The sequence below is a fragment of the Variovorax sp. RCC_210 genome, assembly GCF_041355175.1.
In the GTDB taxonomy this organism is placed as follows: Bacteria; Pseudomonadota; Gammaproteobacteria; order Burkholderiales; family Burkholderiaceae_C; genus Variovorax.
On the sequence record NZ_JBFUPJ010000022.1, the window covers coordinates 1 to 55487 of the forward strand.

At 68.4% G+C, this 55487-nt stretch carries 55 protein-coding genes (1 of these 55 running past the window's edge); 32 read left to right on the top strand and 23 right to left on the bottom strand.

Annotated elements, in window-relative coordinates:
• Nucleotides 1–87: 87 nt before the first annotated feature.
• From AB6807_RS36495 to AB6807_RS36525, 7 genes are all read right to left on the bottom strand, one after another.
• Nucleotides 88–510, bottom strand: a complete 423-nt coding sequence (locus AB6807_RS36495) for a hypothetical protein (RefSeq protein ID WP_371088395.1) — start codon at nt 508–510, stop codon at nt 88–90.
• Entirely contained in the window at nt 507–782 is a 276-nt protein-coding gene (locus tag AB6807_RS36500) for a hypothetical protein (protein ID WP_371088396.1), read from the bottom strand. The genes AB6807_RS36495 and AB6807_RS36500 overlap by 4 nt, the downstream gene beginning before the upstream one ends.
• A gap of 62 nt (nt 783–844) precedes the next feature.
• Nucleotides 845–1102, bottom strand: coding sequence for a hypothetical protein (locus tag AB6807_RS36505; protein WP_371088397.1), 258 nt, complete (start codon nt 1100–1102; stop codon nt 845–847).
• A 144-nt stretch (nt 1103–1246) separates the two neighbouring features.
• Nucleotides 1247–1738 carry a hypothetical protein gene (locus AB6807_RS36510; protein ID WP_371088398.1) on the bottom strand — a complete coding sequence of 164 codons (492 nt, stop codon included), beginning with the start codon at nt 1736–1738 and terminating at the stop codon, nt 1247–1249.
• Between the two features lie 261 nt (nt 1739–1999).
• The gene (locus tag AB6807_RS36515; protein WP_371088399.1) at nt 2000–2176 is read right to left on the bottom strand and encodes a hypothetical protein; all 177 of its coding nucleotides are present in this window, start codon (nt 2174–2176) and stop codon (nt 2000–2002) included.
• A 233-nt stretch (nt 2177–2409) separates the two neighbouring features.
• A complete protein-coding gene (locus AB6807_RS36520) occupies nt 2410–2616 on the bottom strand; it encodes an energy transducer TonB (protein WP_371088496.1) in 207 nt (68 codons plus the stop codon).
• Nucleotides 2561–3082, bottom strand: coding sequence for a hypothetical protein (locus AB6807_RS36525; RefSeq protein ID WP_371088499.1), 522 nt, complete (start codon nt 3080–3082; stop codon nt 2561–2563). Before AB6807_RS36525 ends, AB6807_RS36520 begins: the two co-directional genes overlap by 56 nt.
• A 246-nt stretch (nt 3083–3328) precedes the next feature.
• Between AB6807_RS36525 and AB6807_RS36530 the strand changes: the two genes are divergently transcribed.
• From AB6807_RS36530 to AB6807_RS36555, 6 genes are all read left to right on the top strand, one after another.
• The gene (locus tag AB6807_RS36530) at nt 3329–5044 is read left to right on the top strand and encodes a tannase/feruloyl esterase family alpha/beta hydrolase (RefSeq protein ID WP_371088400.1); all 1716 of its coding nucleotides are present in this window, start codon (nt 3329–3331) and stop codon (nt 5042–5044) included.
• A 114-nt stretch (nt 5045–5158) separates the two neighbouring features.
• Complete coding sequence (gspG, locus tag AB6807_RS36535; protein WP_371088401.1) at nt 5159–5605, top strand: type II secretion system major pseudopilin GspG; 447 nt, start codon at nt 5159–5161, stop codon at nt 5603–5605.
• 51 nt (nt 5606–5656) lie between these two features.
• The gene (gene gspK / locus AB6807_RS36540; protein ID WP_371088402.1) at nt 5657–6616 is read left to right on the top strand and encodes a type II secretion system minor pseudopilin GspK; all 960 of its coding nucleotides are present in this window, start codon (nt 5657–5659) and stop codon (nt 6614–6616) included.
• Nucleotides 6613–7866 (top strand): type II secretion system protein GspL, encoded by a 1254-nt coding sequence (gspL, locus tag AB6807_RS36545; protein ID WP_371088403.1) that lies wholly within the window; start codon nt 6613–6615, stop codon nt 7864–7866. The genes gspK and gspL overlap by 4 nt, the downstream gene beginning before the upstream one ends.
• Nucleotides 7847–8104, top strand: a complete 258-nt coding sequence (locus AB6807_RS36550) for a hypothetical protein (RefSeq protein ID WP_371088404.1) — start codon at nt 7847–7849, stop codon at nt 8102–8104. The genes gspL and AB6807_RS36550 overlap by 20 nt, the downstream gene beginning before the upstream one ends.
• A gap of 144 nt (nt 8105–8248) precedes the next feature.
• Nucleotides 8249–10438 (top strand): ATP-binding protein, encoded by a 2190-nt coding sequence (locus AB6807_RS36555; protein ID WP_371088405.1) that lies wholly within the window; start codon nt 8249–8251, stop codon nt 10436–10438.
• A gap of 97 nt (nt 10439–10535) precedes the next feature.
• Here AB6807_RS36555 and AB6807_RS36560 read toward each other — a convergent pair whose 3' ends face one another.
• Both AB6807_RS36560 and AB6807_RS36565 read right to left on the bottom strand, forming a co-directional pair.
• Nucleotides 10536–12713 carry a TonB-dependent receptor gene (locus AB6807_RS36560; RefSeq protein WP_371088406.1) on the bottom strand — a complete coding sequence of 726 codons (2178 nt, stop codon included), beginning with the start codon at nt 12711–12713 and terminating at the stop codon, nt 10536–10538.
• Between the two features lie 308 nt (nt 12714–13021).
• A complete protein-coding gene (locus AB6807_RS36565) occupies nt 13022–13363 on the bottom strand; it encodes a hypothetical protein (RefSeq protein WP_371088407.1) in 342 nt (113 codons plus the stop codon).
• Between the two features lie 165 nt (nt 13364–13528).
• Here AB6807_RS36565 and AB6807_RS36570 point away from each other — a divergent pair, with 165 nt between their 5' ends.
• Entirely contained in the window at nt 13529–14281 is a 753-nt protein-coding gene (locus AB6807_RS36570; protein WP_371088408.1) for a hypothetical protein, read from the top strand.
• A gap of 62 nt (nt 14282–14343) precedes the next feature.
• Here AB6807_RS36570 and AB6807_RS36575 read toward each other — a convergent pair whose 3' ends face one another.
• On the bottom strand, nt 14344–14703 hold the full coding sequence (locus AB6807_RS36575; protein WP_371088409.1) for a nuclear transport factor 2 family protein: 360 nt from the start codon (nt 14701–14703) through the stop codon (nt 14344–14346).
• 11 nt (nt 14704–14714) lie between these two features.
• On the opposite strand from AB6807_RS36575, the gene AB6807_RS36580 reads away from it, so the two are divergent.
• The 4 genes from AB6807_RS36580 to AB6807_RS36595 all read left to right on the top strand — a co-directional run bounded on the left by AB6807_RS36580 (nt 14715) and on the right by AB6807_RS36595 (nt 17672).
• On the top strand, nt 14715–15341 hold the full coding sequence (locus tag AB6807_RS36580) for a hypothetical protein (RefSeq protein WP_371088410.1): 627 nt from the start codon (nt 14715–14717) through the stop codon (nt 15339–15341).
• A gap of 62 nt (nt 15342–15403) precedes the next feature.
• On the top strand, nt 15404–16369 hold the full coding sequence (locus tag AB6807_RS36585) for a LysR family transcriptional regulator (RefSeq protein WP_371088411.1): 966 nt from the start codon (nt 15404–15406) through the stop codon (nt 16367–16369).
• A gap of 86 nt (nt 16370–16455) precedes the next feature.
• Complete coding sequence (locus AB6807_RS36590) at nt 16456–16719, top strand: hypothetical protein (protein WP_116913685.1); 264 nt, start codon at nt 16456–16458, stop codon at nt 16717–16719.
• Between the two features lie 131 nt (nt 16720–16850).
• Complete coding sequence (locus AB6807_RS36595) at nt 16851–17672, top strand: class III extradiol ring-cleavage dioxygenase (protein WP_371088412.1); 822 nt, start codon at nt 16851–16853, stop codon at nt 17670–17672.
• A 30-nt stretch (nt 17673–17702) separates the two neighbouring features.
• Here the strand turns inward: AB6807_RS36595 and AB6807_RS36600 are convergent, their stop codons facing one another.
• Both AB6807_RS36600 and AB6807_RS36605 read right to left on the bottom strand, forming a co-directional pair.
• Complete coding sequence (locus tag AB6807_RS36600) at nt 17703–19721, bottom strand: glycosyltransferase family 2 protein (protein WP_371088413.1); 2019 nt, start codon at nt 19719–19721, stop codon at nt 17703–17705.
• A gap of 258 nt (nt 19722–19979) precedes the next feature.
• On the bottom strand, nt 19980–21437 hold the full coding sequence (locus AB6807_RS36605) for a glycosyltransferase (RefSeq protein ID WP_371088414.1): 1458 nt from the start codon (nt 21435–21437) through the stop codon (nt 19980–19982).
• Between the two features lie 144 nt (nt 21438–21581).
• Here AB6807_RS36605 and AB6807_RS36610 point away from each other — a divergent pair, with 144 nt between their 5' ends.
• Nucleotides 21582–22142: a cytochrome b gene (locus tag AB6807_RS36610; protein ID WP_371088415.1), complete on the top strand. Its 561-nt coding sequence runs from the start codon at nt 21582–21584 to the stop codon at nt 22140–22142.
• A complete protein-coding gene (locus AB6807_RS36615) occupies nt 22139–23032 on the top strand; it encodes an alpha/beta fold hydrolase (protein ID WP_371088416.1) in 894 nt (297 codons plus the stop codon). Before AB6807_RS36610 ends, AB6807_RS36615 begins: the two co-directional genes overlap by 4 nt.
• A gap of 255 nt (nt 23033–23287) precedes the next feature.
• On the opposite strand, the gene AB6807_RS36620 is transcribed toward AB6807_RS36615, so the two are convergent.
• The 5 genes from AB6807_RS36620 to AB6807_RS36640 are packed head-to-tail and all read right to left on the bottom strand — an operon-like array spanning nt 23288 to nt 28492.
• A complete protein-coding gene (locus tag AB6807_RS36620) occupies nt 23288–24268 on the bottom strand; it encodes a Bug family tripartite tricarboxylate transporter substrate binding protein (protein ID WP_371088417.1) in 981 nt (326 codons plus the stop codon).
• Nucleotides 24269–24293: 25 nt separating this feature from the next.
• On the bottom strand, nt 24294–25607 hold the full coding sequence (locus tag AB6807_RS36625) for a gallate dioxygenase (RefSeq protein ID WP_371088418.1): 1314 nt from the start codon (nt 25605–25607) through the stop codon (nt 24294–24296).
• 16 nt (nt 25608–25623) lie between these two features.
• Complete coding sequence (gene ligK, locus AB6807_RS36630) at nt 25624–26331, bottom strand: 4-carboxy-4-hydroxy-2-oxoadipate aldolase/oxaloacetate decarboxylase (protein ID WP_371088497.1); 708 nt, start codon at nt 26329–26331, stop codon at nt 25624–25626.
• An 8-nt stretch (nt 26332–26339) separates the two neighbouring features.
• Nucleotides 26340–27368, bottom strand: a complete 1029-nt coding sequence (locus AB6807_RS36635) for an amidohydrolase family protein (protein WP_371088419.1) — start codon at nt 27366–27368, stop codon at nt 26340–26342.
• On the bottom strand, nt 27365–28492 hold the full coding sequence (locus tag AB6807_RS36640) for a 4-oxalomesaconate tautomerase (RefSeq protein WP_371088420.1): 1128 nt from the start codon (nt 28490–28492) through the stop codon (nt 27365–27367). Before AB6807_RS36640 ends, AB6807_RS36635 begins: the two co-directional genes overlap by 4 nt.
• Before the next feature lie 150 nt (nt 28493–28642).
• On the opposite strand from AB6807_RS36640, the gene AB6807_RS36645 reads away from it, so the two are divergent.
• A complete protein-coding gene (locus AB6807_RS36645; protein ID WP_371088421.1) occupies nt 28643–29926 on the top strand; it encodes a LysR family transcriptional regulator in 1284 nt (427 codons plus the stop codon).
• Nucleotides 29927–29945: 19 nt separating this feature from the next.
• On the opposite strand, the gene AB6807_RS36650 is transcribed toward AB6807_RS36645, so the two are convergent.
• Complete coding sequence (locus AB6807_RS36650; RefSeq protein WP_371088422.1) at nt 29946–30800, bottom strand: class I SAM-dependent methyltransferase; 855 nt, start codon at nt 30798–30800, stop codon at nt 29946–29948.
• A 303-nt stretch (nt 30801–31103) separates the two neighbouring features.
• On the opposite strand from AB6807_RS36650, the gene AB6807_RS36655 reads away from it, so the two are divergent.
• The 4 genes from AB6807_RS36655 to AB6807_RS36670 all read left to right on the top strand — a co-directional run bounded on the left by AB6807_RS36655 (nt 31104) and on the right by AB6807_RS36670 (nt 34782).
• On the top strand, nt 31104–31562 hold the full coding sequence (locus AB6807_RS36655; RefSeq protein WP_286516523.1) for a DUF4148 domain-containing protein: 459 nt from the start codon (nt 31104–31106) through the stop codon (nt 31560–31562).
• A 15-nt stretch (nt 31563–31577) separates the two neighbouring features.
• Nucleotides 31578–32393, top strand: a complete 816-nt coding sequence (locus tag AB6807_RS36660; protein WP_371088423.1) for an alpha/beta fold hydrolase — start codon at nt 31578–31580, stop codon at nt 32391–32393.
• Between the two features lie 176 nt (nt 32394–32569).
• Nucleotides 32570–33616: an AraC family transcriptional regulator gene (locus tag AB6807_RS36665; protein WP_371088424.1), complete on the top strand. Its 1047-nt coding sequence runs from the start codon at nt 32570–32572 to the stop codon at nt 33614–33616.
• A 263-nt stretch (nt 33617–33879) separates the two neighbouring features.
• Complete coding sequence (locus AB6807_RS36670; RefSeq protein WP_371088425.1) at nt 33880–34782, top strand: hypothetical protein; 903 nt, start codon at nt 33880–33882, stop codon at nt 34780–34782.
• A 64-nt stretch (nt 34783–34846) separates the two neighbouring features.
• Here AB6807_RS36670 and AB6807_RS36675 read toward each other — a convergent pair whose 3' ends face one another.
• Nucleotides 34847–36046: an ABC transporter substrate-binding protein gene (locus AB6807_RS36675; protein WP_286516817.1), complete on the bottom strand. Its 1200-nt coding sequence runs from the start codon at nt 36044–36046 to the stop codon at nt 34847–34849.
• Between the two features lie 207 nt (nt 36047–36253).
• Between AB6807_RS36675 and AB6807_RS36680 the strand changes: the two genes are divergently transcribed.
• From AB6807_RS36680 to AB6807_RS36705, 6 genes are read left to right on the top strand one after another with little or no spacing between them, the layout of a single operon-like run.
• On the top strand, nt 36254–37564 hold the full coding sequence (locus AB6807_RS36680) for a dienelactone hydrolase family protein (protein ID WP_371088426.1): 1311 nt from the start codon (nt 36254–36256) through the stop codon (nt 37562–37564).
• A complete protein-coding gene (locus AB6807_RS36685) occupies nt 37534–38523 on the top strand; it encodes a 2Fe-2S iron-sulfur cluster-binding protein (protein ID WP_371088427.1) in 990 nt (329 codons plus the stop codon). The genes AB6807_RS36680 and AB6807_RS36685 overlap by 31 nt, the downstream gene beginning before the upstream one ends.
• A 24-nt stretch (nt 38524–38547) precedes the next feature.
• Nucleotides 38548–39933 carry an aromatic ring-hydroxylating dioxygenase subunit alpha gene (locus AB6807_RS36690; protein ID WP_371088428.1) on the top strand — a complete coding sequence of 462 codons (1386 nt, stop codon included), beginning with the start codon at nt 38548–38550 and terminating at the stop codon, nt 39931–39933.
• Entirely contained in the window at nt 39930–40415 is a 486-nt protein-coding gene (locus tag AB6807_RS36695) for an aromatic-ring-hydroxylating dioxygenase subunit beta (protein ID WP_371088429.1), read from the top strand. Before AB6807_RS36690 ends, AB6807_RS36695 begins: the two co-directional genes overlap by 4 nt.
• Nucleotides 40412–41005, top strand: coding sequence for a cysteine hydrolase family protein (locus tag AB6807_RS36700; protein WP_371088430.1), 594 nt, complete (start codon nt 40412–40414; stop codon nt 41003–41005). Before AB6807_RS36695 ends, AB6807_RS36700 begins: the two co-directional genes overlap by 4 nt.
• On the top strand, nt 41002–41799 hold the full coding sequence (locus AB6807_RS36705) for an SDR family oxidoreductase (RefSeq protein WP_371088431.1): 798 nt from the start codon (nt 41002–41004) through the stop codon (nt 41797–41799). Before AB6807_RS36700 ends, AB6807_RS36705 begins: the two co-directional genes overlap by 4 nt.
• Here AB6807_RS36705 and AB6807_RS36710 read toward each other — a convergent pair.
• Nucleotides 41781–42743, bottom strand: coding sequence for a LysR family transcriptional regulator (locus tag AB6807_RS36710; protein WP_371088432.1), 963 nt, complete (start codon nt 42741–42743; stop codon nt 41781–41783). The genes AB6807_RS36705 and AB6807_RS36710 overlap by 19 nt on opposite strands.
• A 95-nt stretch (nt 42744–42838) precedes the next feature.
• On the opposite strand from AB6807_RS36710, the gene AB6807_RS36715 reads away from it, so the two are divergent.
• The 6 genes from AB6807_RS36715 (at nt 42839) to AB6807_RS36740 (ending at nt 48233) form a co-directional block, all read left to right on the top strand.
• On the top strand, nt 42839–43927 hold the full coding sequence (locus AB6807_RS36715; protein WP_371088433.1) for a Bug family tripartite tricarboxylate transporter substrate binding protein: 1089 nt from the start codon (nt 42839–42841) through the stop codon (nt 43925–43927).
• 24 nt (nt 43928–43951) lie between these two features.
• Nucleotides 43952–44635, top strand: a complete 684-nt coding sequence (locus AB6807_RS36720) for an RraA family protein (RefSeq protein ID WP_371088434.1) — start codon at nt 43952–43954, stop codon at nt 44633–44635.
• Nucleotides 44632–45537, top strand: a complete 906-nt coding sequence (locus AB6807_RS36725; protein WP_371088435.1) for an amino acid ABC transporter substrate-binding protein — start codon at nt 44632–44634, stop codon at nt 45535–45537. Before AB6807_RS36720 ends, AB6807_RS36725 begins: the two co-directional genes overlap by 4 nt.
• Before the next feature lie 76 nt (nt 45538–45613).
• Entirely contained in the window at nt 45614–46279 is a 666-nt protein-coding gene (locus tag AB6807_RS36730; protein WP_371088436.1) for an RraA family protein, read from the top strand.
• A 62-nt stretch (nt 46280–46341) separates the two neighbouring features.
• Nucleotides 46342–47007, top strand: coding sequence for an RraA family protein (locus AB6807_RS36735; protein WP_371088437.1), 666 nt, complete (start codon nt 46342–46344; stop codon nt 47005–47007).
• Nucleotides 47004–48233 (top strand): pyridoxal phosphate-dependent aminotransferase, encoded by a 1230-nt coding sequence (locus AB6807_RS36740; RefSeq protein WP_371088438.1) that lies wholly within the window; start codon nt 47004–47006, stop codon nt 48231–48233. Before AB6807_RS36735 ends, AB6807_RS36740 begins: the two co-directional genes overlap by 4 nt.
• Nucleotides 48234–48297: 64 nt before the next feature.
• On the opposite strand, the gene AB6807_RS36745 is transcribed toward AB6807_RS36740, so the two are convergent.
• A complete protein-coding gene (locus AB6807_RS36745; RefSeq protein ID WP_371088439.1) occupies nt 48298–50502 on the bottom strand; it encodes a DUF6351 family protein in 2205 nt (734 codons plus the stop codon).
• 219 nt (nt 50503–50721) lie between these two features.
• Between AB6807_RS36745 and AB6807_RS36750 the strand changes: the two genes are divergently transcribed.
• On the top strand, nt 50722–51645 hold the full coding sequence (locus AB6807_RS36750) for a helix-turn-helix transcriptional regulator (protein ID WP_371088440.1): 924 nt from the start codon (nt 50722–50724) through the stop codon (nt 51643–51645).
• Nucleotides 51646–51660: 15 nt separating this feature from the next.
• Here AB6807_RS36750 and AB6807_RS36755 read toward each other — a convergent pair whose 3' ends face one another.
• Entirely contained in the window at nt 51661–52104 is a 444-nt protein-coding gene (locus AB6807_RS36755; protein ID WP_116913711.1) for a universal stress protein, read from the bottom strand.
• Between the two features lie 108 nt (nt 52105–52212).
• Between AB6807_RS36755 and hemN the strand changes: the two genes are divergently transcribed.
• Nucleotides 52213–53658, top strand: a complete 1446-nt coding sequence (gene hemN, locus AB6807_RS36760) for an oxygen-independent coproporphyrinogen III oxidase (RefSeq protein WP_371088441.1) — start codon at nt 52213–52215, stop codon at nt 53656–53658.
• Nucleotides 53659–53685: 27 nt separating this feature from the next.
• Here the strand turns inward: hemN and AB6807_RS36765 are convergent, their stop codons facing one another.
• Nucleotides 53686–55487: the 3' portion of a putative bifunctional diguanylate cyclase/phosphodiesterase gene (locus AB6807_RS36765; RefSeq protein WP_371088442.1), read on the bottom strand. It continues 508 nt past the right edge of the window; the window shows 1802 of its 2310 coding nt (coding positions 509–2310); its start codon lies beyond the right edge, outside the window; the stop codon is at nt 53686–53688.

The following is a 55487-nucleotide window of genomic DNA, read 5'->3' on the forward strand; positions in this document are numbered from 1 at the left end:
CTCTCCTTCGTAGTGGATCTACGAGTCTAGGAAGAGAACTCCGCAGGTCAAATCAACCCGCCCGATCACCGATGCTTTTGGCCGGATTCAGCCCGTGAATGCTAGCCACGCATCGGCATGACTGCGCGACTTCGGGCCTAGCGCCGCGAGAAACCGCACAAGGACACCACGCTGGCTTGCGCTCGCTACCAAACCCTCGATAAACCCCGTCGCCGCCGCTGTCACCACATCCACGTCCATGCTACCCATTGCGGCCTCGATGAGAAGCAACGCCCGTTGCGTCTCGGCGGCTTCGGGGTCCGTGGACTCATCTAACAATCGCATCGCGCAGTCTGCGAGGACAGTGGTCGCTGGGGGGCTTGCTGGCGCCCAGTATTCGTCCGCCTCTTGAAGCGCTGGCTTCAATAGCGGGGACTGTTCGGCCATCACCTCAACAAATACGCGCACAGGCTTTTTCATAAGGTCGGCAAGGTACAGGAGCGTCCGGTTCTTGCCGAAGGCCGAAATCAAAGCCAGCTTCTTGACGCTGTGTCAGCATCCGCATCGTTGGGCGTGAGCGAACCCAGCAGGACTGCGGAGAAGTAGAAGCCAACCGCCGCAACCAGCATTTGGATAATTTCACCAACGGCCGGAATGAGGCGCCAAGGCAAGTTGAAGAGCACCAATGTCGCAAGGAACGAAAACAATGCCAACCGACTGCCTTGTCGGTATAGCGTTAGCGTTCGACCGAACGTGGGAAACCCGAGCATCGAATCCCCTCGAAGCTTTTGCAGCGTTGACATGGTCATCCTCCTAGAATCGAATTTGAGGGCGCTTCTAAGGGACCGCTTCCGGCCGGGTTCGGTCAACTCGCAGAGGCGGCGGCTTCAACCCAAACAATCTCGTCGGGGTGATGCTGGCCGATGGTATCGAGCGCGTCCTCGAGGACCGGCTGTTCTCGCGCGCCAAGTGCATACGAGAAGCGCGTTAGGCCCTTCCCCTTTAGCCCGGCGAAGTCCTGCTCGGAGACTGCATCAGCACCACACCAAATCGCAGTGCCCGAACCTGCGGCCTCCCGCAGTGCATCGTTCAGACCGCCAGGGGTGATTGCAAGGAAGACCACGTTTGCTCCTTTTGTGATGTTGCCGGATGACTGAGTGACCGGTTTTGGACGACTGTAGCCGGTTGAGCGACTGGAGCAATGAGTCCATCTTGCCACGCCCTTCAGCTCACAATTGGTCAACAAGGGTCGTTCCGCTTTGCCCTTTCAGGTCGGGCTGTTCCAGCCCTGCGGTAGATGCGCAAGTCGAGCGATCGTCTCGTCGTAGTTTCGTGCGCTGTTCATGCCGGCTTCGATAGTCGCGTAGGAACTTGGGGAATAGCCAAGGAACGGGCCGACATAGAGCAAACGGTCAGAACCTCCGATGCACCATTCATGGCACAGGTCAATCTGCCAACTCGGTTCCGCATACACCACAATCAAATCAACTCCTTCAGGCCTTACAGATTCAACTCGAACGTGGTTCAAAATCTCATTGGGGCACTTGATCACAGGCACTGTTGGCGGTTGAGCGCCTATGGCCTCGATCTTCATCAAATAATCGGCGAAACATGCACGCTCTAGAGCGGTGCGCAGACGATCCGTCCAGTTGGCCATGTTGCGGAGAGCGAGATGCTCCTCTCCGGTTAGATCGGAAAAGCTCGAGTCGACTTGAACCGGAACATTCAACCAGGGGAACACCACATTTTCAGTAAGCATATGTACCCTCCAAAGGTCTGCTCGTGCTTATGATTTTTGCCTCGCCCCCGACCGACCGCTTTTGGCCGAAAGCGGAATTTCGACCAGTGCAAAACGGAGGACAGCAAACTAGCGTTACGCGGATATTCGTATCAACAATCTCGTCCCTCAAACCGGCCTACGCTAGTTGACCGGTATGCCTAGCTCAAATAACGCGCTGACCAATAGCCGCATCGAAGAATAGCTACCGCACAACCGCATTCGGCCGAGCATTCCTTGCCATCACGAAAAGGCCAAATCCAAACCGAGCATCTTGCTGAGCCCGAAAGTGAGGAGCGAGAGGCCCAGGAGCGACAGCACGAAGATCGCGGCCAACTTGCCGCCCGCGCGCAGCACCGCGCTCTGCTTCTGCTTGTCTTTCCTTCCTCGTTCGTAGTGCCATTTGATGGCGAAGAACATGCCCGTGCCGAACACGAGAACCTTGAACGCGATGAAGACGACAGGGACCCAATCCATCATTTTTTTAAAGTATTTCCAGGCTATTACTTGAAGCTATTAATCGTGAGAAACACTGGTCCGCAAGCAGACTCAGGCCGACAGCCTCGATGAGCCAGACCATCACCCGCAGCGGAAGCACGCAGTCATCCGGAATCTCTCGCCGCCGTTCGTTCCCGCTGACCGACCGATGGCATTCACTTTTTCAGAATGAAAGTGACCGGAAATTCCGTCCACATCTCGCTCGGCACCCCGGCAACGGTTCCAGGCTCGTAGCGCTGACATTTTCCTGCCTCCAGCACTGATTGGTCCAACTCCGCAAAGCCACTCGAGTGAGCAAGCTGGACGTCAGAAACCGTTCCAGTCGAAGTCACCATCACACGAGCAACGACCTTTCCCTGCACACCGTTGCGCCTTGCATCCGCAGGATAGCGAGGGGCGCAACTTGATGAAGGAATGATGCGTGGCTTGGTCGGCGATGGCGCGGCCGAAGGTGGCGCGGTCGTGCATCCGACGAGGAGGCTTGCCGCTATGGCCAAGCAGGATGAAATTGCATTCATGAACGGTTGATGACGCGGGTGGCGTGTTTCTCTTCGAGCCAATCGTTTTCCAGTCGATGTCGGTGCGCACTCGTATTTCTTGTGCCTGCGTCGGAAAAACGCTCCTGGCCGATTGCGGCCAGGAGCGCGCATTCTGCCGTGCCCGCGGACGGCCCAGGGCGCGCGCGATGCCGCCTACCACGCCAGCCCGCAACCGGCTGCTGCGTCCGTAGCAGCTTCCATCGGCAAACCGTATTTCGCATGCGATGTGCCCTGAGATTTTCACAAGAACGGCGCCGAGACAGGACGAGCTGCTGATGTGTTCGGTCAAGGAGCACTGTTCGCCAACCCGTGACAGAGCAGCCGTTGCACGACACGCCATGTCGCGCCATTGCATCGCTGCCTCTATATCCAAAACGTATCGAATTCAACGCAGAAAAAGTATTTCCAGATATCGAAATGCCTACCTACGATGCCCGCGTGAAACACAAGAACAAGACGTGACGCAACCCACGCTGCGGTCTTCGCGTGGTGTCCGCTGAACGCTCGGCACACAAGCAAAACCCTGGAGACACCCATGCGAAGCAAACAAAAAGTACACCGTGCTCTGCTGCCAGCAGGCCTGCTGATGGCAGCGGGCCTGGCCCTTCAAGGTTGCGGCGGCGGAGGCGACGGCAGCGGCGCGGGCTTCTTTCCTATCGTGCCGTCCGCGCCACCCGCACCAGCCCCGGCCCCAGCACCCGTCGCCCCTCCGCCCGCAGGCCCGACCGCCGAGCAACTCAAGGGCACCTGCAACGCACTCCAGGGCCAGCTCATCGAAGGCGTGACAGTCACGCAAACCACGCGCTACGAGGCCAACGCTCCCATCTACAGCTCGGGCTTCTGCCAGGTGCTCGGCACACGCGCACCCTTCCTCGACATCGAGATCGACGTGCCCGACAACTGGACTGGCCGCTACTGGCAGCAGGGCGGCGGCGGCTTCGACGGGCGCATCGCCTCGATGCTGACAAAGGACGGGAGCGGCGCGGTGACGGCGGTCGACCCGACGCTCGCGCTCAAGGGCGCGGTCTACGCCGCGTCCAACGGGGGCAACCGCGCGAACGTTCCCGCGCAGGCGGCGCCGGCCGTCTGGTTGGCCGGCACGGCCGATGCGCGGCAATCGGCGACGGACTACGCCTACGCCGCGGTCGGCACCACGGTGCGTTTTGGCAAGGCGGTCGCCAAGGCCTTCTTCGGCAAGGCGCCGAGCCACAGCTACTTCAACGGCTGCTCCAACGGAGGCCGCAACGCCTACATTGCCGCGCAGCGCTGGCCGCAGGAGTTCGATGGCATCGTCGCGGGCTGCGAAACCATGGACATGGGCGGTGCGGTCACCGGCTTGATGAACTCGGACGCGAAGGCGGCCACGCCGGCCGAAATCAGTCCGCCCCAATACGCCGCAGCCTACGCAGCCGCAGTGGCGGCCTGCGATGCCGGGGACGGAGCGGCCGATGGCTACCTGGCAAACCCCGGCGCGTGCAGCCTGCCTGCCTCATCGCTGCAGTGCGGTCAACCGGGCGCCAATGCCGACCCCGCGCTGTGCCTGTCGGCCCCGCAAGTCGCGACGCTCTCGGGCCTGCTCGGCGACCTGACGCTGGCCAGCGGGGCCATCGCGTACAGCAAATACAACTGGACCAACTTCGCTCCCGCATCGGTCATTCCCGGCGTGCCCGCGTTGGGCGTCACGAGCTATGGCGGGCTGGGCGGCGGCTTCGCGTTCCTGGCGACGAACGATCCGCTGTGGCTGGGCGCGCCGCCGCCGAGCACGGCGCCGGCCCCCAACCTCGCGAGCTTCGACATCGACCGCGACTACTACATCTTCAGCAGCGGCCTGCAACGCATCGGCGCCGACCACGACAGGAACGCCATCGCGGCCTACGTGGCGTCGGGCCGCAAGCTGCTCTCCTGGCACGACGCCGGCGACCCGCTGCTGTCGGTCAACGACCATGTTCGCAACTTCACCGCGATGTCCACCGTGGCAAGGACGCTCGGTCTGGCCGACCCTCGCGGTAACGCGCGCATGTTCATCGTTCCGGCGTCGACCCACGGGGCGGGCGCGAACCTGGCGGAGGTCGACTGGCTCGGGGCGATCGTCGATTGGGTGGAGAACAACCAGGCGCCGGATCAACTGACCTACAAATTTGCCGCAGGCGCCACGGCCCGCGCGATGCCCGTTTGCGAGGCGCCGAAATATCCGCGTTACAACGGCACGGGCAACGTCAACGACGCGGCCAGCTTCGCCTGCACGCCGTAGCGCTGGCCGCCACGGCCGTGGGCACGGCGAGAACTCCCGAGGATTTTCAATCGGACTGACATGCAGCACTGACACGATCAGCGGCCTGATCGCAACATTCTCGGGAGTGGAGAGATGGCCGCATGTTCAACCCGCAGCAGGTGCGGGCGCCCCCCGCGTTCGCGTGGCTTCACCCTCATCGAGCTCATGGTGGTGCTGGTGATCATCGGCGTGCTCGCGGCGCTCATCGTGCCCAGCCTGATGGACAGGCCCGACCAGGCACGCGCCACGGCGGCCCGTCAGGACGTGGCCGCGATCATGCAGGCGCTGAAGCTCTACCGGCTGGACAACGGCACCTACCCGAGCGCGACGCAGGGCCTGCAGTCGCTGGTGACCAAGCCCGCCGCGGGCAAGGTGCCGTCGAACTGGCGCACCTACCTGGAACGCCTGCCGGCCGACCCCTGGGGCAACGCCTACCAGTACCTGAACCCGGGCACGCACGGCGAGATCGACGTGTTCTCGCTGGGCGCCGACGGCGAGCCCGGCGGCGAGCAGGCCAACGCCGACGTCGGGTCCTGGTAGCGCACGTGATGCGCCCGCACCCCCGGCACGACCAACGCAGGCGCCCGCGGCATGGCGGTGGTGAGTGCGCTGCTCATCGTCGCGGTCATCGCGGTGCTGGCGGCCAGCCTGCTGGGCCGGCAGTCGGCCTTCATCCGCACCACGCAGGGCGACCAGCTGCGTGCGCAGGCGCGCTGGCTGCTGCGCGGCGAACTCGGCGAGGCCCAGCGCACGCTGCGCGCCGAGGCCCTGCGCGAGCCCACCACGCGGCTCGACGGTCGCTGGAGCCAGCCATATGCGCGGTCGGCCTCGGGACAGGTCGCCGCCGAGGGCGGGCGGCTGGTCAGCGAAATCGACGACGAGCAAGGCAAGTTCAACCTGCGCAACCTGGCCGACCGCGGGCGCCTCGACCCGGCCGAGGGCGAGGCGTTCCTTCGGCTGTGCGCGCTGGTGGGCGTGCCGCCGGTGGTGGGGCGCGCCGTGATGCGGCGCGTGGTGCTGAGCCTGGGCGACGCAGTGCCGGCAGGCGCCGCGGCGCCGCCCGAAGCCGTGCGCGCACACGCCGACAAGCTGGCCGAAAGCATGGGCCTGCCCGCCGAGTTGCCGCGCAGCGCGCAGGCACCGCGCCTGCGCGCGCTCGAAGACCTGCTGGCGGTGCCGGGCGTCGATGCCGGCACGCTGGCGCGGCTCGCTCCCTTCGTCACCGTGCTGCCCGAGCGCACCTGGATCAACGCGAACACCGCGAGCGCGCAGGTGGTAGCCGCGGGCGTGGCCGGGCTGTCGCTGGACAGCGCGCGCGCATTGCTGGCGGCCCGCGACCGGGGCCAGTGGTTCGTCAACCGCGGCGACTTCGCCAACCGCCTGCGCATGCCCGAGCTGGACACCGACGAGGTGCGCATGGGCGTCACCAGCAACTGGTTTCGCGTGTCGAGCGTGCTCGACACGGCGCGCACCCGGTTCGTGCAGCGTGCGCTGTTGCACGACGACAAGCGTTCGCTGCCGCGCGTGGTATGGCTGCGGGAGGGCGTGTGAAGGTCGACGTGCTGCGGCTGCAGTTGCCGCCCTGGCAAGAAGCTGAAGCGGCGCGCGCGTGCCTGCGCTGCGGCTATCGCCTGCCCGACGGCAGCTGGCACGACGGCGGCGAACTCGCGCTGCATGACGTGGCGCGGATGTTTCACGCGAAACGCATCGAGGCCTGCCTGCATCCCGCGGAGGTGCCGATGGCCGCTTTCACGCTGCCGCCGTTGACCGGGCGGCGCCTGCATGCGGCCGTGCAGGGCGCCATCGAGCCCTGCGCGCTGCAGCTGCTCGAACAGCTCGTGACCGGCTTCGGGCCGCGCACTGCCGACGGCACCGTCACGGCCGCGTGGATCGCGCGCAGCGCGGCGAGCGACTGGCACGCGCTGCTGCGCCGGCACGGTGTGGCGGTGCGCGAACTGCACCTGCCCGCCGCCTTTCTCGCCTGCGCGCCGCAGGGTGGCACGGCGTGCCGCATCGACCAGTGGCTCGTGGTGCGCAGCGGCCTTCACCACGGTTTTGCGCAATGGCTGCCCGAGGGCACGCAGCCGCCGCTCGACGCGCAGTGGACCGAGGTCGATGCCGACCCCACCGGCCGCTGGTCCGGTGAAGGCTGGCGCTGGTCGCTGCCTGCCGGCGAGGCGGCGGCAGGCGGCGCACGCGCCGTGCCGGTGACTGCGCTGGCCGGCTGGGGCGTGCTGGCCGCTGCCGTATGGCTCGCCGGGCTCACGGTGCACGGCCATCAGCTTGCGGCGCAAGGGCAGGCGCTGAAGCGGCAGATGGCCGCGCGGGTGCAGGCTGCCTTTCTCGATGTGCTCGTGGTGGTCGACCCGGTGCGCCAGGCGAAGCAGCAGAAAGAGGCGTTGGCGGCTGGCGCGGCGCCCGCCGCCGCGGGCGATGCCGCCGGCCTGCTGCGGGCTGGCGCGGGCCTGCTCGCGCAGATGCCCGCCGGGCAGGTGCAAGGCTTGCGCTACACGGCCGGCGCGCTGCAACTGCGCTGGCGCGACGGCGGCGCGCCGAGCGCCGATGAACGGCGCGTGCTGCAGGCCCGCGCGGCCGAGCAGGGGCTGTCCGCGCAGGCCGACGCACAGGGCTTGCGCGTAACCCTGGCGGCCACCGCTGCCGGTGGCACGGCGAGCGAGAGCCCGGCCAGCGCTCCCGGACCGGATCGTCGAGCTGCGCTCCGACCTGGCCGCCGTCGAGCGCGCGATGCATCGCCTGCCGCGCCGGCATCACGCGGTGCTCGTGGCGCTGCGGATCGATGAAAAGACTCGCCAGGAGGTGGCGGACGGCTACCGCGTCTCGCTGACCAGCGTGGACACGATGCTGCGCCAGGCCCTGGACCATTGCGCACAGGAAACCGGCATGGCGGTGACAGGCGGCATCAGCGGAACGCGAAGGGGGTTCTCTCAGCGGTGGCGCGCCGAAGTCGATGCGGCGGAGGCCGTCGCGATGGCGTGCCGGCACCAGCGAAACGACGCGCGGCAGCACAGGGCAGCCTGATGCGGATGAGGCCGGGCAGGCCCGCTGCGGCAAAATCCGGCATTGCGCCAAGGCTTGCCGGCCACCCAAGCCGTGCAAGCCGTTCAAGCCGTTCAAGCCAGCCAGCCCGTCCGACCCGACACCCCAGGTGCACCGACACCCTTTATGACCCAGACAGTCACCCTAGAAAACTGCGAGAGCGAGCCCATCCACATCCCGGGGCTGGTGCAGCCGCACGGGGCGCTCATCGCGTTCGACGCCTCCACGCTGAGCGTGACGCGCCTGAGCGCGAATGCCGCCGCGCTGCTGGGCGCCACGGCCCCGGCGCTGGGCGAGCGGCTGGCGCCCACGCACTTCATGGGCGACGCGCTGGTGCACGAGACGCTCCACGAGGTCAACGACACGCCCATCGCCGCGACCGAGCATTCGCCGGTCAATGTCGAGGTCGAGGTGGCGGGGCGGCTTTTCGACCTGGTCGTGCACCGCATGGGCTACGAGCTGATCGCGGAGTTCGAGGAGCGTTCGGCCTCGGCGGACGCGGTGTCCGACTTCGCGCTGAAGGCGCACCGCGCCATGGACCGGCTCAAGCGGCAGGGCTCGATCGACGCCTTGCTCAGCCTGGTGGTGGACACGGTGCACCAGCTCACCGGTTTCGACCGCGTGATGGCCTACCGCTTCCGGCACGACGACAGCGGCGACGTGGTGGCCGAGCGGCGCCACGAGTCGCTCGAGCCCTTCCTGGGGCGCCGCTACCCGGCCAGCGACATTCCGGCCCAGGCGCGCCGGCTCTACGTGATCAATACGCTGCGGCTCATCGCCGACGTGCATTCGGTGCCGGTGGCGCTGGTGGTGGGCGACCCGGGCCTGCCGCCGCTGGACATGAGCTACTGCACCCTGCGCAGCGTGTCGCCCATTCACATCGAGTACCTGCGCAACATGGGCGTGGGCGCGTCGATGAGCATCTCGATCGTCATCAACGGCCGGCTCTGGGGCATGCTGGCCTGCCACCACCGCACGGCGCTGCAGGTGCCTTACGCGGTGCGCATGGCGTGCGACGTGCTGGCGCAGGTGCTGGCCTCCAACGTGCAGAGCCTGCTCTCGCGCGAGCAGGCCGCGCGCGCGTCCGACGCCGCCAGCCTGCGCGCCCGGATGATCGAGTCGGTGCTGCATGCCGAAGACACCTTCGGCGCGCTGGCGAGCCTGGCCGGGCCGCTGGCCGCGGCCTTCGAGGCCCAGGCCGCGGTGATCGCCGAGCAGTCGCGCCTGCACGTGGAGGGCGAGATTCCGCACGAGACGGCGGCCGCCGTCGTGCAATGGCTGGCCGTGGCCAAGGCCAGCGACGAGATCGTGACGCTGCACGAGCGGGCCAGCCTGCCCGAGCACCTGCAGCCGCTGTGCGGCGTGTGGTGCGGCTTTCTGGCGCTGCGCTTCGACGCCATCGACAACGGCTGGCTGCTGCTCGCGCGCAAGGAGCAGATCGAAACCATCAACTGGGGCGGCAAGCCCGAGAAGCACTACGTGTCGGGCCCGCTGGGCCCGCGCCTGACGCCGCGAGGTTCGTTCGACATCTGGAAGCAGACGGTGAGCGACACCAGCGTGCCGTGGGGCGCGCCTGAAGTCGAATTCGCGGGGCAGCTGCGCGACGAGTTGATTCGCGCCAGCGCGGCGCGCAACGCCGAGACCTACAAGGCGCGCACCGAACTCATCGCCGTGCTGGGCCACGACCTGCGCGACCCGCTGCAGTCGATTTCCATGGCCGCCAAGCTGCTGGAGCGCAGCCTGCCCGAGGGCAACACGGTGGGCGAGCGCCTGGGGCAGCGCATCCAGTCGTCGAGCAGCCGCATGGGGCGCCTGATCGGCCAGGTGCTGGACGCCTCACGCCTGCAGAGCGGGCAGGGGCTGCAGGTGCAGGCGGTGCCGATGGACATCGCCCGCCTGCTGGAAGACGCGATGGACGAGGCCCTGATGGCCTACCCCGGTTCGCAGATCGAGCTGCAGGCGCCGAAGTCGCTCGCCATGGTCGGCGACCCGGACCGCATGGCCCAGCTCATCGGCAACCTCGTGAGCAATGCGCGGCACCACGGCCTGCCGGGCGAACCGGTGCGCGTGGCGCTGGAACAAGAAGGCAATGTGGTGGTGCTGCGGGTCGCGAACACGGCGCCGGCCATCGACGCGGCCCTGGTGCCCGAGCTGTTCAGCGCGTTCAAGCGCCGCATCGGGCCGAACGAACGCAACAAGAGCGGGCTCGGGCTGGGCCTGCACATCGCGCAGGCCATCGTGAAGTCGCACAACGGGAGCATCGCGTACAGCCATGTCGACGGACAGGTGGTGTTCACGGTGCGGATTCCGCAGTAACGAAGTTTCGAGCTTTCGACGCTTCCAGGAGCGGCGCGAGCTTTCTGCTGCACCGCGCGCTCTTCGCGGGGCGCCCCGAACGGGGCGCCCGCCTTCATCAGAACTTCGCGTTCAACGAGACACGGAACGCACGCGGCGAGCCCGGCGTGATGTTGGTGTTGCTGTTGGCGTTCAGGAAGTACTTGCGGTTGAACAGGTTCTCCACGTTCACCTGCATCTGCACGTTCTTGTTCAGCGTGAAGAACACGGCTGCGTCCACGCGGGTGTAGCCCGGCAGCACGACGTTGGGGAAGGGCGCCGCGGTGGTCACGATCTGCTGGCTCGACGCGAACATCTTCGTCTGGTGGATCACGCCAAGGCCCGCGCCCCATGCCGGCGTGAAGTCGTAGCGGTTCCACAGCGCGAAGGTGTGCTTGGGCACCTGGCCGACGGTGGCGCCGGCGCGAATGGTGGCGGAGGTGTCGGCCTTGAACTTGGCGTCGGTGTACGAGTAGCCGCCGGCCACGCTCCATGCGGGCGTGATGTTGCCGCTCAGTCCCAGTTCCACGCCCTGCGTGCGCTGGCCGTCGCTCAGGATGGTGCGCGTGCTGGTCGGGTCGGTCGGGTCGAGCACTACCACGTTGGAGCGGTCCAGGCGGTACATCGCGGCGGTGGCGGCCAGGTTGGGCAGCACGTCCCACTTGGCGCCGATCTCGTAGTTCTTGAACTTCTCGGGCTTGAGCGCGGCGGTGCTCAGGCTGAGCGAGGCGAGCTGGTCGCCGGCGCGCGGCTGGTACGCGATGCTGTAGTTGGCGTACAGCGACAGCGGCTCGATCGGCTTGTAGATCACGCCCACGCGCGGCGACACGAGGTCGTCGTTGGTCTTGAAGCGGTCGAGGTTGCGGTTGTTGCGGAAGTCGACCTTGAACTGGTCGTAGCGCAGCCCGGCAATCACCTGGAACTGCGGGCTCAGCTCGATCTGGTCCTGCACGTACAGCGCCGCGACGGTGGCCCTGCCGCTGTTGTTCGCGTCGGTCGCGGCCTGGCGGTAGACGACCGGCGCGTACGTGGTCGGGAAGGCCAGGGGCACCGTCACGCTGGTGGCGGTGTTGTTGAAGAAGCCGGTGTTGCGGAAGTTGTCGGTGTCCTGCTGGCCGAGCTCGGCGCCCACCAGCAGCTTGTGCTTGATGGCGCCGGTGTTCAGCGAGAAGGTCAGGTCGGTCTGGTTGAAGATGCTCTTGCGCGAGGTGGCGTTGTTGTAGGCGTTGATGGCCACGCCGGTGCCGGCGTTGTTCACCGCGCCGGGGAACACGTTTTGATAGAACTTGTCCTGGTTGGACCAGCGCGTGCGGTTGCGCAGCAGCACGCCGTTGTCGAGCTCGTGCTCCACCAGCGCGTTGAACGCGTCGAGCGTGGAGCCGGTCGGGCTGCCGGCAGCATTGCCGAAGAAGGTCGAGGGGTCGGTCACCACCGGCACGCCGCGGAACGACGTGATGCCGCGGTCGGCGATGCGGTTGTCCTTGAAGTGCTCGTAGCCCAGGGTGACGAGCGTCTTGGCGTTGGGGCGCCAGCTGATGGTCGGGTTGATGCCCGAGCGCTCCACCCACACGCCGTCGCGGTAGCTCTTCGAGTTTTCGTAGAGGCCGTTCAGGCGGAACGACAGCTGGTCGTTGATGGGCTGGTTCAGGTCCACCGTGAGGCGGCGGTTGCTGTGCGAACCCAGCGTGACGGAGCCGCCGTAGAAGGGCGTCCATTCGGGCTGCTTGCTCACGCGGTTGATGAGGCCGCCGGTGGCGCCCCGGCCGAACACCATCGCGTTCGGGCCCTTGAAGACTTCGACGCGCTCGATGTTGTACAGGTCGCGGTAGTACTGCACGTCGTCGCGAATGCCGTCGATGAAGAAGTCGCCGGTGGTGCTGATGCCGCGGAAGATCGGCGTCTCGCGGTTGCCTTCGCCCTGCGCGAAGCCCACGCCGGGCACGTAGCGCGCGGCCTCGGCAATGCTCTGCACGGCGCGGTCGCGCATCTCGTCGGCGGTGATGACGCTGATCGACTGGGGCGTGTCGCGAAGCGGCGTGTCGGTCTTGGTGGCGGTGGTGCTGCGCTTGGCCGAGTAGCCCTGGTCGCCTTCACCGGTGACGGTGACCTGGGGCAGCGAGCCGCCGCCGGTTTGCGACCACGCGGGCGTGCCGCAGATGGCCAGCGTTGCGCCGGCCGCCAGCAGTTGGGCCGCCCGGGCGATGCAGAGCTGGGCGAAGCGAGGGGCCGCGACCGGGTGCCGCAGACTGGATTTCATGTTCATGACGAAACGGGTTTTGAAGAGAAGAGCCGGCGCGAGGCGCCGCGTGCAAAAGGCGAGCGCTTGCCTTCCCGTGCACTCCCGATGCGGCCGCTTGGAGTGTCTGGAAATACGAACTATTCGCAATTTCGGAGAAATGTAGAAGTACGCAGTAGTACTGTCAAGTGCTACTGTTTTGGGGCGTGTCGACGCAAAACCACACTTTCAATGTGAAGGCGGACGCAGCTGCGCCTCGCCCTGGTGGTTGCCAGGACGACTACTTCAGTTCATGAATCGGAGGAAGAACGGCCTCCGGCCGTGTCGCTTCAGGACGGCTTGTCGGGCGACTTCTCGACGCGGGGCGATCGCACGCCGCTGATCTGCCCGCGCACCACTTTCCAGAAGTTCTTGGTGCCGTCGAGCAGGCGCCACGCGTTCGATCGGTGGGCCAGCACGCCGACCTCGGGCAGCACGTCGCGCAGGTTCTTCAGGCCCAGGATCTTCAGGTACTTGCGCACCGTCGTCGGGCTGTGTATGAGCAGCACGACCCGCCAGCCGTAGTGGCGCCCGAGCATCAGCATGCCGATGGCGCTCTCGAGGTCGTCGAGGTCGCCGTTGAAGTCGTCCACGGCACGGTCGACGATGCCGAGGATGTCCTGATCGCTCATGGGCGCGGGCATGTCTGTGAAGTGGCTTGGCCAGCGGTTGAAAGAGAAGAAAAAGGGGCGGGAAGGCACGCTGCGCCCGCCCCGCGCAAGGAAGCGATCATGCGATACTTTGACAAATGAGAACCATTGTTATCAAGCCTTCATCCGGCTCGCGCCTGCTCCCCCGTGTTTGACGCGTTCGCCGTTACGTTGCGCGAGCTTGCCGAACTGATGCTGATCGTGCTGTCGCTCGGCGCGTGCCTGGTGCATGCGCGCCGCCCGCGCCTGGTGCCGTACATCGCCTGGGGGCTCGTGCTGGGCCTGGTGCCCGCCGCGGCCATTGCCGTGCTGCTGATGGACGCGACGTTCGACGGCATGGTCGAGGCGGCGCTGTCGACCGTCATGGGGCTCGGCGTGCTGCTGGTGGCCATGCGCATGGTGGGCTCCGAAGGGCACATCCGCAGCCGCGTGCAGCTCGCGCTCGAAGCCTGGCTCGACCGGCCCGGCGCGGCCGTGGTGGTGGTCGCGTTCGTCGCGCTGGCGGCCTTTCGCGAATCGCTGGAAGTGGCAGTGTTCATGCGTTCGATCAGCGCGCGTTCCGGCACGGTCGATGCGCTGGCCGGAATGATGTTCGGCATGGCCGCCGCCGGCCTGCTGTTGCCGATCTGGAAATGGCTGCGCATTCGCTCGGGCCTGCTGATGGTGTTCAGGGCATCGGCGTTGCTGTTGTCTCTGCTGTCGATCCAGATGCTGCTGCACGGCGTCAGCGAACTGCATCGGCTGCAGGCCGCCGCGGGCCGCGAACTGCCGTGGGCCGCGGCCGTGGAGCCCTTTCTGGAAGGCGGCTCGCAGTACGTGCTGCTGTGCAGCGCGCTCATGACGATCCCGCTGCTGCAGATGGCGCGTGGCTGGTGGGCGGGCGCGCGGCAAGCCGGCTGAACTGGCGTCTTTGCCCCTGACGGCCTGACCGACGGGCCGCTCTTTCTCAAGATTCTCAAGGCTCAAGACACCGGGCCGGCCTCGACGACAAAGGCCTGCAGCTCGGCCAGCTTTCCATCGCTGAAACGCCACACATCGCAATACGCGGAGCGGGTGGCCTTGCCGGTGTCGTCCTTCAGCGTGATCTCGCCGATCGCCGAGAGAAAGTCGCCCTCGGCGATCAGCCGGTGCACCTCGAAGCGGGGCGGCTCCTTGTAGGTGACCGCCATCCATTCGCGAACGGCCTGCTTGCCGCTGAGCGTCATGTCGCCGACGAAGTTCCACGTCGTGTCTTCGGTGCAGAACGCGAGAAATCCCTCGTAGTCGCCTTGGGTGATGGCCGCGTTGGCCTTCTCCAAAATCGCCTTGTGGTTGTCGGACATTCAGAACTCCCATGTTCGACGGCTGCAACAGAGCCGACAAATCGCAAGTTGTATCGACCCGGCATGCGCCTTGTTGCCGGCCTGCCCGCAACGCCGACGTCATCTTTTGCCTCGTCGGGTGGCATGGCACCGTGCTAGATTGCCTATCCCAGCAAATGATCACGCGGAAGGGCTCGGTCGATATGCAGCACGCTCGTGATTTCGCAACCTTCTCGTCGGTCCTCAAGGCCCGGGGCGCCGCCGCTGCGCTGGCCTACCTGAACGCAGGCGTGCCCCACAGGTTCTCCGGGGTCTACCGGATCGACGCGGGCAACCTGCGCAACGTGCTGCTGGTCGACAAAGAGGGCGAAATGCGCCCGGCCTTCCTGGAAACCGTTCCGATGGACGCGAGCTTTTGCCAGTTCGTCGTGCGCGACGGGCTCTTCAGGACCAACAACTCGGCCACCGACGCGCGCCTCGATGGGCATCCGTACCAGGGCGTTGTCGTGAGCTACCACGCGGTTCCGCTTGTCGACCCTGATCGGGCGCTGGTTGGAACGCTGTCTCACTTCGACCTGATCGAGCGGTCCATCGACGACGCCGAGTTCGAACTGCTCTACCAGGCGGGGCACCTGTTCTCGGACTTCATTCCACCGTGAGCTGCTGCATGCTCGTCGGGGGTGCCTACACTTTCGCGCTCGAGACTTGAAGGAACCCGACTTTGGACCGTATGACCAGCCTGCGGGTGTTCCGCGAAGTCGTGGAAGCAGGCAGCTTCGTGGCCGCGGCCGAGCGCCTTGGCCTGTCTCCGCCCATGGCGAGCAAGCACGTCGCGCAACTGGAGAAATCGCTCGGCGCGCGGCTGCTGCACCGCTCCAGCCGCCACCTGAGCCTGACCGAAGCCGGCACCGCCTGGTACGAGCAGAGCCGGCGCGCGCTCGACCTGCTCGACGCGGCCGAAGCCGCCATCGGCCAGACGCACGACACGCCGCGCGGCCAGCTCAAGGTGAGTGCGCCCGTGTGGTGCGCCACGCCGCGTTTCGCGCGCGTGCTGGCCGATTACCGCGAGAAGTACCCCGAGGTGCTGGTCGACATGCACCTGGAAAACCGCAAGGTCGACCTAGCCGCCGATGGCTACGACCTGGCCCTGCGCGCCACGCAGGAGCCTTCGCCCGCGCTCATCGCCCGCCCGCTGTGCCGCGTGCCCTTCTACCTGGTGGCCACGCCCGCCTACATCGCGCGCAGGGGCGGCGCGCCCGCGTTGCCGGCCGACCTGGCGAAGCTGGGCGCCATCGTGCCCAGCTACGTGAACCTGGAGAACCTCGCGCTCAAGGGGCCGGGCGGGCGCATGTACCCGCTGCGGCTGGCGCCGGCCATGCGCTCGGACGACACCACGCTCACGCTGCACGCGGTGCGCGCGGACATGGGCATCGCCTACATGCCTTCGTGGCTGGTCGACGACGACATCGCCAGCGGGCGCCTGCTGCGGCTGCTGCCGGCGTTTGATTCCGGGCCGGTCACGTTGTTTGCCGTCTACACGAGCCGGCAGTACATGTCGCCGAAGCTGCGGACCTTCATCGATTTCCTGAGCGAGCGACTGGTGGACGCGGCTGCCGATGCGCAGCCTGGCGCCGCCGGACGGGGCGAGCGCCTGAAGCCGCGACAGGAGCCACGCCAGAAGCCCTGACGCAACCGCAAAAGCTGCGGCGCAATCCAGCTTTTATGGGAGGAGGGCATCCGCAACCGCCGCCCCGGTTCGCTGAAAATCGTTGCATGTTCGTGCCTTCACCCCGCGTCACAGACCGCGCCCAGCGCCTGGCAGCACAGCTCGGCTGCACCGTCGGCGACCTGATCGAACCCTACGGCCTGCCCAAGCCGGCGCTGCTGGGGAGCCTGTCGGCGGTGGCGCTCACGCTCAAGGCGCTCGGCGGGCGCTGGGACCGCAACGAGCGGGTGTACTTCTTCGCGAACTGGGCAACGCTCGAAGCGGCGCTCGAGCACCTGGCCGACATTCCGCAGGACCTCGCCAAGGCCTGAAAGCCGCGTCACTCTCGCCTGCAAGGCGATGCCATGGTTTCCTGAGAGGAAAGAAACCGATGCATCGCAGCCTGTCGATTTCCCTGCAGGAAATGTCTACAGTCGACGCAACGCTTTCAAGGAGCATCGACTTGACCCACGACACCACAACCCCGCGCCTGCCCACGTACTTCATCTCGCACGGCGGCGGCCCCTGGCCCTGGATGAAGAAGGAAATGGGCCCCACCTACGACCAGCTCGCCGCCTCGCTGGCCGACATGCCGCGCCAGATCGGCCGCACGCCCAGCGCCATCCTGATGGTGTCGGCGCACTGGGAGGCGCCGGTGTTCGCGGTGCAGGGCAACCCCCGCCCGCCCATGATCTACGACTACGGCGGCTTTCCGGCCCACACGTACGAGGTGCGCTACGACTCGCCCGGCTCGCCCGAGCTGGCGCGGCGCGTGCAGTCGCTGATCGCCGAGGCGGGCCTGCCGGTGCAGATCGACCCCGAGCGCGGCTACGACCACGGCATGTTCTCGCCCATGGCCGCCATCTACCCGAAGGCCGACGTGCCGGTGGTGCAGCTGTCGTTGCGCCGCGGGCTCGACCCGGCCGAACACCTGGCGCTGGGCCGCGCCATCGCGCCCTTGCGCGATGAGAACGTGCTCATCGTCGGCAGCGGGCTCAGCTATCACAACCTGCGCAACTTCGGCCCGCAGGCGCACGGCGTGTCGAAGGCCTTCGACGACTGGCTCGATGCGGCGGTGGTCAAGGGTTCGGCTGGCGAGCGCAGCGCGCAGCTGCTCGACTGGGCCTCTGCCCCGTCGGCGCGCATGGCGCATCCGCGTGAAGAGCACCTGATTCCGCTGATGGTGGCGGTCGGCGCGGCCGAGGGCGAGGCGGGGGAGCGCGTTTATCACGAGGACGCGTTCATGGGCGGGCTGGTGGTTTCCAGTTTCCGGTTCGGCGGCTGATCTGGTCGAACGCGGCACTTCGCAGCCTGCTCAGGCGGGCGCGGATTCCCGCGGCGGGCTGGCCAGCGCAAAGTCTTCGCTCGCCAGTGTCAGGTTGCGGTTGTAGGCGGGGTCGCGGCGCAGCGTGTCGCCCCATCGCTCGAGCATGTAGCGGACTTCCGATGCGAAGCGTTGCTGCTTCTCAGGCGTCTCGTCGGAGCCGCGCGTGGCGGACTCGTGGTGATACAGCTCGGCGTAGGGCGTCCAGACATTGCGCAGCCCCATCGCGCACAGCCGCAAGCAGAAGTCGACGTCGTTGAACGCCACCTTGAGGTTCACCTCGTCGAGGCCGCCTGCCGCCTGGTATGTCGCGCGGCGGACCACGAGGCATGCCGCGGTCACGGCCGAGAACGACTGGATCAGGCTGCCGCGCCCGAAGTAACCGGCCCCATCGCGGGACAGGTGCTTGTGGCTGTGGCCGGCCACGCCGCCGACGCCCAGCACCACGCCCCCGTGCTGCAGCGTGCCGTCGGAGTACCAGAGCCTGGCGCCGACCGCACCGACGCCGGGCTGCAATGCGATGGACACCATCTCGGACAGCCAGTCCGGCGAAATGACCTCGGTATCGTTGTTCAGCAACGCGACAAGTTCGCCGCGCGCGTGGGCCACCGCGGCGTTGTTCAGGGCGGAGTAGTTGAAGGGCCCGTCCATTCGCAGCACCTCGACGTCGGCCTGCCGCGCCAGGGCCTCCAGATAGGCCAGGGTCTCGGGCTCGTCGGAACCGTTGTCGACGACCAGGATGTCGAAGTACGGGTAGTCGGTGCGCGCCCGGATGCTGTCGATGCAGCGGCACAGCAAGGCCAACCCGTTGCGCGTGGGGATTACGAGCGTCACCAGCGGGCAGGCAGAGGGCAACGCATAGCGCGCCCGGTAGCCGTTGCCCACATGCGCCACGGACCCCCGGATGCCCCGGCGCTGGAAATGCGCGTTGAGCGCCCGCTCGCCGGCAAGCTGCGCATAGGGCTTGGCGCCGGCGTTGTCCGCGGTGCTCTGCGGATGCGTTCGCCAGTGGTACAGCACCCGCGCGACATGCCGTATCTGGTCCGGCGCGATGTGCTCGATGCAGCGCAGCACCAGGTCGTAGTCCTGAGCGCCCTCCATGCCGACGCGAAAGCCCCCCACCTGCCTCACCAGCGCCGCGTGGAAAACGCCCAGGTGCGAGAACATGTTCTGGGAATAGAAGAGGTCGAGGTTCCAGTCGGGCTTGAAGTACGGGTCGCAACGCTGGCCGCTCGCGTCCAGCTTGTCTTCGTCGGAGTAGAAAAGGCGGGCTTCGGGCGCCTGGCAGATGGCCTCGGCCATCCACAGCAGCGCGTCTTCCTTCAGCAGGTCGTCGTGGTCCATGAGGGCGATCCACTCGCCGTCCGCGAGCGCCAGCGCGCTGTTGGAGGCGGCCGAGATGTGCCCGTTCTGCGAGCGGTAGACGACCTTGATGCGTGCGTCGTCGGCATAGGAGGCCAGCACCTGCCTTGCTTGCGCGTCGGTGGAGGCGTCGTCCGCGATGCAGAGTTGCCAGCGAGGGTAGAGCTGGCTCCTGACCGATTCGATGGCCGCGCGCAGCCAGGCGGGGTTGGCGTTGTAGGTCGGCATCACCACGGACACCAGGGGCTGCTGCGGCAGCAGTGCAAGGCGCTGGCGCAGCGCCGCGCGGGTCGTCTCGTCGATGCTGTCGTGGCGCGCGATCCAGCGCGCATAGGTCAGCGCTGCGCTCGTGTCGCCCTGGCGGGTGCGCGCTTCCAGGGCTGACGCGGCACGCAACACGCCCCCTGCGCCGGACGCGCGATAGATCCGGGCAATCGCGCGCAGCATCTGCATCGGGCCGCGGCGTTGCGCCACCACGGCGGACAGCAAACGCGGCACGCGCCGCGCCCGGCGCACCTGGCGTTGCAGCCATTGCAGCGGGGCTGGTCCGGCATGGGCATCGCGCAGGGCCCCGGGCGAGGAGGCGAGTGAATCGGTGGGCCTGTCGCCGCGCAAGCGGGCGTCGCGCGGCCGGACAAAAGACGGCATCTGGTATCCAACGTCGATGAAGTGATCGGAGACGTCGGGGCCCGGTGGCGATCGCGCGGTGGGTGCACAGCGTGGCTGCGCCGGCGGAACCTTCGACGAAGTCCGAGTCTTGCGATCAATCTGGTAAAAAAATTGAGCAAGACCTCACCTCGCCGCGCGGACACCGCGTTCGGCGGCCCTCATTGCAAGGGCGCGGTCAGTGGAGGCAGCCGCCCCGGTCGGGTGGGGGCCTATCGTCCAGGATGAAAGCGGCAGCGCTCAGCTGCGCCGCACCCCGTCGGCATCCACCAGCCCGACGCGCGTCTGCCGCCCCCAGGTGCCGCGCCCGGTCAGGAACGTCCACCACCCCCAGGCCGCGCCCGTGTGCCGCAGGATCTGGAAGGTGAAGGGCTCCACCAGCGCGGCCAGAAAGGCCTGCACCATGTTGGCTTCGCTCGCCTGGCCGATCCAGCGGCGGTACAGGAACACCGACCACAGGTGAAAGGCCAGGTCGAGCACGATCTTCGCGCCGATCACGCCCGCCACCGGCGCCAGCACGCCGAGGTTGCCGCGCACCAGGTACACCAGCAGCAGCCCGAAGGCGGCCAGGCCGTACAGCGGCTGCAACGTGTCGATGGCCTTCACCGGCAGCATGGCGATGCCGAGCCAGCCGTAGCGCCGGTCGCCGACCATCGCGCGGTACCAGTACTGCGTCTGCAGGAAGCCGCCGAACCAGCGGCGGCGCTGGCGCAGGAAGGCGCCGGTGCTGCTGGGCGCGTCTGTGTGGGCCTGCGCGTCGCCGAGCACGCGCACCGTCCAGGGCAGGCCGTGGGCCTGGGCATGGCGGTGCAGGCGGTGGATGAGCTCGTAGTCTTCCACCAGGCAGTCGGTGTCGAAGCCGCCCACGGCGCGCACCGCGTCGGTCCTGAAGCCCGCGAAGGCGCCCGAAATCAGCAGCAGCCCGTTGACCTGCATCCACGCATAGCGCGAGAGAAAGTTGCGGATGTACTCGTACGTCTGGAACCACTGAAAGCAGCGCCCCGCCAGCGTGCGGCTGCACACCGGGGTGATCACGCCGGTGGCGGCCACCAGGTTCGGCTCCTGCGAGAAGGCCCGGCGCACCGCGCCGATGGCCTTGCTGTCGAGCAGGGTGTCGCCGTCGACCGTGAGCACGGTGTCGGTGTCGATGCACAGGATGGCCGCGTTCAGCGCCACCGCCTTGCCGCCGTGCGGCAGGCGCAGCCAGTACAGGGAAGGGTGCGTGGCGCTCGCGGCGCTCAGCCCGCCCAGCGCGGGAGCGACCAAGCCGTAGCGCGTGGCCAGCAGCTCGGCCGTGCCGTCGCTGGAGCCGTCGTCGGCAATCACGATGCGGTCGGGCACGTCGGTCTGCCCCAGCAGGGCGGCAAGCGTCACGGGCAGCACGGCCGCCTCGTTGTGCGAGGCGACGATCACGCCCAGCGTATTGCGCCGCAGCCCCTCCAGCGGAGCGGCGGTGGTGCGCCGCCGCAGGATGGGCAGCGTCATCCAGCCGACGAACAACAGCAGCACCGTGTCGTACAGCACGTAGGCCACCCCCACCGACCAGGCCCGCACGTTGCCCACCTTGAAGGCCATGGCGAACAGCAGCACCCACAGCACCAGCACGCCGCCATGGATGAGCCAGCTGCGCAGGGGGGTGCGGGGAGGGGACAGGCGCGGTGACGCGGCCAGGAAGGCGCTTTGGAGAGGATCGTTCAAGAGAAGGTGCCCGGGCGAACTGGTCGTCAGCTGATCGTTGGTACGCAAGAACTCGGCCCGCGGTTTCGAAAGGCCCAAGCCAAACCCGGGACAATCGCACGCGCCACCGACGACTGAGTCGCCCCACGCCTGAAAATTCCCCGCATGCTCGCACAAACCCGCTACACCCGAACCGCCATCGCGCTGCACTGGCTCATTGCCCTGCTCATGGCGGCCAACATCGCGTTGATCCTGCTGGTCGACCATTACCCCGACGACTGGGTGCGCCCGGCCGTCGACACCCACAAGTCGATAGGCATCACGGTGCTGGGGCTGGTGCTGCTGCGCGTCTTGTGGCGCGCCACCCACAAGCCGCCGGCCATGCCGGGCTCGTTCGGCGCGCTGGAACGCTTCGGCGCCCATGCGGCCCACGGCGCGCTGTACGTGCTGATGGTGCTGCTGCCGCTGTCGGGCTGGATGCACGACTCGGCCTGGAAAGACGCCGGGACCCACCCGATGTACCTCTTCGGCCTGTTCGAATGGCCGCGCATCGGCTGGATCATGGCCATCGAGCCCGCCGTGAAGGAAACCTGGCACACCGTGCTGGGTGGCGTGCACACCTGGGCCGGCTATGTGCTCTACGTGATCTTTGCGCTGCATGTGCTGGGCGCGCTGAAGCACCAGTTCTTCGACGGCGAGCGCGAGCTGCAGCGGATGTGGCCATGACGCAGGGAGAGACCGAGGCCCGAGCGGCCACCGCGCCCATCGCGCAGATCGCGCAGATCGCCCGCATCGACGCGCTCTCGACCCACCACGACCCGGTGCACGAAGGCGTGCGCGTGCGCTGGCGCCGCTTCGGCACCGACACCGCGCAACCCCCGATCGTGTTGCTGCACGGCGGCCACGGCAGCTGGATGCACTGGCTGCGCAACGCCGAGGCGCTCTCGGCCGGCCGCACGCTGTGGCTGCCCGACATGCCGGGCTTCAACGAGTCCGACGCGCTGCCGCGCGTGGCGCCGGGTGAAGACACGCTGCCGCCGTTGCTGGCCGCGCTGGGCGGCACGCTCGACCAGCTCGTGGGTGCGGATACGCCCATCGACCTGGGCGGCTTTTCTTTCGGCGGGCTCACGGCCGCGCGCTTCGCGGTGCAGCGCGGCGCCGTTCGCCGCTTCGCGCTGGTGGGCAGCGGCGGCCACGGCACCATGCGGCGCATGACGGCGCAAATGATCAACTGGCGCGCCGCCCCCGACCGCGAGGCCGAGCGCGCCGCGCTGCTGAACAACCTGGCCGCGCTGATGCTGCACGACAAGGCGGCCATCGACGCATTGGCTTTCGAGATCCATGACATCTCGTGCCACGGCACGCGTTTTCGCAGCAAGGAGGTGTCGCAGTCGGGCGGCCTGCGGCAGGCGCTCGACGTGCTGGGCGCGCGGGGTGTGGCAACGCTGCTGCTGTGGGGCGAGTTCGACGTCACCGCCGACCCGCGGCCGCTGGTGGCGCAGCTGGTGGCCGAAGGGCCGGGGCGGGAGGGCACGGTGGTCGACGGGGCGGGGCATTGGGCGCAGTACGAGCGCGCGGACGAGGTCAATGCGCGGTTGCTGCGGTTTTTCTCCTGAAGCGCCTTGCCGCTGCTGTACTTGATACAGCAGCCGCTGTACCAGATACAGCAATCTGTCGGTCGAGCGCGCCCAGGAGCTGCTGACCTCTCCCGGAATTCAACCGTCGCGGAACCGCTCGATCGACCGATCCGCATAGTGTTTCCACATGCTCCCCCCGTCCAGTCCCTAGAAAACTCCCCGGCGCACCCTGTTGCACCACGCAGTCGTGCTTCTCTTTCTTGATATGCGCGTGCCCCCTGGTCAGCCGGGCCGTCAATCCGGCTTGATCCCCGCCTCGCGAATCAGCTTCCCGTAGCGCGCCGCATCGCCCTTCAACAGCGTCGCGAACTGCTCCGTCGGCCCCGGCAACACGATGCCGCCGGCCGCCGCGAGTTGCTGGCGCACTTCGCTCGACGCGAGCGCCTTCTGCACGGCCGCATGCACCGCCGCCATCACAGGCGCAGGCGTGCCGGCCGGCGCCACGAAGCCGTACCACACGCTGGCCTCGAAACCCGGGTAGCCCGACTCGGCCACCGTCGGCACGCCCGGCAGCACGGCCGAGCGCTCGGCGCTCATCACCGCCAGCACGCGCAGCTTGCCGGCCTTGACCAGCGGCAGTACCTCCAGTGCGTTCATCGCCACCACGTCCACATGCCCGCCGAGCACGTCGGTGATGGCCTGCGCGCCGCCCTTGTAGGGCACGTGGCGCAGCTGCAAGCCGGCGGTGTGCTGGAACAGCTCCATCGCCAGGTGCGGCGTGGAGCCGTTGCCCGGCGTGGCAATGGTCAGGCCGCCGGGCCTGGCCTTGGCGGCGGCCACCAGCGCGGGCAGTGTCTTGAGGGCCGAGTCCTCACGCACCGTGAACACCACCGGCACGCGGCCGACCAGCGCCACCGGCGCCACTTCGCGCGCGAGGTCGTAGGGCGCAGGCTCGAACAGCGACGGGTTCACCGCCAGCGCGTTGGCCGCCAGCAGCAGCGTGTAGCCGTCGGGCGCGGCGGTGGTCAGCGCCTTCACCGCGATGTTGGTGCCCGCGCCGGGCTTGTTCTCCACCACCACCGGCTGGCCCAGCGTGGCCGCCATGCGCTGGCCGACCGAGCGCGCGATGGCGTCGACCGCACCGCCCGCGCTGTAGCCGACGAGGATCTTCACGGGCTTCGAGGGGTACGCGTCCGCCGCGCTTGCAGTGTTGAAGGTGCACAGCGCCAGCAGGCCGGCGAACGTGCACGCGAGGGTGCGAGCGAGTTGTCTCATGGTCTTGTCCTTGTGTGTCTTCTGTTCAGCGGGCGGGCGGTTCGCCCGCCGCGCCGGTGGTGTCCCAGGCCTGCGGCGCGGCGTCCTTGCCTGCCACCGAATACAGCGCGCCGGGCGCGTTGCGCGTCTGCTGGAAGTCTTCGAGCGACTGGCCGCGCATGGCGGCGTAGATGTGCAGGTTCGACACGCCGACCACCGCGCCCAGCTTCTCCAGCATGAAGAAGATCACGCCGTAGTGAATCAGCCCGCGCCAGTCGCGCCCGCGCACCAGCGCGCGTTCCTGCTGCGTGAGCGCGGCAGCCTCGAAGGCCGCTTCCTCGTCCGCGAGAAAAGCCGCGCGGTGCGCGGGCCGGGTCATGCCGTGCAGGAACTTGTTCAGCCGGTAGGCGCGCACGCTGGTCTCCAGCGTGAAGGGGTAGCTGCCCTGCAGCGCCTCGACGCCCGCGAGCTGCGTGTCCATGTGGCGGCGGTGCCGCTGCGCCTCGCCCGCGACGGGCGGGCTCGCCAGGTTCTCGTAGATGGCCGTGGCAATGCCGGTCATCGACGGCAGGTAGTAGCTCTGGTGCGTCTTGCGCACGTTCGACGACAGCGCGCCGCGCATCACCAGCCACATGATCACTTCCGCGCCTTCCATGCCGCCCAGCGTGGCGAGCTCGGCCTGCATCATCTCGGTGAGGCGCACCGGGTCGTTCTCGATCAGCTCCAGAAACTGCGCGTCCCATGCGGTGTTGTTGAAGCCCGCGCGTTCGCCGTGCACCTGGTGCGACAGCCCGCCGGTGGCGACGATGGCCACCTTCAGGTCTTCGGGGTAGCTCTCGATCGCGCGGCGCAGCGCCTGCCCCAGCCGCCAGCAGCGCCGCGCCGACGGCACCGGCGACTGCAGCACGCCCACCTGCAGCGGAATCACCGGCACCGGCCACGCGGGCTCGTGCGCGCACAGCAGCGACAGCGGCGAGAACACGCCGTGGTCCAGCGCGCGGTCCTGGAAGAACGACATGTCGAACTCGTCCGCCACCAGCGAGCGCCCGATGTGCTGCGCCAGCGCCGGGTGGCCGGCCAGCGCGGGCAGGTCGCGCGCGCCGCCGCCTTCGTCGGCCACTGCATGCTCCCCGCCCACGCCCAGCGAAAAGGCCGCGTAGTGGTCGAAGAAGAAGGAGCTGACGTGGTCGTTGTAGATGAAGAACAGCGCGTCGGGCCTGTTGTCTTCCAGCCAGCGCCGCGCGGGCGCGAAGGCCTCGAAGATGGGCGCCCACACCGGGTCCTGCTGCTTGTTCTTGTCATACGCGAAGCCGATGGTGGGCGTGTGCGAGCACGCGACGGCGCCGATGATGCGAGCCATGGTGTGTGCTCCCGGTTCAGTCGATGTAGCGCAGGCCGGCGGTGGCCAGCGGTTCGCGCATGCCGTACATGTCCAGCCCCAGCTCGCCCGCGGCGAAGCGCGCGCGCTTGGCCGCTTCGTTCGACTCGCGCGCCTCGGCCGCGTCGGCCACCTGCCGCGCGCGCGCGGCGGGCACCACCACCACGCCGTCGATGTCGGCCACGACCACGTCGCCCGGGTGCACCAGCGCGCCGGCGCACACCACCGGCACGTTCACCGAGCCGAGCGTGGCCTTGATGGTGCCCTTGGCATGCACGGCGCGGCTGAACACGGGGAAGCCCATCGCGTTCAGGTCGCGCACGTCGCGCACGCCGCCGTCGATCACCAAGCCCTTGCAGCCGCGCGCCTTGAAGGAGGTGGCCAGCAGGTCGCCGAAGAAGCCGTCGGTGCTGTCGCTGGTGCAGGCGGCCACCACCACGTCGCCGGGGCGGATCTGCTCGGCCGCCACGTGCAGCATCCAGTTGTCGCCGGGCTGCAGCAGCACGGTGACGGCCGGGCCGCAGAAGCGTGCGTCGGGGTGAATGGGGCGGATGCGCGGCTGCATCAGGCCGAGCCGGCCCAGCGCCTCGTGCACGGTGGACACGCCGAAGCGGGAGAGCTTGTCGACGGTGGCGGGGTCGGCGCGCTCGATGGTGCGGTGCACGACGCCGAGCTGCTGGAAGTTGGAAGTGGTGGGAATGGTCATGGTCATGGTCAGAGCCCCTTGGCTTTCAGTGCGCGGTCCAGCCGCGGGTACACGCGGCGCGCGTTGCCTTCGTAGATCTGGTGGCGCGCCCGGGCGTCCAGCGTGATTGCGGCGTCGATGTAGCGGCGCGTGTCGTCGTAGGGAAAGCCGGTCTCGGGGTCGATGCCGCGCACCGCGCCGATCATTTCGCTGGCGAACAGGATGTTGTCCACCGGAATCACGCGCGTCAGCAGGTCGATGCCCGGCTGGTGGTACACGCAGGTGTCGAAGAAGATGTTGTTCAGCAGGTGGTCTTTCAGCAGCGGCTTCTTCATCTCCTGCGCCAGGCCGCGAAAGCGTCCCCAGTGGTAGGGCACCGCGCCGCCGCCGTGCGGAATGACGAAGCGCAGCGTGGGAAAGTCGCTGAACAGGTCCGACGCGAGGCACTGCATGAAGGCGGTGGTGTCCGCGTTCAGGTAGTGCGCGCCGGTGGTGTGGAAGCAGTCGTTGCAGCTGGTGCTCACGTGCACCATGGCCGGAATGTCGTGCTCGACCATCTTTTCGTACAGCGGATACCAGTGGCGGTCCGACAGCGGCGGCGAGGTCCAGTGGCCGCCCGAGGGGTCGGGGTTCAGGTTGATGCCGACGAAGCCGTACGCCTTCACGCAGCGCTCCAGCTCGGGAATGCAGGTGCGCGGGTCCACGCCCGGGGACTGCGGCAGCATGGCCGCGCCCACGAAATGCGCGGGAAACAGCTGCGCCACGCGGTGGCACAGCTCGTTGCAGATGCCGGCCCAGGTGGCGCTGGTCTCGAAGTTGCCGATGTGGTGCGCCATGAAGCTGGCGCGCGGCGAGAAGATGGTCAGGTCGCTGCCGCGCTCGCGCATCTTGCGCAACTGGTTCTGCTCGATGGATTCGCGCAGCTCGTCATCGCTGATGCGCAACGAGGCGGCGGAGGGGGTTTCCGCCGGGTTGCCCAGGCTGGCGACCTGGCGCTTGCGCCAGGTTTCCAGCGCGGCGGGCGCGGTCGTGTAGTGGCCGTGGCAATCGATGATCACGGGGTCTCCTGTCGGTTCTGAAACTGGGGCACGAGCACCTGCCCGCGAAAAAGCGGCCGCGCCGTGCGCAGCAGCGCGGCGCCGGCGATGGCGTGGCCGGTGGCGTCCATCAGCAGGCGCACGGTGAATTCGCCGGTGGGGTGCTCCACCGACAGGTCGTGCAGTGGTTCGGCCGGGCCGGTCGCGATGTCGCTCAGCCCCTGCATCACCGTGCCCGGCACCACGCACGCGGAAGCCACCGACACCGCGCCCAGCACGCCGATGGCGTCGTGGCACTTGCGCGGAATGAAGGTGCGCGTGTTGAAGGTGCCGCCCTGCCGCGGGGCCGACACCAGCGTTACCTTGGGCACGACCTTGGCGCTCACGTCGCCCAGGCCCATGCGCTGGCCGGCCTGCAGGCGGACCGACTCGATGCGTGCCTTCAGCGCCGCGTCGGCATCGAGCTCGGCGGGTGTCTCGTCGCCCGAGACGCCCAGGTCGGCCGCGCGCATCAGCACCACCGGCATGCCGTTGTCGATGCAGGTCACCTCGATGCCGTCGATGCGTTCGCGCGCCTCGCCCGTGGGCAGCAGCGCGCCGCAGCTGGACCCCAGGAAGCCGGAGAAGCGCAGCTCGACCGGTGCGGCGCGGCCGGGCACGCCGCTGATGGCGGTGTCGCCGCCGTAGCGCACGCGCGCGCCGGGCGTCTGCACCACCGCGTCGCAGTGCGAGTCGGTGTTGACCATGCGGATGCGCACCACCGACTGGCCCTGCTGCGCCTGCACCAGCCCTTCGTCGAGCGCGAAGGGGCCCACGGCCGAGAGGATGTTGCCGCAGGTCGGCGCGTAGTCGATGCGCGACTCGGTGGCCACCACCTGGCCGAAGAGGTAGTCGACGTCCGCGCGCGGGTCGTCGCTGGGCGAGACGATCGCGACCTTGGTGGTCAGCGGATGGCCGCCGCCGATGCCGTCGATCTGCCGGGGCTCCGCATGGCCCATGGCCGCGAGGACCAGCGCGTCCCTCGCGGCGGGATCGGCGGGCAGGTCTTTGGCGTGGAAGAACGCGGCCTTGGAGGTGCCCCCGCGCATCCACGTGCAGGGCAGCGACAGCAGATCAGAATCGGGTTCGAGGGCTTCGGCAGGCATGCGGCCAGTGTGGCCACGGGGTGCGGGGAGCGGGTTGAATTCGGCCAGCGCTGCGTTCTCATCTGTTTATCGATACGGGGTTAACCCTTGGGCTTGGAATGCGCCATGGCACCCGATGCCGCAGCACGCGGCGCTTGGCAGAATGCGCGCATGGCGCCCAAGAAACTTATCGAGCCCGATGCAAGCCAAGGCGAAGGCGGCGCGTTGCAGATCAACCTGCGGCATCTGCAGGCCTTCTCCGCCGTGGCGGCCACGGGCAGCGTCACGCGGGCGGCCGACACGCTGTTTCGCGTGGCCTCGGCGGTGACGCGGTCCGTGGCCGAGCTGGAGGCCGGCCTGGGCGTGTCGCTGTTCGAGCGCAAGGCGCGCGGCATGCTGATGAACGCCTACGGCGAGGCCGTGCGCGTGCGTGCGCTGCGCGTGGAGCAGGAGTTTGCCGCCGCCTGCCAGGAGCTGGCCAGCGGCGACAACGCGGCGTCGCACCCGCCCGTCGATGCGCGCGGCCTGCTCGCCTCGATGTTCAGCGGACGGCGGCTCGCGCTGTTCGCCAGCCTTGCTGAGCTGCACAACATGCCCGCTGTGGCGGCTGCCTTCGGCGTGACGCAGCCCGCGCTCAGCGCGCTGGTGCGCGAGCTGGAGGCGCGCATGGGCCGGGTGCTGTTCACGCGCACCGCGCGCGGCGTCACGCCCACGCGCGCGGGCGGCCAGCTGGCCTTTCGGTGCAAGCGCGCGCTGGCCGAGCTGCGCAGCATCGGCTCGGACCTGGCCGCGCTGCGCGGCGCGGTCGAAGGCCGCGTGGCGGTGGGTGCCTTGCCGCTGTCGCGCACGCTGGTGCTGCCTTCGGCCATCGCGGCGCTGGTGGCGCAGCACCCCAAGTTGCGCGTGAGCACGGTCGAGAGCCCGTACGAGGCCTTGGCTGCGGCGCTGCGCAGCGGCGACATCGACTTCATCATCGGCGCGCTGCGCCCGCCTGAAGACGCCAGGGACCTGGTGCAGACCGCGCTGTTCGAAGACCGCATCTCGCTCATCGTGCGCGCGGGCCATCCGCTGGCGAAGCGCTCGCGCGTCGGGCGGGCGGCCTTGCAAGGCGCGCAGTGGGTGCTGTCGCGCCCCGGCTCGCCCTCGCGCGAGCTGCTGGAGCGCGCGTTTCGCGAGGCCGGCGTTCCCGCGCCCGTGCCGGCGGTGGAAACCGGCGACCTCGCGCTGCTGCGCGGCCTGCTGTTGCGCAGCGACATGGTCACCGCCATTTCGGCGCACCAGCTGCACTACGAGATAGAGACCGGAGCGCTGGTGGTGCTGCCGTATCCGCTGGAGAGCACGCGGCGGCGCATCGGCCTCACGCAGCGGGCCAACGCGCTGCCGTCGCCGGCGGCCACGGCGCTGATGGAGGCGGTGCGCGAGGTGGTGACGAAAGTGCAAGCCGCGCGGCTTTGACAGGCCCGCGGCGGCCGGCTCAGGGCTTGACGAACTTCAGCACGAACTCGTCCTTGGGTTGCGGCGGCTCCGGCGTGTTGCGGTCGCGCGGGTCGGCGGGGTTGCGCAGGAAGTTGCCCTCGTCCACCAGCCTGAAGCCCGCGCGCTCCACTTCCGCGCGCAGGAAGGACTGCTCGATGCGGTGCAGCGTGCCCGACTCGGAAATGCCCGTGCCCGGCCGCCCTGAATGGTCGGCGATGACGTAGAGCCCGCCCGGCTTCAGCGCGGCGAACACCGCGCGGTTGACCGCGGCCCGGTCCACGCCCATGTGGCCGAAGTCGTGGTAGTTGAACATCAGCGTGACCAGGTCGAGGCCGTTCGAAGCGAGCTCCAGCGGCACCGGGTCTTCGAAGGGGCGCACCACGGCGACGATGTTGCTTGCGTTCGGGTTCTTCGCGCGCTCGGCCAGCGCGACGGGCGAAGGCCGCGGGGCGGGCGAGGCCGCTGCAGGGGCGCCCATCGGCAGCGGGCTGGCCGCGCCCTCCGGCTGCGCCGGCCGGCTGGCCGGTGGGCGCGGCGGGCTCTGGCCGTAGACGCGGCCCGTGGGTCCGGTGGCACGAGCGATCAGCTCGGTGGTGTAGCCGCCGGCCGCGCTCAGGTCCAGCGCGACCATGCCGGGTCGCACGCCGATGAAGGCCAGCATCGCTTGCGGCTTGCGCCGCGCGTCGTTGCGGCGGTCGGCCTCGCTGCGGTCGGGGCTGGCGACGATCGCGTCGATGCGGGCCTGCGACAGCGCGGGCGCCTGCGGCCCCGGCGTCGAGCAGGCTGCGAGCGCCAGGGCAAGGCACGCGAGAGCGAGGGTGCGGGTGAGGGCGAAGGCTGGGCGAATGGGCATGGGCTGTTTTTCCGCAAAGGAGTGCATGAGCGCATTCGGCGCCGACGGCGCGAATGCATCGGCGGCAGTCTATGCCTGCGTTCTTTCGCCAGCCTGAGCGGTGCGGCCTTCATTCCTGTTGTTTCAGCTGTAACCCAGCCTGTTTCAACCGCATCCGCGCCGCGCGCCCACGCAACGCGGCCGGCACGCGCCGACCCGACAGTAGCGACATGGGCTGCCAGGCGGCTCATGACCTCGGGACAGCGCCGGATGCATCTGCCGGCGCCAGCTCCTCACTGTTTCAGGTGCGCGAAGGAGTTACTCATGAAAAAGCTCAATGCAACGATGTTCCTCGGTTCCGCCGTGCTGGCGCTGCTGGCTTCCGCGGCCTCGGCCCAGGGCTTGACCCGGGCCCAGGTGAAGGCGCAGCTCGCCGCGGCCGAAGCCAGCGGCCAGATGACGGCCCTGTACGGCCAGGACAGCGGCTCCGCCTACCTGTCTTCGCAGTTCCGCTCCAGCGAACCGCGCAGCGAGGTGAAGGCTGAAGTGAAGGCCGCGCGCGCCGACGGCAGCCTGGGCGCGCTCGACGGCTCCGACAGCGGCTCGGCCTACCTGTCGAGCCACCTCAAGCTCACGGAGCCGCGCTCGGAGGTGAAGGCGCAGCTCGCCACCGCCGAGAAGAACGGCACGCTCGACGCGCTGTACGGCGAAGACAGCGGCTCCTTCGAGCTGGCCGCGCGCCAGGCCGCCTCGTCGCGCACGCCCGTGCTCGCCACCCGCTGAGCCCCGGAGCGCCCCATGATCAACAGACGCGCCTTCTCGGCGACCCTGGCAGGCGGCACGGCCGCGCTGCTGGCCGCATCGGCCATGTCCCAGACGCCGACGGCCTCGCAGGGCACGCGGGCCGAAGCCCGCCCCCGCCGCAACACCGGCACGCGCGTGCGCAACGTGGTGCTGGTGCATGGCGCCTACGCCGACGGCTCCTGCTGGAGCGAGGTCATCGGCCGGCTGCAGGCGGCCGGCCTGAAGGCCACCGCGGTGCAGAACCCGCTGACCTCGCTGGCAGACGACGTCGAGGCCACGCGCCGCATCCTGGCCCTGCAGGACGGGCCCACCGTGCTGGTCGGCCACTCGTGGGCCGGCATGGTCATCAGCGAGGCCGGCGTGGCGCCGGAGGTGTCGGCGCTGGTGTACGTGTCGGCGCGCGCCCCCGACGCGGGCGAAGACTTCGCGGCGCTGGCCGCGAAGTTTCCCAAGCCGCCGGCCAGCAGCGGCCTCGTCACCTCGGGCGGCTTCGCGCAACTGAGCGAAGAAGCCTTCCTGCGCGACTTTGCCGGCGACATCGATCCCGCGCAGGCCCGGGTGCTGTATGCGGTGCAGGGGCGCATTTCGACCAGCCTGTTCAGCGGGCGCACCACCGTGGCCGCCTGGCGCAGCAAGCCGAGCTGGTACCAGGTGTCCACGCACGACCGCACCATCGACCCGGAGCTGGAGCGCTTCCTGGCCAGGCGCATGAAGGCGACCACCATCGAGCTGCCCGCCAGCCACCTGGCGCTGATCTCGCACCCCAACGAGATCACCGAGCTGATCCTGGACGCCGCAGCCAACAGCTGAGCGGGGGTTACGCGACTGGCAGGTGCGGTGGCGGCATGCGGGCAAGCTTCTTGCGGCGGGGCCGTGCCGCCCGGGCAAATCCCATGGCGGCGGGCGGCGCACGGACGTAGATTCCGGCATCGACCCGCAGAGTCGCCCGAGAGTCAGTTTCCCCACCTTGATCCGCAGGAGTGTCCATGGACGCATGGTCGAGCCAGCAGCTGTCCCCCTTGTACGGGCGCGAGGTTTTCCGCTCGCGCGAGGCGGACGACACGCACGCGCGCGTGTCCCGCGAACTCAAGCCGCACCGCAGCGTGTGGGGCCGCGGCAGCGTCGACGCCGTGTTCTGCCGCGCCGAGATGAGCGCACTGTCGTTGTGCATCCTGCGCTACGGCTGCGATGTCGACATCGAGCCCGACGCGCTCGGCAACTTCGTGCTGGTGCAGATGCCGCTGCGCGGCCATGCCGACGTTCACACCGGCGGGCAGACGCTGCAGATCCACCCGGGGCAGGGCGCCGTCATTTCGGCGCACAAGCCGGTGCGCCTGCGCTGGCACGCCGACTGCGAGCAGCTCATGCTGAAGATCGAGCTCAGCCGGCTGCAAGAGGTGGCGCGCCACGCCTTCGCGCTGCGCGGCACCGACAGCGTGGGCGAGATCGATTTCGAGATGCCTTTCAGGCTCGACGACGCCGCCGGCACGCAGTGGTGCCGCATGGTCGCGAGCCTGGCGTCGCTGCTGCCGGCGAGCGACTTCGCCCATTCCGCGAACTTCGACCCGCGCTGGCTCGCGCACTGCGAGGACAACCTCATGCTCTACCTGCTGTGCCATCGGCCCAACTCGGTGCTGCAGCGGCACGCCGATGCGCGGCGCGGGTCCGAGGAAAGCAGCCTGCGGCAGCTGCGCCGGGCCGAGGAGTTCATGCGCGAGCGGCTCGACATGCCGCTGTCGCTCGAAGACGTGGCCCAGGCCGCGGACGTGACGCGCCGCGGGCTGGCATTGCTCTTCAAGCGCTACCGCGACCTGTCGCCCGGCGAGGTGCTGCGCAACATGCGCCTGGACGCCGCGCACGCGCAACTGGCGCGCAACGACGGCGCCAGCGTGACCGAGGTGGCGCTGAACTGCGGCTTCTCGCACCTGAGCCGCTTTGCCGCGTGCTATCGCGAGCGCTTCGGGCAGTTGCCGAGGGATACGTCGCGGGACACCTTGAGCGCTACGTCGCGGCTCGGGCCGGCGAGGCATTGAGCTTTCGGCCTTTCTCCGCTTCGCCGCTTTTTCGCTTTTGCGCCAAAGGTTAACTATTGCCGCGCCGAGTCAGCTGCTCGAGCTCGGCAGCGACTTCCTCTCGTCGAGCACTCCGATGCATATCTTTCGGCGCCCGCTAAGCGCGCATGAATTTCCGTGACCTAGTGCACGCGATATGAACGGATCTATATCGATCAGCTTTGTGCATGCCCGGAAAGGACAAGACCGACTCCAATAATTGAAGCTCACTTAAGGGAGTAGTCTTGCAAAAAGCAAATCACAACAATATGCCGCGCCTGCGGATGATTGCCATCGCAGCCGCGGCTGTCGTCATTTCAGCGTGCGGGGGAGGGAGCGGCGGCGGTGGGTTTCCCGTCATGCCGGCATTGGGCGCGGCGCCGCAGCCCGCACCGGCAAGCGACCCGGTACAGACGGTGGTGGACAGTTCGGCGCCTTGCTTCAATGAAGCAGACTTCCGCGAAGGAACGGTCGTGGATGTCCAGGCGCTGAAGACGGAGTCGAGCCCGGAGAGTTCGTCGTTTCGCAGGGTCAGCGTGACCGGAGGCCGCGAAGGCTTTGCTGGCGCCAATCCGGTCGCATTCAAGGTGGATCTGAAAAAATCAGACGCACCGCAGGGACTGGGAAATCCCCTCTACCAGGAAGCCAGCGAGTACAAGGAATACAAGGATCTCGTCGACGGAAGCTTTCTGCTCTATGGAAACTCCAAGACAAGCAAATACACCCTGGATCCGAAGCACGCTGCCTTGGTTGCGCCTGGTGCTGAAACGGACGTCGTCGCTTTCGATTCCCAAGCGTTTTCGCCCGCGTTTTCCTTTCCGGTCGACATGAAGCCCGGGCAGGTGGTCAGTCAACAAACCACCGTCGTTAAGACCTCGTCCACCAACGGGCGCAGCAGCCCGAGCACCTCCTTGCCGGCGACGGGAGAGTTCACTTACCACGGCCGGGAGCAGCTGGAAACGCCGATGGGAACATTCAATACGTGCAAGTTCTCGTTGAAGTTAACGATTGCTGTATCGAAGTTCACAAAAGAAAGAAGCAATGTTTTCTGGGTAGCTTTTGAAGGCCCTTATCGCGGCCAGACGCTCAAGGGAACCGATGCCAGGTCGCCCATGTTCGTGACGAAGATGAGCTACTCGCCCAAGTAACCTCGTCGGGCGGTAACTCTGTCAAGCGGACCCCTCGGGGTCCGCTTTTTCGTTTCTGGCCCGCTCAGGACTTCATCGCACACAACGCCGCGGACGTGTCCTGGTAGTTCTGCAGCACCGTGCCGATCACCTTGTTCGCGATGCGCCCGTTCGCGTCCTTGCCGATCACGCGCAGGTAGTAGTTCTGGATCGGGAAGTTGTTGGCGCCGTAGCGGAAGTCGCCGCGCACCGACTTGTAGTTCGCCGCCTTGATCGCCTTCAGCAGCGCGGGCCGGTCGGCCACCTTGCCGCCCACGTCGCGCACGGCCGCGTCCATGGCCATGAGCACGTCGTAGGCCTGGCCGGCATAGAACGACGGGTTGCGGCCGTTGTTCTGCGCCCGAAAGTCCGCCACGAAGCGCTTGTTGGCCGGGTTGTCGAGGTCGAAGGACCAGTGCGCGGTGTTGAACAGGCCCAGCATGGGCTCGCCGACGGCCGGGATCATGTCCTCGTCGGCCGAGAAGGCGGTGGAGATCAGCGCCACGTCCTTCGACAGCCCCGCGCCCACGAACTGCTTGATGAAGCTCACGCCCATGGCGCCCGGCAGGAAGAAGTAGAGCGCGTCGGGCTTCGACGCGCGAATCTGCGCCAGCTCCGCGGAGTAGTCGAGCTGGCCGAGCTTGGTGTACAGCTCGTCGCCCACGGTGCCCTTGAAGGTGCGCTTGAAGCCGTTGATGGCGTCCTTGCCGCCGGGGTAGCTGGGCGCGATGAGCGCCACCTTCTTGAACGCCTTGTCGGTGGCGAACTTGCCGGCGGCCTCGTGGTACGCGTCGTTGGGGTACGAGGCGCCGAAGAAGTACGGGTTGCAGCGCGCACCCGAGTAGTCGCTGGGCCCGGTGTTGCTCGACAGGTAGGGCACCTTGGCCGCGAACAGCGGCGGGCCCACGGCCAGCGCGACCGATGAGCCGACCGGGCCGCTGAACAGGTCGATCTTGTCGCGCAGCAGCATGCGGTCCACAGCCTGGCGGGCGGTCTCGGGATTGCCGGCGGTGTCGGCTTCCACGTACTCGACCGGCACGCCGCCGAGTTTGCCGCCCAGCTGCTTCATCGCCACGGCGAAGCCGGCCTTGGCCTCGGCGCCGCCGACGGCGAAGGGCCCCGACAGGTCCATGGCAAGGCCGACCTTCACGGTCTGCGCCTGTGCCTGTGCATGCGTGGGCAAGGCCAGCGCGCACGCCATGAGGGCGAGCGCGCCAAGGGCGGTTCTGGGGAATTCCTGCGGCATGGACATCGGAAGAAGCTCCTCGAAAGGGGACGTTGTTGAAGGTCGAAAGGAATGGGCCGGTCGGGCGAAACAGGCCGCAGTCTGTGGGCCGCGCCGGCGCGCGGCTATCCATTTCGTGCAGCACCGCCGGCTGCACGAAATGGACAGACAGGGGCGCGGGCCGGTCCACAGAATCGCCGCCGAACCCCACCACTCCAGAGACACCCGATGAGCGACCACAGCAAGAATTCCATCGACATTCCCGCCGGCGATGGCACCGGCACCTTCCGTGGCTACCTGGCCCTGCCGGCCTCGGGCCGTGGCCCCGGCATCGTGCTGTGCCAGGAAATCTTCGGCATCAACGACTACGTGCGCGAAGTGGCCGACCTCTATGCCGAAGAGGGCTACGTGGTGCTCGCGCCCGACCTGTTCTGGCGCCAGGAGCCGAACGTCGACCTGGGCTATTCGCCCGAGGAGTGGCAGCGCGCCTTCGGTTTCTTCCAGAAGTTCGACCTGGCCGCCGGCATCGCCGACGTCACGGCCAGCGTGAAGGCGCTGCGCGCGCACCCGGCCTGCACCGGCAAGGTGGGCGCGCTGGGCTTCTGCCTGGGCGGCAAGCTGGCCTACATGGCGGCCGCGCACTCGGGCGTGGACGCGGCCGTGGGCTACTACGGCGTGGGCATCGAGGGCGCGCTCGACCTGGTGCCGCGCATCGAGTGCCCCATCGCCTTGCACTTCGCCGAGCTCGACCCGTTCTGCCCGCCCGAAGCACGCGCGCAGGTGCTGGAAGCCTTTGCCAACACCCCAGGCAAGCCGGGTGCGCAGATGTACGTGTACCCCGGCGTCGACCATGCTTTCGCGCGCACCGGCGGCGAGCACTTCGACAAGCCCTCCACGCTCATGGCGCACCAGCGCTCCATGGCGCTGTTCAAGGAAGCGATCGGTCCGGTGTACGACCTGTCGGCGCTGTGGGACAAGCACTGCGAGTACGAGTTCGCCACGCGCGACGTGGTCGCGACCATGGGCACGATGGTGAGCGAGCCCTACGTCAACCACATCCCGACAATGACCGGCGGCGTGGGCGCGAAGGAGCTGTCGCGCTTCTACAAGCACCACTTCATTCCGACCACGCCGCCCGACACGCGGCTCACGCCCATCTCGCGCACCGTGGGCGCCACGCAGATCGTCGACGAAATGCTGTTCTGCTTCACCCACACGGTGGAAGTCGACTGGATGCTGCCGGGCATCGCGCCCACCGGCAAGGCGGTGGAAATTCCGCTGGTGGCCATCGTCAAGTTCCGTGGCGACAAGCTGTACCACGAGCACATCTACTGGGACCAGGCCAGCGTGCTGGTGCAGATCGGCCTGCTCGACGCCAAGGGCCTGCCTGTGGCCGGCGCTGAGACCGCGCGCAAGCTGGTGGACGAAACGCTGGCATCGAACACGCTGATGCCGCGCTGGGCGAAGTCGACCGCGCTGACCATCGCCGACCCCGCGCTGCCGCTCGGATGCACGGCGCGGGCGACATGCCGGAACTGAATCTGGATCTGCAGCTGGAGTTGGTCGTGCACGCGGTGACCGCGCTCACGCCGGCCATCAAGGCCTTCGTGCTGCGCAGCGCCAGCGGCGCGCCCTTGCCGCCGTTCACGCCCGGCGCGCATCTGAGCGTGCAGGTGATGCAGCCGAACGGTCGCAGCGGCCAGCGCGCGTACTCGCTCGCGAAGCCGCACGACGGATCGGACCGCTGCGAGATCGCGGTGCTGCACGAACCGCAGGGCGCGGGCGGCTCCGCCTGGATGCACCAGCTGGTGCAGGGCGCCCAGCTGCGCGCGCACGCGCCGCGCAACGACTTCGCGCTGCACACGGGCAGCGCCGCGCCCTTGTTGGTCGCGGGCGGCATCGGCATCACGCCGCTGCTCTGCATGGCGCGCGCACTGGCCGCTGAAGGCCGGGCCTTCGACTTCTTCTACGCCACGCGCAGCGAACAGGCCACGGCCTACATCGACGAGGTGCGCGCGCTCGGCGGCACGCTGGTGCACGACGGCGGCGACCCGTCGCGCGGGCTCGACCTGCGCGCGGTGCTCGCTTCGCCGGTGCCGGGGCGCCACCTGCATGTGTGCGGCCCGCGCGGCATGGTGCAGGCGGTGGTCGACACCGCCCGAACGCTGCGCTGGCCCGACGACCACGTGCACTTCGAGCTCTTCGCGGGTGCGCTCGAGCAGTCCGGCGACGCGCCCTTCGAGGTGCGCACGCTGCGCTCGGGCAAGACGCTGACGGTGGCGCCCGAACAAAGCCTGCTCGACGTGCTCATCGCCGCCGGGCTCGATCCGCTGTACGACTGCCGCCAGGGCGACTGCGGCGTGTGCGCCGTCGACGTGGTGCAGGGCGTGCCCGACCACCGCGACCACAACCTGAGTCCGCGCGAGAAGGCGGACGGCAAGACCATCTGCACCTGCGTGTCGCGCGCGAAGACGCCGCAGCTGGTGCTCGACATCTGACGACGCTTCAGGAGACCTACCCCCATGAATCCCGTGAATCCGATAACCCATGTGATCCCCATTGTTCCGGTCGCCTCCGCGGCCCCGATCGACGTCCAGGCGCTGGTGCAGCCCGACCGCGTGCACAAGCGCGTCTACACCGACCCCGCCATCTTCGAGCTGGAAATGGACCGCGTCTTCGGCCAGGCCTGGCTCTACGTCGGCCACGAGAGCCAGGTGCCCAACCCCGGCGACTACTTCACCACCCGCCTGGGCCGCGAGCCCGTGGTGATGCTGCGGCACACCGACGGGGAGGTGCACGTGCTGTTCAACCGCTGCCCGCACAAGGGCGCGAAGATCGTGCCCGACGGCAGCGGCAGCGCCGGCAAGTTCCTGCGCTGCCTGTACCACGGCTGGACCTTCAAGTGCGACGGCAGCCTGCTGTCGGTGCCGCTGCGCAGCGGCTACGAAGACACCGCGCTCGACCTGAAAGACCCGCAGTACGGCGTGCGCAAGGTGGCGCGCGTGGCCACGCACCGCGGCTTCGTGTTCGCGAGCCTGTCGAAGGAGGGGCCGGCGCTGAAAGACTTCCTGGGCGGCGTGGCCACCTCGCTCGACAACTTCTGCGACCGCGCGCCCGACGGCGAAGTGGAAGTGGCCGGCGGCGTGCAGCGCGTGATCCAGCGCAACAACTGGAAGATCTTCTTCGAGAACCTGCACGACACCATCCACGCCGTGGCCACGCACGAGTCGTCGTGGCGCGCCGCCAAGGAAGAGTACGCGGCCATGCCCGCCGGCACGCCCAAGCCCTTCGAGGTGGTGATCGTCGACGGCAACGGCGAGCCGCTCGATTTCTGGGAGAAGCTGGAGTTGAAGGGCTACGACAACGGCCACGGCTTCATGGAAGGCATCTTCGTGCCGCCGACCGACCCGGTGAGCCTGGCCTACGTGGCGTCGCTGGAGGCCGCGCAAGGCGCCGAGCGCGCCGATGCCATCCTGCGCGTGAACCGCCACAACACCATCGTGTACCCGAGCTGCTCGCCGCACACCTCGTTCCAGCAGATTCGCGTGATACGGCCGCTGTCGGTGGACCGCACGCTGGTCGAGATCTTCAGCTTCCGGCTGAAGGGCGCGCCGGAGGCCACCTTCCAGCGCACGCTGAAGTACACCAACATCGTCAACTCGCCCTCGTCCAACGTGATGCCCGACGACCTGGAGGCCTACAACCGTGTGCAGGAAGGCCTGGGCTCCGACGGCGGCGACTGGGTGAGCATGCACCGCGCGGCCGGCCGCGACCAGCCGCTGCCGGGCGGCCGCGCCTCCAACGGCAACAGCGAGATGCCGTCGCGCAACATGTTCGCGGCGTGGGCGTCTTACATGGGCGCGAACGTGGACGCGGATGCGCATGTGCAAGCGGGAGACAAGGCATGAACTTCACCGACTGGCAAGAGCAGCAGCACATCACGCAGTTCCTGCACCACGAGGCGCGCCTGCTCGACGAGCACCGCTGGGACGAGTGGCAGAAGCTCTTCACGCCCGACGGCCTGTACTGGGTGCCGCTGGTGCACGGGCAGGCCGACCACCTCAACCATGCCTCGCTGTTCTGCGAAGACGCGCTGCTGCGCTCGATGCGCGCGCGGCGGCTCGACCAGGCGCGGGCCTACTCGCAGCAGCCGGTGACGCGCACCGTGCATGTGCTGGGCAACATCGGCCTCGAATCGCGCGACGAGGCGGGCTGCGTGGTGCGCTCCACCTTCATGCTGCTGGAGTGGCGCAAGACCGAGCAGCGCGTCTTCGGCGGCAGCGTGCTGCACACGCTGCGAAAGCACGAAGAGGGCTTTCTCATCCAGACCAAGCGCATCGATCTCGTCAACTGCGACGCGCCGCACGAAGCCCTGCAGGTGTTCATGTGAAGGCCGCGCTGCTGGCCATGCACTACCAGAACGACGTGCTGCACGCCGACGGCAAGGTGCGCGTGGGCGTGGCCGCCGACGACCCGGCGCGCCCGCGCCTCATCGCCTCCGCAGCGCGGCTGATCGCGGCGGCGCGCGCCAACGGCGTGCCGGTGATCTTCGTGCGCATCGCCTTCGCGCCGGACTACGCGGACTGCCTGCGCAACTGCACGCTGTTCCGCCGCGTGGCCGAGACCGGCGCGGTGCAGGAGGGCAGCTGGGGCGCGGAATTCTTCAGCGAGCTGGCGCCGCTGCCGGGCGAGGCCGTGGTCACCCACAAGCGCAACAACCCCTTCTGGCAGAGCGGGCTCGACGAGGCGGTGCGCGCCACCGGCGCGGGCCGGCTGTACGTGGCGGGCATTGCGACCAACCACGTGGTCGAGCACGGCGCGCGGCACGCGAGCGACCTGGGCTACAGCGTGGCCGTGGTGGCCGACGCCTGCAACACCGCGCAGGCGCACCTTCATGCGGCCAGCCTGGAGAATCTGGCCATGCTCGCGGACGTGATTCAGGTCGAAGACGCCGTCGCGCAAATGAAGGGTACGCAATGAACATGCAAGACAAGGTCGCCGTCGTCACCGGCGCGGCCGCCATGCTGGGCAGCGCCATCGTCCGCGCCTTCGTGCAGGCGGGCGCCCGGGTGATCGCGGTGGATATCGACCTGCCGCGCGGCCAGGCGCTGGCGGCCGAGCTGGGCGCGCGCTGCCGCTTCGCGGCCTGCGACATCGCCTCCGACGACGCGCTCGACGCGCTGGTGGCAGAGGCGTTGCGCACCGAGGGCCGCATCGACTTCCTCGTCAACAACGCCGTGGTCTACGGCGACGGCGGGCTGGACGCCGCGCGCGGCGAATGGCTGGCCGCGCTGAACGTCAACCTCGTTTCCGGCGCGATGCTGGTGCAGAAGACCGCCGACGCGCTCGCCGCGCAGCGCGGCGGCATCGTGAACATGGGCAGCGTGGGCGGCAAGTTCGGCGCGGCGGGCAGGGCGCTGTACCCGGCGGCCAAGGCCGCCATCCTGCAGCTCACGCGCAACCAGGCCGCCACCCTGGCGCCGCGCGGCGTGCGGGTGAACTCGGTGTCGCCGGGCTGGACCTGGTCGGACGCGCTCTCGCGCATGGCCGGCGGCGACCGCGCGCTGGCCGACCGCGTCGGCACGCCGATGCATCCGCTGGGCCGCGTGGGCGACGGCGACGACGTGGCGCAGGTGGTGCTCTTCCTGTGCTCGGACGCCGCGCGCTTCGTGACCGGGGCCGACATTCCGGTCGATGGCGGCTACTCGATGCTGGGGCCCGACCAGGGGCGCTCGGCCGGCGGGTGGTTCGCGCCTCAGGACGCCGGCGGCTGACCCATTTCCATCGAGGTGGAGGTAGCGGTCGAGGTCGAGGCCGAGGTCGAGGTCGCGGTCGAAGTGGCGATGGCGACGATGCGCTGGACCATCGGGTCCTGCGTCCTGGCGCTCCATGCGACCGCGATGGTGACGATGTCGACCTGCTCCTTCAACGGCTTCACGGCGACCCGCTCGCCGCCCAGGTTCTGCAGCCCCAGCGGCACCAGCGCAATGCCCTGGCTGCAGCCCACCATCGCGATCTGCGAGGTGACCGAGCGGGCTTCATGCAGGATGCGCGGCGTGAAGCCATGCGAGCGGCAGGCGGCGATGATGCCGTCGAAAAACGTCGGGCTCACCGCCCTCGGGAACATGATGAATTCCTCGCCCGCGAGGTCGTGCAGCGAAACGACCTCCCGCGCGGCCAGCGCGTGCCATCGCGGCAGGGCCACGCCGAGCCGCTCCGTGAGCAACGGCAGCGCATCGATGCCCTGCTGCGCGCCGCCTTCGATGCGCGCGAAGGCCACGTCGATCACGCCTTCTTCCAGCGCCACCAGGGCCTCGGCGCTGTCGATCTCGACGACCGAGATGCTCGCGTCGGGTACTTCGGCCTTCAGCTTTTCGATCACGGCGGGCAACGGGCTGGCCATTGCCGTGGTGATGGCGCCGATGGTGACCATGCGGCCCCGGCCCAGCAAGGCCTCCTGCACCGCGACCTCGACGCGGTCCATCTGCAGCACCAGCCGCTGCACGGCCGGGAGAATGGCCGCGCCCTCCGCGGTGAGCTGAACGCCCCTGCTGGAGCGCTCGAACAGCTTCACCTTCAGCGCCGCCTCCAGCACCTGGATCTGCTCGGTCAGCGGCGGCTGGGACATGCCCAGCCGGGCGGCCGCGCGACGGAAGTGCCGTTCTTCCGCGACCACCGAGAAGAGGTACAGGTGCTTGAGCAGGCGGAAGTTGATCATTGATAGGTCAAGCGTATCAAAGTCTTCCTATTTTGCGAATAGACGTATCGCGCGGGCCCCGGGAACATCGCCTCACTCCCACCTGAGTGAACGCAATGAACGACGCAACGATGGTCACCGCCGCGGGGCAGTCCGGGTCGCCCCGGCTGCTGCCAATCGAACCGGCAAGCCTGCTCAGCCCGTGGCCGGGCACCCGGTTGCGGCGCGGCGTGGCGATGCTGTGCTTCCTTTTCCTGTTCCTGTTCCTCGCCATCTCCGGCAGCGCCCACGCGGCAGAGGACACCAGCTACCCGGACAAACCCATCCGTCTGGTGGTTCCCTACCCCGCGGGCGGCGCGGCCGACATGGTCGCCCGGCCGTTCGCGATCTTGCTGGCGGAAAAGCTGGGCCAGCCGGTGGTCGTCGACAACAAGCCCGGCGCGTCCGGAAACATCGGCACCGTCGATGTCATGCGCGCCAGGCCGGACGGCTACACGCTGCTGTTCAACCCGTCGGCGCACGTCATCAACCCCGAGGTCTTCGACAAGGCACCCTACCGGGCGCTCGAAGACTTCACCGCCATCAGCCAGGTGGCCAGGAGCCCGCTGGTCCTCATGGTGAGCCCCGCCTTGCCCGTGAAGTCGCTGCTGGATTTCGCCCAGCTGGCCCGCGCCAGGCCGAAGGAAGTCAGCTTTGCCACCTCCGTCATCGGCTCGGCCAGCCACCTGGCCGAAGAGCTGTTCAACCGCATCGTGAAGGTCGATTTGCTGATCGTTCCCTACAAGGGAAACGCCCCCGCGCTCAACGACCTGATGGGGGGCCAGGTGTCCGCCATGTTCGATCCCGCGGTCACGGCGGTGCCCCTGGCCAAGGCGGGCCGCGTCAAGGCGCTGGCGGTCACCGGCAAGCGCCGGCTGCGTTCGGCGCCCGAGATTCCGACGACCCAGGAGGCCGGCATCGAAGGCCTCGAGTTCTACACCTGGTACGGGCTGTGGGCGCCCAAGGGCCTGCCAGAGCCTGTCGCCGGCAAGCTCGAATCGGCCGCCCGGCAAATCGCAGCAGACCCGAAGTTCGTCTCCGGCATGGACGACAAGGGCCTGGAGGCCGTCGGCTCCGGCAGCGAGGCGTTCGCCTCGCTCATCAAGACGGAGGTGCAGCTGTACCGCGCGATCGCCAGGCAATCGAGCATCCACGTCACCAACTGAACCCCACCGGACCCCATTCATCTCATGACCACTGCCAACACCGACGCCCAACGCCTTTCGCGCCTCGTCGAGCTCGACACCAACACCGTGTCCGACGCGCTGGACTTCCTCGAACTGCCCGGCGCGACGCTCGGGCTGCGCCCGCTGTGGCAGTGCCCGAAGATCGTCGGGCGCGCGTCCACCATCCAGCTCGCGCCCAAGCAGGCCGACAGCGGGCTCACGGTGCACCCGATCACCAGCGTGATTGCGCAGAGCGTGGGCGACGACCGCATCCTCGTCATCGCCGGCGGCATCGAGGGGGTTTCGTGCTGGGGCGACATCGTCGCCAACGCCGCGGCCATGAAGCACATCCGCGGCACCGTGATCGACGGCTTCAGCCGCGACATCGAAGGCAGCGAGCAGATCGGCTACCCGGTGTACGGCCGCGGCGTCACCATGGTCAGCGCGCGCAACCGCCTGGTGCAGACGGGCTCGGGAGAGCCCGTGGTCGTCGCGGGCGTCAGGGTGGCGCAGGACGACTTCGTCATCGCCGACCGCTGCGGCTCGGTGTTCGTGCCGGCCGCGCGCATCGACGAGGTGCTCGACATCGCGCAGCGCACCGCCGCGAAGCAGGCCGGCATGGTGTCGCGGGTGCGCGCGGGCCAGTCAGTGGCCGAGGCCATGCACGACAGGAACTTTGCGGCCGTGATGGAAGAACGCCAATCATGAAGACCATCGCAACCCTCCTGGCGGCCATGCTGGCGCTGGCGGCAGCCTCGGTCGACGCCTCCGCCCAGACCCTGGAGCGCATCCGGAGCACGGGCGTCGTCACCCTCGGCGTGCGGGACAGCTCGCTGCCGATGTCCTATGTGCTCGGCAGCAGCCAGGCCGTGGGCTTCCAGGTCGACATCTGCCAGCAGATCGTCGGCGCCATCCGCAAGCGGCTGAACCTGCCGAAGCTCGAGGTCCGCTACCAGGTCGTCACCTCGCAGAACCGGGTGCCGCTGGTGAAGAACGGCTCGGTCGACCTGGAGTGCGGCTCGACCACCAACAACCAGGCCCGCCAGCAGGACGTCGCCTTCGCACTGACCACCTACATCGAAGAGGTGCGCATGGCGGTGCGGGCGTCGTCGAACATCCGCTCGATCAAGGACCTCGACGGCAAGACCGTGGTCGCGACCACGGGCACGACCTCGGTGCAGCACCTGCGGCGCAACAGCCGCGCGGCCGGGTTGAAGATCAACGAGGTCCTGGGCAAGGACCACGCCGAGAGCTTCCTGATCCTCGAGTCGGGCAAGGCCGACGCATGGGTGATCGACGCGGGCCTGCTCAACGCATCCATCGCGAACTCGCGCAACCCGGCCGATTTCGCCGTCGTGGGCGAGGTGCTGAACACCGAGCCCCTGGCCATCATGATGAGCAAGGACGACACGCCCCTGAAGTCGCTGGCCGACGAGACCATTCGCGAAATGATGCGCTCCGGGGAGATGAAGGCGCTGTGGAACAAGTGGTACAGCCAGCCCATTCCACCGCGCAATGTGCGGCTGAACATGGAGCCGCCGGCCACGCTGCAGCAGCTCTGGCAGAGCCCCAACGACCTGCCGATGGAAAGCTACGCGGGCGCGAAGTGAACCGTTGGCGGCCTGAACCCATGCAGGCCCATGCAGCAAGCTTCATCTTCCCTTTAAAGACTTTGCGAGAACAACCTTGACCCACCCGAACTCCGACCTGGGGCCGGTTCCCACGCTGGCGCCCAAGGCGCTGACCGACGCGCTGGCGTCTGTCGTCACGCCGCACATCAGCGACAACCTGCGGCGCATGTCCGGCATCGGTGGCCTGCAGCGCTTCAACCGTGCGCGCAAGCTCGTCGGCACGGCCTACACCATCAAGGCGCGGCCGGGAGACAACCTGCTCATCTACCGCGCGCTGAAAGAAATCGAGCCAGGGCACGTGCTCGTCATCGACGGCGGCGGCGATCCGAACAACGCGCTGGTCGGTGAACTCATCATGCTGTACGCGCTGCAACGCGGCTGCGCTGGCTTCGTGATCGATGGCGCGATCCGCGACGTGCGCGCGTTCTTCGAGGCCGACTTTCCCTGCTACGCGCGCAGCAACACCCACCGCGGGCCCTACAAGCTGGGCCCCGGCGCGACCAACCGCGACGTGACCGTGGGCGGCCAGGTCGTGCACCCGGGCGACGTGGTCGTGGGCGACGAAGACGGTGTCGTCAGCTTCGATCCCGCAGACGGAGAACGGCTGCTCGCGGCCATTGCGCAGACCGCGCGGACCGAAGACGCGATCAAGGCGGAAATTGCCACCGGGCGCAAGGAACAGGCCTGGCTCGACAGGACGCTGGCGGCGCACGGCCTCTAGGGCTTTCATCGCGCGCAAGACACAGCAACACACCGCAAGAACACTCACAGGAAGCACATCGCATGCAGCAAGAAGACAAAGAACTCGTGGCCTTGTTCGAAGGCCTCGACACCCCCGGCGTATCGGACGCGATGGACAAGCTGGGCCTGCCGGGCCATTGCTTCGGCATCATGCCGCTGGACAACTACGCCGGCGTGGTCGTGGGCCCGGCGTTCACGGTGAAGTACGTGGCGGCCAGCACACCCGCGGGCTCCGTCGGCGACTTCATCGACGACGTTGCAGCGGGCGATGTGCTGGTGATCGACAACGACGGGCGTACCGACTGCACGGTGTGGGGCGACATCATGACCCAGTACGCGGGCAGCAGGCAGATTGCCGCCACCGTGATCGACGGCGTCTGCCGTGACGTGTCCCGGGCGCTGGCCGACCGCTATCCGTTGTTCACGCGCGGGCGTTTCATGCGCACCGGCAAGGACCGCGTGCAGGTCGAAGGCGTGAACGTGCCGGTGTCCATCGGCAAGGCGCGCGTCGTCGCCAGGGACATCGTCGTGGCGGACGCCAACGGCGTGCTGGTGGTGCCGCGCGTGCGGGCGCAAGAGGTGGCGGCGCTCGCGAGAAAGATCGAAGCCGCCGAGTCGCAGATCCGCGCGCAGATCGAACAGGGCAAGACGCTGGGCGAAGCGCGCGCGGCCATGGGCTACCACACGCTGCAGAGGAAGGCGCAATGAGCGACGGCCGCGCGAGTTCGCCCATCGAGCGATTGAACGTCCATCTCGCCGCGGCCCGCCCGTCGGCCACCTACAGGATGATGGACCGCGTGGCGGCGCGACGTGCGGAGGGTGCGGCGGTCATTTCGCTTTCCGCCGGCGAGCCGGACTTCGACACCCCCACGCACATCTGCGATGCGGCGGTGAGCGCCATTCGCGCCGGGCACACGCGCTACACGCAGGTCGCGGGCATGCGGCCGCTCAGGGAGGCCGTCGCGCAGAAGTTCCGGCGCGAGAACGGGCTCGACGTGGGCTGGCAGGACACCATCGTCTGCTCGGGCGGCAAGCAGGTGATCTTCAATGCGCTCGCGGCGACGCTGAACGAAGGCGACGAGGTGATCGTGCCGGCGCCCTACTGGGTGAGCTACCCCGAGATCGTGCAGCTCTGCGGTGCCAGGCCGGTCACGGTCCATTGCGGCAGCGACACGGGTTTCAAGCTGACGCCCGACGCGCTGCACCGGGCCATCACGCCGCGCACGCGCTGGCTGATCCTGAATTCCCCCAGCAACCCGACCGGCGCCGTGTATGCGCTCGCGGAACTGCGCGCCCTTGCCGAGGTGCTGCTGCGCCACCCGCACGTGCTGGTGCTGGCGGACGACATCTACGAGCACCTGGTCTTCGACGGCCTGGCATTCCACACCCTGGCGCAAGCCGAGCCGCGCATCGCGCACCGCACGCTGACGATGAACGGCGTGTCGAAGGCCTACGCCATGACCGGCTGGCGCATCGGCTTCGCCACGGGCCCGCGTTGGCTGCTCGATGCCATGGAGAAATTGCAGGGCCAGCAGACCTCGGGCGCCAGTTCGGTCTCGCAGCACGCGGCGCTCGCGGCGCTGAACGGGCCGCAGGAATTCATCGCGCGGTCGCGGGCCACCTTCGAGCAGCGGCGCGACTTTCTCGTCGCGTCGCTGAACGAGGCGCCGGGGCTGAAGTGCGAAAAGCCGTCCGGCGCGTTCTATGCCTTCGTCTCGTGCGAAGGCTTGCTCGGGAAGAGGACGGCCGCGGGCACGTTGCTGCAAGGCGATGAAGACGTTGCCGGCGCGTTGCTCGAAGAGGCGAATGTCGCCGTCGTTCAGGGCAGTGCTTTCGGACTGGCGCCTTATTTTCGGATTGCTTATGCGCTGGACAGCGCGTCGCTGGCTGCCGCTTGCGCGGCCATCCATCGGTTCTGTCGCGAAGTTGGTTGAGCGGGCACCACATTTCGCGATTCCTTGGATGCGATGCGCCGGCCCATGTCCGGCATTCGCCCGCCTAGGGTGCTGCAGGCAACGGCATGCCGCCCACCACGACCTTGCCGAGCACGTCGAGGTAGGTCTGCCAGAGCTGCGTGGGCTGCTGGCCCTTGCCCGCCTGCGCGAAGTCGCATGTGCCGGTCGGAAAGGTGGTCGACAGCTTCGTCCATTCCGCGTCAGTAAAGACGGTCGGTGCGTAGCTGGCGCGGTCCAGCGACCCAAGCCGGCACTCCACCACGTCGCCCGCGATGTCCTCCCCCGCGGCCATGCGCGTGGAGCCGTCGGCCAGGCCGGTGCACTGGAGCATCGTGAGGCCGGTGCCGTCCGCCGTGCCGCACCGGTCGTTGGCGCTCGCGGGGCGGTGGGCAATCACCTTCTGCTCGGGCGTCGCCGCGCCGTTGTCGCGCTCGATGGCTTCCAGCCAGGTGTCCATGACGTCGTAGGCCTCGCTCTGGCTGCCGGCTTGGTACCAGATGGCCTGGTTGGCGTGCGTGCCGTTGGCACGGTCGAGCCGCGCGCGCATCGTCCATGACCGGTGCTGGTGGTGAATGCCGGTCACGTCGAGCGAGCGCATGTCGATGACGGCCACGCGCCCCATGCCGTTGGCCTCGTTCACCATGCCGGAGCGGTACGCGGCGTCGATCGCACCCGGGTCTGCCGCCACCCGTGGCGCCTGGAGTTCGTAGTCGATCGTGTGCGATCCGATGCTCGCGTTGAGGTCGACGAACTGAGCCGCGGAGATGGTCCCCGCCTTCAGCGCCGCCAAGCCGTACTGCAGGCCGACGTTGGAATACGCGCGGTTGGCGAAACCGTCGGGGCGTTTCCCGTAGATCGAGATGGCGGAGTCCGCTGCAGTGCAACGCACGCCCGTCGGGTTGAAGGTGGCGTTGTAGCGCGCGCTGTCCGGCGCGTCGCAACCGCCCAGCGCGGTCGGCGAGGTGCCGGGAACATTGGCGATGTTGGTGGCGTACGGGTTGAGGTTGTTGTTGAACTTGTAGACGTCGATCCATTCAGCGCACACGGCCGTGTTCAGGTGGCCAGAGGCTGCTGCCTGCTGCGCCGGCGACCACGCGGTGGCGGTCTTGCCGAAGTAGTTCTTGAGCAGCGCGCAGTCTTCCACTTCGTTGAGCGTGGAACCTGCATCGGGGAACGAAGCGCCGACGATGATGCCGTTGTACAGACCCGGATAGGCATTGGCCATCCACTGCTGCGCGATCGCCCCGCCCGACGAACCGAAGCCGAAGGTGTAGCGCAATTCGCCGTACGTCTCGGCGATGTGTTCCTTGGCCATCATCGTGGCTTCGGCCTGCACCGCGATGTTGCAGTTGTGGCCCGAGTCGTTCAGCGACAGTGCCAGCACCGCGAACCCGCGCGAGAGCGCGTAGCGGTCGAGCACGCGTACGGAGGTGAGGGCGTTGGACTGCTGGTACGCATTGCCGCAGCCCGAGCCGTGCTGGATCACCAGCTTGCGGTTCCAGCGGTCTTGCGGCTTCCAGGGCGTCCAGGGCTGCGCGGGGTCGAACAGCACGGCAATGTCGTAGTAGTCGCGGTCCTGCACGCCGGTCTCGATGCGCACGATGAAGGGCACGGTCTTGCCCGCTTCGGTCGTGGTGGTCGCGATGTCGCCGGGTGGATGCTCGGGATCGTAGGGTTGGAAGCCGTTGACGGACGGGTTGCTCGACACGTACTTGAAGCCGTACGAGACCGGCCGGTTGCAGTCCGCATCCACGGCACCGGCGTCGCAGCCCCAGGGGTTCAGCTGCGGACCGTACAGGATGCGCCCGCCGTTCGAGTGGTTGGTGATCTTCAGTGACGATGCGCCGCCACCGGGGAGGCGCGCGGTGAGCAGGTTCGCACCTTCCGCAAGGCCGGTCACCAGGCCCATGAAGCGGCCGTCGGCCCGCGTCGCGAAGGCGGCCGTGAGGTCGGTGCCGCCTGCATCGATGCGAAGCGCGGCGGGGTCGACGCCCGTCGCGGGAACAATCTCGACCAGGGCATCGCCGCCGCTGACCAGGTCCGCCCGGTTGGACCTGACGTGGAGGGTGCCGATGCTTGGGGTCTCCGGTGGCGTGGAAGTCGCGGGTGGTGCCGTCGCGACTGGGGGAAGGGCGCTGAAGGCCGTGCCGCCGTCGCTGCCGCCCCCACATGCCGTCAGCACCATGCCTGCACCCATGCACAGCGCGGCCAGCATCGCATGCGCGCTCCATCGTTTCGTGTCGCTCATCTTGTCTCCGTTGTTTGACTGACGGCGCGATGCTAGGGACGGGCTGCGGCAGCGGCTTCCAGGAAACAGCGGGCTTTTCAGAATCTTGCAGGCACGGACGTGCCCCGGACGCCGAGGCCGGCAGGGTGCGGGCAAACCTGTAGTCGATTCGCACCGGAAGTGGGGAAACTACGCGCCTTGCGCCTGTTCCCCCGGCGCCATTTCACGAAAGGTTCCCTCGTGCAGACCTCCGCCGAGCGATTCGATACGACAAGCGCCTCACGCGCAAAGTTCGAACCCGCCGCCGTCACCTTGCATGATCACGGCATGTGGCCGGACCTGATGCTGGAGCAATGGGAAAGCGCCGGCGGCGAACTGCCCGAGACCGTGCTGTTCCAGCATGGCGTGATGCTCAACCTGGAGCCGCTGTCGTCGACGCACATCCATTGGTCGGGACATCGGCCGGTCAACGGCGATTTCGCGCCGGGCAGCTTCGGCATTTTTCCGGCAGGCCTGCCCTACAGCGGACATTCGAGGGGCCGATCGCGCTCGCTGGTGCTCGGGCTGGCGCCGGGCTTCCTGCAATCGGTGTTTCCCGCGAAAGGCGCGGGCGCCGTGGAATTGATACCCGGCAGCGGCCTCACCGATGGTCTTGTATGGCAGGCCGCGCAGGCGCTGGCAAATGACGTACGGGAGGGCTATCCGTGCGGACCGCTCTATGGCCAGAGCATCGCGCTGGCGCTGGCCGCCCATCTGCGCAGACGCTTCGCGGCCGACCCGCGGCTGCCAGTGGAGAACCCTGGCGCCGCTGATGCGAGGCGGCGGCGCATTCGGCAGTTCATCCTGGAGCAACAGCACGAGCGCCTGTCGCTGGCGGACATGGCAGCCTTCGTTCAGCTCGATGTCTATTCGTTCGCACGATGGTTCAAGCGCGCGTTCGGCATGCCGCCGCACCAATACGTGCTCGCCGCGCGGATCGAGCGCGCCCAGTCGCTGCTGCGCGGATCGCGCGTGAGCCTGGTCGAGATCGCGCTGCAATGCGGCTTCAGCAGCCAGAGCCACCTGGCCAGCACCTTCCGACGGGTGGTCGGCGTGGCGCCCGGTGCCTATCGCCTCGGTGGTACGGGCGACACAGATGGCATGGGCGCGAGCGATACGCGCTGACGCACCGACGCGCCTTCAGCGCAACACCAGCACCGGCAACGCCGAGTGCGTCAGCACATGCTGCGTCTCGCTGCCCAGCAGCAACCGCTCGAGCCCCTTGCGCCCGTGCGAGGCCATCACGATCAGGTCGCTGCCGTGCTTGCGCGCGGCCGCGATGATCGATTCGGCCACCAGGTCGGAGCTGATGCGCGCGGTCTGCACCTGCACGCCGCGGGCCTGCGCGTCTTCTCGCACGGTGTCGAGCAGGGCCTGCGCCTTGTCGGCCCACTGCTGCTCGATGCGCGCGACCTCGTCTGCCTCGAAAGCCATGGCGCCCTCGAGGTAGCTCTGCGGGTAGCGCGGCACCACGGTCAGCGCCACCAGTTCGGCGCGATGGCCTGCCGCCAGCGCCACCGCGGCCTCGACCGCCTTCTTCGAAAGCGTGGAACCGTCGGTGGCGACGAGGATGTGCTTGAACATGAATGAAGACTCCTTTTGGAATGCGATGCGCCAGCTTAGGCAGGCGGTGCGCGCGAAGCCTTGAGCCATATCAAGCCGCGCGGCGCCGCGCGCGCTTAGCCTCGTGCCATGCCCGTCGCATCGATCTCCGGCCACGCCCAGCGCCAGTCCCACCCCCACCCCCAACCCCACACCCTTTCGCAGCCCCCGCTCCCCATCGATCTGCTGCGCGCCTTCGACGTGCCCGGCCCGCGCTACACCTCGTACCCCACGGCCGACCGCTTCGTCGAGGCCTTTGGCGCCGACGACCACGTGCAGGCGCTGCGCCTGCGGCGCGCGCAGGGCACGCAGGCCGCGCCGCTCTCGCTGTACGTGCACATTCCGTTCTGCGAATCGGTGTGCTACTACTGCGCCTGCAACAAGGTCGTCACGCGGCGCCGCGACAAGGCGCGCCGGTACCTCGGCTACCTGGCGCGCGAGGCGGCGATGCAGGCCGCGCTGCTCGGCCCCGCACGGGCGCTGGGCCAGGTTCACCTGGGCGGCGGCTCGCCTACGTTTCTCGACGACGGCGAGCTCGGCGAGCTGATGGCGATGCTGCGCGACACCTTCGGCTTCGCGCCCGGCGGCGAGCGCTCCATCGAGATCGATCCGCGCACCGTCGATGCCGCGCGCCTCGCGCACCTGGCCGAGCTGGGCTTCAACCGCCTGAGCTTCGGCGTGCAGGACTTCGACCCCGAGGTGCAACGCGCCGTGCACCGCGTGCAGCCCGCCGGGCAGGTGTTCGCGCTGATGGCGTCGGCGCGCGCGCTGGGCTTCAGGTCGGTCAACGTGGACCTGATCTACGGGCTGCCGCGGCAGAACGATGCGTCCTTCGAGCGCACGCTGTCGCAGCTGTGCGCGCTGCGGCCCGACCGCATCGCGCTGTACGCCTACGCGCACCTGCCCGAGCGCTTCAAGCCGCAGCGGCGCATCCTGGCCGACGAGCTGCCCGACGCGCCCGCGCGGGTGCGCATGCTGGCGCGCGCCATCGAGGTGCTGGCGGACGCGGGCTACGTGTACATCGGCATGGACCACTTCGCGCTGCCCGCCGATCCGCTGGCGGTGGCCAAGCGGCAGGGCCGGCTGCACCGCGACTTCCAGGGTTACAGCTCGCAGCCCGAAGGCGACCTGGTGGCGCTGGGCGTGTCGGCCATCGGCCGGGTGGGCGCGACCTACAGCCAGAACGCGAAGACGCTGGACGCGTACTACGACCTGCTAGACCAGCAGCGCCTGCCGGTGGTGCGCGGGCTGGCGCTGTCGCGCGACGACCTGCTGCGGCGCGACGTGATCATGGCGCTGATGTGCCGCGGGCGCGTGGACTTCGATGCGATGGGCCAGGCCCACGCGGTGGACTTTCGCCATCGCTTCGCGCCGGAGTTCGCGGCGCTCGGGCCGCTGGTGGCGCAGGGGCTGGTGCGGCTGTCGGACCACGATGTGGAGGTGACGCCGCAGGGCTGGTTCCTGGTGCGGGCCGTGGCGATGGTGTTCGACCGGTACTGCCGCGAGAGCGCGGGGCGCTTCTCGCGGGTGGTGTAGCGGCGAAGGCCTGCCCGGGGGCTGCGGCTATGCGTGGCCCGGCAGGCTCGACAGGCCGGGCAGGGCGGGAAACCCCGGCAGGCTCGAAACCCCAGGCAAGGGCCGCTCCCGCCGCTGCGTTTCCGCCCGCTCGCGCAGCCATTGAAAAAGGCTGCTCCTGTCCATCGGCGGCGCGATGAAATAGCCCTGGCCTTCGTCGCAGTCCATGGCCAGCAGCGCCTGCCAGGCGGTCGCGTCCTCGATGCCTTCGGCCAGCACATGCAGCCCGAGCTTGCGGCCCAACTGCGCCACCATCTCGGCGATGCGCGCGCCCTGTGCCTCGCCAAGCCGGCGCACGAAGGTGCCGTCGATCTTGATGCGGTCCAGCGGCAGCCGCTCCAGGTAGCTCAGCGACGAATAGCCGGTGCCGAAGTCGTCGATGGCAATGGAAATGCCCTCGGCGCGCAAGGCCGCCAGCGTGGACTCCAGCAGCTGCGTGGGCAGCGCGGCGACCGACTCGGTGATCTCCAGCTCCAGGTGATGGCCCTGCAGCCCGGTGTTCGACAGCGTGGTACGCACGGTCTCGAAGAAGCCGGGGTCCTGCAGCTGCACGGTCGACACGTTCACGGCCATGCGCAGCGGCGCGCGGTCGGCGTCGAGCAGCTCGCGCATGGTCAGGCAGGCCGTGTACAGCACCCATTGGCCCAGCGCCACGATCAGCCCCGAATGCTCGGCCACGGGAATGAATCGGTCCGGCGGTATGAGGCTGCCGTCGTCCGCGCGCCAGCGCACCAGCGCCTCCAGGCCCACCAGCGCGCGGGTGTTCAGGTTGAGCTGCGGCTGGTACACCAAAAACAGCTGCGCGTTGTCGATGGCCGCGCGCAGGTCGGACAGCAGCAGCGCGCGGGCGCGCGCCTCGGTGCCCATGTGGGCCGAGTACTGCAGGTGCTGGCCGCGGTGGTCGCGCTTGGCGCGCTTCAGGGCAATGGTGGCGTCCTTCACCAGGTCGACGCCGGCCTGCGCGTCTTCGGGCAGCAGCACGTAGCCGCAGGTCAGCGAGACCTTGTGCGGCACGCCGTCGACGGCCAGCGGCTGGCGCATGCAGTCCAGCAGCTGCTGCGGCGACACCTGCCGCACGGGCCCGAGCACGCCGAAGGTGTCGGCGCCCAGGCGGGCCAGCAGCACGCCGGTGGGCACGGCGTCGGCCAGGCGGCGCGCCACGGTTTCCAGCAGGCGGTCGCCGAAGCGGTGGCCCATCACGTCGTTGGTGGCGCTGAAGTCGTCGATGTCGACCAGCGCCAGGATGTGGTCGCGCATGCCCTGGCGCGCGCAGTCGTCGACCTTCTCGACGAAGCGGGTGCGGTTGGGCAGGCGCACGAGCGGGTCGTAGTAGGCCGAGTCATGCATGCGCTCCAGCAGGCCGCGGCTGTGCAGCAGCGTGCCGAGGTTGACGCAGAACACGTCCAGCAGCCGCCGGTCGGGCGCGCCGTGCGAGGCGGCGGTGTCGATGAAGACGGCCATCTCCTGCGCGTTCTTGCTGCCGATGTGCAGGGCCAGTTCGCGGCTTTCGCTGCCTGCGCTGTCGTTGCCATAGACATTGCCGCCGGAGGCCAGCGCGCGGCGCAGCAGCGCCACGGCGGGCGCGTCGGGCACGGCGTCCAGCGCCACGTCGGCCAGGTGCGCGAAGCGGCCGGCCGCCGCCAGCACCCGGTAGGGGCCCACCGGCGGCACGCCCGGCGCGCAGACCAGCACGTCGCCGGGCGCGCCCAGCAGCGCGGTGAGCTGCGCGATCACGCCGTGGGCAAAGGCGCGCAGGCCGGCCTCTTCGAGCAGCGACGCACTGGAGCGCA

Bases quoted from the DNA above. Each gene is read 5' to 3' on its own strand.
- AB6807_RS36500 (WP_371088396.1), bottom strand. From the start codon at position 782: ATGTCAACGCTGCAAAAGCTTCGAGGGGATTCGATGCTCGGGTTTCCC.
- AB6807_RS36510 (WP_371088398.1), bottom strand. From the start codon at position 1,738: ATGCTTACTGAAAATGTGGTGTTCCCCTGGTTGAATGTTCCGGTTCAA.
- AB6807_RS36515 (WP_371088399.1), bottom strand. From the start codon at position 2,176: ATGTTCTTCGCCATCAAATGGCACTACGAACGAGGAAGGAAAGACAAG.
- AB6807_RS36530 (WP_371088400.1), top strand. From the start codon at position 3,329: ATGCGAAGCAAACAAAAAGTACACCGTGCTCTGCTGCCAGCAGGCCTG.
- gspG (WP_371088401.1), top strand. From the start codon at position 5,159: ATGGCCGCATGTTCAACCCGCAGCAGGTGCGGGCGCCCCCCGCGTTCG.
- gspK (WP_371088402.1), top strand. From the start codon at position 5,657: ATGGCGGTGGTGAGTGCGCTGCTCATCGTCGCGGTCATCGCGGTGCTG.
- AB6807_RS36555 (WP_371088405.1), top strand. From the start codon at position 8,249: ATGACCCAGACAGTCACCCTAGAAAACTGCGAGAGCGAGCCCATCCAC.
- AB6807_RS36560 (WP_371088406.1), bottom strand. From the start codon at position 12,713: ATGAAATCCAGTCTGCGGCACCCGGTCGCGGCCCCTCGCTTCGCCCAG.
- AB6807_RS36565 (WP_371088407.1), bottom strand. From the start codon at position 13,363: ATGAGCGATCAGGACATCCTCGGCATCGTCGACCGTGCCGTGGACGAC.
- AB6807_RS36575 (WP_371088409.1), bottom strand. From the start codon at position 14,703: ATGTCCGACAACCACAAGGCGATTTTGGAGAAGGCCAACGCGGCCATC.
- AB6807_RS36580 (WP_371088410.1), top strand. From the start codon at position 14,715: ATGTTCGACGGCTGCAACAGAGCCGACAAATCGCAAGTTGTATCGACC.
- AB6807_RS36590 (WP_116913685.1), top strand. From the start codon at position 16,456: ATGTTCGTGCCTTCACCCCGCGTCACAGACCGCGCCCAGCGCCTGGCA.
- AB6807_RS36600 (WP_371088413.1), bottom strand. From the start codon at position 19,721: ATGCCGTCTTTTGTCCGGCCGCGCGACGCCCGCTTGCGCGGCGACAGG.
- AB6807_RS36610 (WP_371088415.1), top strand. From the start codon at position 21,582: ATGCTCGCACAAACCCGCTACACCCGAACCGCCATCGCGCTGCACTGG.
- AB6807_RS36615 (WP_371088416.1), top strand. From the start codon at position 22,139: ATGACGCAGGGAGAGACCGAGGCCCGAGCGGCCACCGCGCCCATCGCG.
- AB6807_RS36620 (WP_371088417.1), bottom strand. From the start codon at position 24,268: ATGAGACAACTCGCTCGCACCCTCGCGTGCACGTTCGCCGGCCTGCTG.
- AB6807_RS36625 (WP_371088418.1), bottom strand. From the start codon at position 25,607: ATGGCTCGCATCATCGGCGCCGTCGCGTGCTCGCACACGCCCACCATC.
- ligK (WP_371088497.1), bottom strand. From the start codon at position 26,331: ATGACCATTCCCACCACTTCCAACTTCCAGCAGCTCGGCGTCGTGCAC.
- AB6807_RS36640 (WP_371088420.1), bottom strand. From the start codon at position 28,492: ATGCCTGCCGAAGCCCTCGAACCCGATTCTGATCTGCTGTCGCTGCCC.
- AB6807_RS36645 (WP_371088421.1), top strand. From the start codon at position 28,643: ATGGCGCCCAAGAAACTTATCGAGCCCGATGCAAGCCAAGGCGAAGGC.
- AB6807_RS36650 (WP_371088422.1), bottom strand. From the start codon at position 30,800: ATGCCCATTCGCCCAGCCTTCGCCCTCACCCGCACCCTCGCTCTCGCG.
- AB6807_RS36655 (WP_286516523.1), top strand. From the start codon at position 31,104: ATGAAAAAGCTCAATGCAACGATGTTCCTCGGTTCCGCCGTGCTGGCG.
- AB6807_RS36660 (WP_371088423.1), top strand. From the start codon at position 31,578: ATGATCAACAGACGCGCCTTCTCGGCGACCCTGGCAGGCGGCACGGCC.
- AB6807_RS36665 (WP_371088424.1), top strand. From the start codon at position 32,570: ATGGACGCATGGTCGAGCCAGCAGCTGTCCCCCTTGTACGGGCGCGAG.
- AB6807_RS36675 (WP_286516817.1), bottom strand. From the start codon at position 36,046: ATGCCGCAGGAATTCCCCAGAACCGCCCTTGGCGCGCTCGCCCTCATG.
- AB6807_RS36680 (WP_371088426.1), top strand. From the start codon at position 36,254: ATGAGCGACCACAGCAAGAATTCCATCGACATTCCCGCCGGCGATGGC.
- AB6807_RS36685 (WP_371088427.1), top strand. From the start codon at position 37,534: ATGCACGGCGCGGGCGACATGCCGGAACTGAATCTGGATCTGCAGCTG.
- AB6807_RS36690 (WP_371088428.1), top strand. From the start codon at position 38,548: ATGAATCCCGTGAATCCGATAACCCATGTGATCCCCATTGTTCCGGTC.
- AB6807_RS36695 (WP_371088429.1), top strand. From the start codon at position 39,930: ATGAACTTCACCGACTGGCAAGAGCAGCAGCACATCACGCAGTTCCTG.
- AB6807_RS36705 (WP_371088431.1), top strand. From the start codon at position 41,002: ATGAACATGCAAGACAAGGTCGCCGTCGTCACCGGCGCGGCCGCCATG.
- AB6807_RS36710 (WP_371088432.1), bottom strand. From the start codon at position 42,743: ATGATCAACTTCCGCCTGCTCAAGCACCTGTACCTCTTCTCGGTGGTC.
- AB6807_RS36715 (WP_371088433.1), top strand. From the start codon at position 42,839: ATGAACGACGCAACGATGGTCACCGCCGCGGGGCAGTCCGGGTCGCCC.
- AB6807_RS36720 (WP_371088434.1), top strand. From the start codon at position 43,952: ATGACCACTGCCAACACCGACGCCCAACGCCTTTCGCGCCTCGTCGAG.
- AB6807_RS36725 (WP_371088435.1), top strand. From the start codon at position 44,632: ATGAAGACCATCGCAACCCTCCTGGCGGCCATGCTGGCGCTGGCGGCA.
- AB6807_RS36735 (WP_371088437.1), top strand. From the start codon at position 46,342: ATGCAGCAAGAAGACAAAGAACTCGTGGCCTTGTTCGAAGGCCTCGAC.
- AB6807_RS36740 (WP_371088438.1), top strand. From the start codon at position 47,004: ATGAGCGACGGCCGCGCGAGTTCGCCCATCGAGCGATTGAACGTCCAT.
- AB6807_RS36745 (WP_371088439.1), bottom strand. From the start codon at position 50,502: ATGAGCGACACGAAACGATGGAGCGCGCATGCGATGCTGGCCGCGCTG.
- AB6807_RS36755 (WP_116913711.1), bottom strand. From the start codon at position 52,104: ATGTTCAAGCACATCCTCGTCGCCACCGACGGTTCCACGCTTTCGAAG.
- hemN (WP_371088441.1), top strand. From the start codon at position 52,213: ATGCCCGTCGCATCGATCTCCGGCCACGCCCAGCGCCAGTCCCACCCC.